The sequence below is a fragment of the Algoriphagus persicinus genome (assembly GCF_035156415.1).
GTDB classification, from domain to species: Bacteria; Bacteroidota; Bacteroidia; order Cytophagales; family Cyclobacteriaceae; genus Algoriphagus; species Algoriphagus persicinus.
The window spans coordinates 1-57,671 of record NZ_JAYEEY010000017.1 but is presented as its reverse complement, the minus strand read 5'-3'; the positions used below and the strand labels follow the sequence as shown (position 1 = coordinate 57,671).

The window sequence follows — 57,671 nt, the reverse complement described above, 5'->3', positions numbered from 1 at the left end:
AGAATAAACTATGAATCACCTCACGAGCTGTTGACTCATCCGGAGCTTCTGTATTTCTAAGCTGACGATAGATAACTTCTACTGCTTCTTTTTCAGAGTTAGAACTATCTTTTTGTAAAGTATTATAGATGATAGAGTAATCAGCCACGTTTACATCTTCTCTATGAAGAATGATGCTTTTCGAGCCTGAATCCAAGATCATTTCAATGTCTTCGTCTGAAAGAACGGTATCACGTTCTAGCAATACCTCATTTCGGTCGATGGAAACTACTTCACCTGTATCTTCATCTACGAAATCTTCTACCCAAGTTCTTAGAACCCTTGCAGCTAGCTTACGCCCAGCTACTTTCTTCATCGCTGACTTAGTGGCATTGACTTCCTCAGATAGACCGAACAAGTCGAGAATATCTTTATCAGAGCCATAGCCAATAGATCTTAGCAAGGTAGTAACAGGGAACTTCTTCTTACGATCGATATAAGCATACATGACATTATTAATATCAGTAGCAAATTCAATCCATGATCCTTTGAAAGGAATAATTCTGGCGGAGTAAAGTTTCGTACCATTGGTATGCTTGCTTTGGGCAAAGAACACACCTGGTGAACGGTGAAGTTGTGAAACAATAACTCGTTCTGCACCATTAATTACAAATGACCCTTTCTCGGTCATATACGGAAGATTACCTAAGAATACTTCTTGCTCAATCGTTTCGAAATCTTCATTATCCTCGTCATGGCAAAGTAATCTTAACTTTGCTTTCAACGGTACAGAGTAGGTCAAGCCACGATCAATGCATTCGCCCACAGAATATTTTGGGGGATCAACTGCATAATCAATAAACTCAAGAGTAAAATTCTCTCTAGAATCACTGATTGGGAAGTTTTCTGCGAATACTTTAAATAGACCGTCTGCCCGGCGCTTTTCTGCAGGAGTATCCAGTTGGAAAAAGTCTTTGAAAGACTGCAACTGAATATCGAGAAAATCCGGATAGCTTTTGACCACCTTAATGGAGGAGAAACTTTTCCTTTCGGTTTGATTCTTGATAGCCAAGGTAGTGTATGTTTATGGTGAACTATATGATAGCGATAAAATACAATTTTCGCTTAGAATAATACATTTTTAAACCTGTGCATAAACAGGAAAAGACCTGACTTAAATAGTCAGGTCTTAGGTGTGAACCCTAACCTAATAGTTACGGTTCAGCAAATTATTTGATCTCTACTTCAGCACCAGCTTCTTCCAAAGACTTCTTCAAGCCTTCAGCTTCGTCCTTAGCTACACCTTCTTTCAATGCTTTAGGAGCAGAGTCAACTAGTTCTTTAGCCTCTTTAAGACCAAGACCTGTCAATTCTTTTACAAGCTTAACAACTGCCAGTTTAGATCCACCAGCAGCTTTCAAGATCACGTCAAAAGTCGTTTTCTCTTCTTCAGCTGCAGCTTCACCAGCACCAGCACCACCTGCTACAACTACTGCGCCTGCAGCAGCTGGCTCGATGCCATACTGATCCTTAAGGATATCTGTCAATTCTTTAACCTCTTTTACAGTCAAGTTTACCAACTGATCTGCAAGTTGCGTAAGATCTGCCATTGTATTTGAAATTTAATATTTGTTTGAATTATTTTTTTTAACTTATTTTTCTTCTCTATCAGCAAGCGTCTTAAGCACACCAGTAATATTGTTCTGGCCACTTTGCAATGCTGAGATAAGATTCATCGCTGGAGACTGTAGTAGGCTGATTAGATCGCCCAATAATTCCTCTTTTGACTTCAACTTAGATAGCATCTCCAGGTTCTCTTCACCGATGAAAATATCTGCATCGATAGAAGCGCCTTTAAATGCTGGCTTAGTTGCTTTTTTACCTGATTTTTTTCTGAAATCCAGCAAAACATTTGCCGGAAGATTACTCGTCTCTTTTGAGAAAATAATTCCAGAGAATCCTTTCAATGCATTATCTGACAACTCCGTGAAGTCGGCATCTAAATTTTCCAGTGCTTTGCTGATCAAGGTGTTTTTGTACACTTTGTACTCCACTCCCTTATCATAACAAGCTCTTCTGAATGCATTCACTTGAGCGACAGAAAAACCTGAAGCGTCGGTGATGTAGAAGAAAGGGTTTTCTTTAAATTTCTCAGTAAGACCGTCGATTATTACTTTCTTTTCGTCTCTAGTCATGATTAAATTCCTTGAATGCTACCCTTGTCCACTGCAATCCCAGGAGACATTGTACTGGATAAATGAATACTCTTGAAATATGTTCCTTTAGATGAAGAAGGCTTCAGCTTAGAAATAGTAAGGATAAGTTCTTGTACATTCTCTTCAATCTGCGCTGCAGTGAAGGATGCCTTACCAATACCAGCGTGAATAATTCCAAACTTATCTACTTTGAAATCAATTTTTCCCGCTTTTACTTCTCTTACTGCCTTAGCTACATCCAGAGTAACAGTTCCTGATTTAGGATTTGGCATGAGACCTCTTGGCCCCAATACTCTACCCAATCTACCTACTTTCGCCATTACATTTGGCATAGTGATGATGACATCAATGTCAGTCCATCCGCCCTCGATCTTAGCTATGTATTCGTCCAAGCCTGCGTAATCTGCACCTGCTTCGGTTGCTTCTGCTACTTTGTCAGGAGTACAAAGCACCAATACTTTGATGTCTTTGCCTGTACCATGAGGAAGCGCAACAACGCCCCTTACCATTTGATCAGCTTTACGTGGATCTACACCCAAACGGATGTCAAGATCTACAGAAGCGTCAAACTTCGTCATAGTAATTTCCTTCACGATAGTAGAAGCTGCCTCCAGGGAGTACACTTGGCTTGGGTCGTACTTAGAAAGAGCTTCTTTTTGCTTTTTTGTTAACTTAGCCATTGTTTTTTATTTATACTTCCCAAGGGGCTTTACCAGATACTGTGATTCCCATGCTTCGTGCTGTACCAGCTACCATTTTCATAGCAGACTCAACTTTGAAAGCATTAAGGTCAGGCATTTTAACCTCCGCTATTTCCTTAACCTGATCCCAGGTTACTGATCCCACCTTTTTCCGGTTTGGTTCAGCAGATCCGCTTTTAATTTTCGCAGCCTCTAGCAACAAGTTTGCTGCAGGAGGAGTTTTTACTACGAAGTCAAAAGACTTGTCTGAGTAGATTGTAATCAATACAGGAAGCACTTGACCCATTTTTTCTTGGGTACGTGCATTGTACTGCTTACAAAACTCCATGATGTTCAGACCCTTGGAACCAAGAGCTGGACCTACTGGAGGCGACGGGTTTGCCTGGCCACCTTTCACTTGTAGTTTTAAATAACCAGTGATTTCCTTAGCCATTGCTTAGTCTTGTTTTTCTACTTGTATAAAGTTTAATTCAACAGGAGTATTCCGGCCGAAGATCTTAACCATAACATTAAGTTTTTTCTTCTCCTCAAATATCTCCTCTATAATTCCGGTGAATCCACTGAAAGGACCATCCATTACTTTGACCGTCTCTCCGACTATAAATGGTGTATCCAGCTTCTCTGCGAACTCGTCAATCTCTTCAACCTTACCTAAAATACGGTTGATTTCTGATTGACGAAGTGGCTCAGGGGTTTTGGAAGCCCCACCTGAGTTAGATCCTAAGAAACCGATTACTCCCGGAATACTTGTAATTACATGATTGGCCTCACCATTGGAAAGATCCGCATTGACTAAAACGTAGCCGGGAAAGAAGTTTCTTTCTCTTACACGCTTTTTACCGTTACGCATCTCATATACTTTCTCAGAGGGTATTAAGACCTCAGGAATAAAATCACCTATTTTCTGTCTGGTAATTTCATTATCCAGATAGGTTTTAGTTTTTTTCTCCTGTCCCGCTACTACTCTGAGTACGTACCATTTATGTTCAGCCATTCTGTAATGTCAATTCAATTAGAATAAATCATAAAACCATGTCATAATGTTCTCGAATCCCAGATCCACTACCCCTATGAATAGGGCAAAAATCAGAGAGGCGACTAACACCAATACTGCACTATTTTGAAGAAAAGAGAATTTTGGCCATGTGACCTTATTCTTCATTTCATCATATGACTCCAGGACAAAGTTTTTTAGATTCATAGTGTACTTAACTTACTGGCACGGGCAGAGAGATTCGAACTCCCATCAACGGTTTTGGAGACCGCTATTCTGCCGTTGAACTATGCCCGTGTAAATGAACGTCCCGCTAATGGGAACGCAAAATTAGGTATTGATTACTAAAGAAACAAATGCGATCCCAAAATAATTTGAGATCGCATTGTGTAAATAGTCAATCAGTGTTTGATAAATTAGTCTAGGATTTCAGTAACTTGACCAGCTCCTACTGTTCTACCACCTTCACGGATCGCAAAACGAAGACCTTTCTCAAGTGCAACTGCATTAAGCAAAGAAACTTCGATAGTCACGTTATCTCCTGGCATTACCATCTCTACGTTCTCTGGAAGTTTGATCTCTCCAGTTACATCTGTAGTTCTAAGGTAAAACTGAGGTCTGTATTTGTTGAAGAATGGCGTGTGACGTCCACCTTCTTCTTTTGAAAGAACATAAACTTCAGCATTGAAGTGAGAGTGAGGCTTCACAGAACCTGGCTTACAGATAATCATACCACGTTTGATCTGTGACTTTTCAATACCTCGTAGCAATAGGCCTACGTTATCCCCTGCTTCTCCTCTGTCAAGAATCTTACGGAACATCTCCACCCCAGTTACTGTAGACTTAAGTCCTTCAGCACCCATACCGATAATGTCAACTGCTTCTCCAGAGTTTACTATTCCTCTTTCGATTCTACCAGTAGCTACTGTACCACGGCCCGTGATCGAGAATACATCTTCTACAGGCATCAAGAAGTCTTTGTCAATAGCTCTTTCTGGAAGAGGGATGAAAGAATCTACCGCGTTCATCAATTCCATTACGGTATTAACCCACTTTTCTTCGCCGTTCAATGCACCTAGTGCCGAACCAGCGATAACTGGGATATTGTCACCGTCGAATTCATAGAATGAAAGTAGTTCTCTGATTTCCATTTCCACAAGCTCAAGAAGCTCGGGATCATCTACCATATCTACTTTGTTCATAAATACTACTAGCTGAGGTACACCTACCTGGCGAGCTAATAGGATATGCTCTCTAGTTTGAGGCATAGGTCCATCAGTAGCTGCTACTACTAGAATAGCGCCATCCATCTGGGCAGCACCCGTTACCATGTTCTTAACGTAATCAGCGTGACCTGGACAATCTACGTGAGCGTAGTGTCTGTTTTCAGTCTGATATTCTACGTGAGAGGTGTTAATGGTGATACCTCTTTCTTTTTCCTCCGGTGCGTTATCGATAGAAGAAAAGTCTCTTAATTCAGATAGACCCTTACTAGCCAGTACGGTAGTGATGGCAGCAGTCAAAGTGGTCTTTCCATGATCTACGTGACCAATCGTACCGATATTAACGTGCGGCTTGGAACGGTCGAATTGTGCTTTTGCCATGCGTGAAAATCCTCAGTTTAAGTTTAAAGATATATTTAATTTTTTTTTCTTATTAAGCCGAATTGAGCCAACGAGGGGATTTGAACCCCTGACCCCTTCCTTACCAAGGAAGTACTCTACCCCTGAGCTACGTCGGCTTAGACTCTTATGCTTTCTCTCGAAAACAAAGAGCGGGAGACGAGGCTCGAACCCGCGACCTGCAGCTTGGAAGGCTGCCGCTCTACCAACTGAGCTACTCCCGCTTGTAATCTTTCGAGATGAAATCATCTCTGCCGCTCTACCTCTAAGTACTTTACCTTTCGATTAATACCTTGGAGAGCTACTTCCATCGTAACCTGGTCTTATCCAGATTATTTTTCGCCCTGCAAAATTAGAAAAAAATTTCGCATTCTGGCAATGGTGTGGGGGAAACAGGATTCGAACCTGTGAAGACTTAAGTCAACGGATTTACAGTCCGTCCCAGTTGGCCGCTTTGGTATTCCCCCGATTTGCGCTACTTTTCTAGCCTTTTTCTCGGGCTTTTCTATCGTAACGGATGGCAAAATTATAGGCTTTTATTAAACATTCAAAACTTGCATTTCAAATTTGATGAGATTTTGACGTTTTTATTTCCAAACAATTATAAATCAAGGCATTAATTTTCATTTTTTAGTCCCTCCATAAAATATTGATAGTACATTATCAGTTCACTTTCCGTTTCTTGGGCTGCTACTTCATTTATTTTCTTCAAAATCTCTGGATCGTCAGAAAAACCCAGTAATCCCTGAAAAGATCCCAGCCGTATATAACTTCTCTTATCATTCTTCATTTTTTCCAATAAATAGTCAATGGCATCGGCTTCTCCTTCTTCCGGAAAACGGATGAAATATTCACTTAGATATCCCAAGTAATAATACAAGCCCTCCCCTGAAATAGTCTGTGCGTGATGAAGAAACCATTCTCCCTTTCCAGCTATACTATTCGTGATATAATAATCAGCCACCGGTATCACCATGCGGAAGTTCCTTTCCTGAGCATAGCCTTCTATCACTGCGGGGGTTATCTTTTGCGATTCTATACTGACTAAGCCCATCAATGCTGATCCGGCTACCAAATAGGATGAGTCTTTAGCTAAATTCAAAAAAGTAGAATAATAAGCATCAGGAGAAAATGAGGAAAGCACATCAATAGCTCCTGCCCTCACAGAGTTTCTTTCATCATTCTCTGCCAGATAAGCTATTTTTAGAGCTAATTCGGGAGTGTCTTCTAGCCATTCTGGATGCCCTTGGAGGATAGACAATGCTGATTCTCTTACAGCCCAGAACTCATCCTCCAATGCCTCAGGTAGAATGGATTCTAATTCTGTCAAAGCATCCCAAGCCGCCAGACTATCCAAAGCCTCATATCGAGCTATACCAAAATTAGACACCTGAAATTGTTGACGCATTTGATCAGCACTGATGTCCATATATGTTTTGGCCAGCAGATTCTTCTGCTCGTCAATGATTAGCAGATTAATTGGATTTATATTCTCCAAAGTAATTTGCTGAAAAACCTCCGTGATCATAAATCGTTTAGTTTTTCTTTCTTTTCCTTCATACCAACTCACCTCTAATGGAAGCATATAAAGCGGGGTTATACCCAAATCTTGCCTCTGAGATACGGCTATAAGGATTTTTTGTGGGTCGGAATAATCGACATCAAAATAGAGCTCTGGATGTCCTTTATCCAGAAACCATTGATTGAAAAACCAATTTAAATCCTCTCCGCTGATGCGTTCGAATGCCAACCGGAGATCATTTACTTCTACATTTTCAAAGGCATGCTCAGTTAGATAATAGTTTAATCCTGCATAAAATGCTTCCGTTCCCAAGTATTCTCGAAGCATGTGTACGATGGCTCCTCCTTTGGAATAACTATGTGAATCAAACATATCTTCAGCATCATCATAATCAAAACGAATTAGGTCTACTTGCTTTGCCGTCGCTTCCAGAAAATAATTTTCCGTCTCTGCTATTAGCTTCAGCTTTGCCTGATCTGCTCCATATTTGTACTCATTCCAAAGGAACTCGCTGTAATTTGCAAGCCCTTCATTCAACGTAAGGTTTGACCAGGATTCGGTGGTCACATAGTCTCCAAACCACTGATGAAAAAGCTCATGAGCTATGATGTAATCCCATTCGGAATCTATCGCTTCACGCTCAGTAAGTCGCAATTCCTCCATAAAAATGGAAGCTGTCGTATTTTCCATAGCTCCAGACACAAAGTCCCGCACTACGATCTGATCATATTTAGGCCAAGGATACCGTACCCCAAGTAAATCCGAAAAGAAACCAATCATCTCAGGCGTATTCTCAAACACTTTTTCTGCTCCCTTTTCGTAGCCTTTCTCCACATAGTACCCTAAGGGAACGTCCTCCCATTTAGCCTCTACTTTTCCAAAATCTCCAATGGCAAAAGCAGCCAAATAAGCAGAATGAGGCAGCTTCATTTCCCAAAAATCCTTCCTCATCCCATCACTTAAAGTCTCCTGCTTGACCAATTCACCGTTACCTACTGACACCAAAGTATCTGCTACAGTCAATTTAATAAGCTGGGTAAATTTATTGTTTGGAGTATCTATCGTTGGGAACCACTTAGAATTATGGGCAGTCTCACCCTGAGTCCAGATCATCCTCGGTTTGTCAGGCACCGTATCTAGCGGATCAATAAAATAAAGTCCTTTGGTGTCCGTAATAGCCTCGCTTCCACCGCCACCATTGCGCTCAGGAAAGGCCGTATAATCAAAATTTATCTGAAATGTGTCGGCTTTTGTTAATTCCCTCGGCAGATAAATGTGGATTTTCTTTTCATCATAGTCATATCTTAGGGACTCTCGCTCATTATCTTGAGTGAAAAATAGTTCGCCAAACTCAAAATTCTGAGCATCAAGAATAAGCTCATTAGTTGGGTAGAAAAATGGTTTAATAGTTAATTCGGCCTTTCCTATTACTGCTTGCCTCTGATAGTCAAAGGATAAGTCCAAGTCTGTGTGCAGGATATCGAAATCCTTTTTTGCTGAAGGCTGGTACGAAGAGATTTTCTGTTCTTCGACAGCAATAAGGGCTCTCACTGCCGTACTATCCATTTTTTCTATAGCATTAGCACTTGCTGGATTTTCAGACTGATCTTCCTCAAGCCCTTGAGTAGACTTACATGAGGACGCTAAAAAGAGGAAAAAAATAATGGGAATTGTAACTAAACTCCGTCTAATGCTGGGCTGTTTTACTGTCAATTGATTCATATTTAAAACGTATGAAAAAGAATCGGTTATTTGGGAAATTGTATATTCGGCATCAAATTAACAGGAATGTTTACAGTTACCATCCAAAATAAGAGCTATTCGGTAGAAAAATCCGATGATACTATTCAAGTAAATAGCAAAACGATCAACTGGGATCTTCAGTGGATTTCTGATCGAAAAATTCACCTGATTTATGAAAACAAGTCCATAGAAGCAGAATTGATTTCCCTAGATACAGAAACAAAAACTGTTCAACTCAAACTTGGAAACAAAATCTGCAGGCTTCAGCTCAAAGATAGATTTGATCTACTTTTGGAACAAATGGGGATGAACAAGATGGCTTCCCTGGCTTTGAAAGAAATAAAAGCTCCTATGCCAGGACTAATTTTAGAACTGAAAGTAAAGCCGGGTGATGAAGTCAAAAAAGGAGAAGTCGTACTGATCCTAGAAGCCATGAAAATGGAGAACATTCTTAAATCTCCAGGAGATGGTATCGTTAAGGCTGTAAAAGTAGCTCTCCATCAAAGTGTAGAAAAAAACCAAGTCTTGATTCAATTTTAGCCTTTAAACCTAGCATAATGAATTGAAGAAATTATATTTGTCGGATTATTTTGCGCAAATCGGACCTCGTTCGATCTTTTTTCAGTCAATTTGCTAAATTATTTTTAGCGTTACTCTGAGAATTACTCGCCTCAAATAATCGTGACAATAGCGTAAAACAACCTCTGAAAACAACACCAAACACATGAAATCGAGCAAGTTGCAGGCAACACATGGAGAGATAATTTTCCGTTTTGCGAGATTCCATGTGACCAATAGAAAACAATTATAAACACATGAAATCGAGCATGACTCAAACGTCACACAGAGGGATGATTATCTACCATGCGAGATTCCATGTGACCGTTAAAAGACAATTATAAACACATGAAATACAAGAGAATACTGCTCAAACTCAGTGGAGAATCGCTAATGGGTGAAAAGAGTTACGGCATAGATCCTGTTAGACTTCAGCAATACACACAGGAGATCAAAAAAGTACAGGACATGGGTGTAGAAGTTGCAATCGTAATCGGAGGAGGCAATATTTTCAGAGGAGTACAAGCCGAAAAGTCTGGGATCGACAGGGTTCAAGGTGACTACATGGGGATGCTCGCAACTTTGATCAATGCGATGGCGCTGCAAAGTGCACTTGAGCAAGGTGGCATGTACACTCGCTTAATGTCCGGTATCAAAATCGAAAGTGTATGTGAACCTTTTATCCGCAGAAGAGCCATAAGACACCTAGAAAAAGGGCGTATTGTAATCTTTGGGGCAGGGATTGGAAATCCATATTTTACTACTGACTCCACTGCAAGTTTGAGAGCGATTGAAGTAGAGGCTGATATCGTATTGAAAGGGACTAGAGTGGATGGTGTCTATACTGCCGATCCAGAAAAAGATTCTACAGCCACAAAATATAAAATTATTTCGTTTCAAGAAGTTTATGAAAAGAACCTTAACGTCATGGATATGACGGCCTTTACGCTTTGCCAAGAAAACAACCTGCCCATCATCGTATTTGATATGAACCTGGCAGGTAATCTCAGCAAATTGGTACAGGGTGAAGAAATTGGTACTTTGATCACTTCTCTTTAAGCTTATACACCATGGAAGAAATCGAATTATACATTGACGAAGCAAAAGAATTGATGCATAAAGCGGTAGCTCATACGGCTACTGAACTTCTGAAAATCCGTGCCGGTAAGGCAATGCCTAATCTTCTGGACGGTATTATGGTTCAGTATTACGGCGCTAACACCCCCTTGAACCAAGTGTCTTCTGTAAATACGCCTGATGCGCGGACGCTTTCCATCAAGCCTTTTGAGCGATCAATGATTTCTGAGATCGAAAAAGCCATCATCAATTCAGACCTTGGATTGGCCCCTCAAAACAATGGAGAAGTGATCGTTCTTACCATTCCCGCTCTTACAGAAGAGAGACGGATCAATTTGGTGAAGCAAGCTAAGCATGAATGTGAAGGGGGGAAAATATCCCTAAGAACCGTTCGCAAAGACATCAATGACGAGCTAAAAAAACTACAAAAAGATGGCGCTTCTGAAGATGAAATAAAAAGAGCAGAGGAAGTCGTACAAAAACTAACCGATCAATTCTCTACTAAAATAGATGAGCTTCTCGCAAAAAAAGAGGTGGATATCATGAAAGTTTGACAAAGAAAAACCCGGTCTCAAGCCTGGTTTTTCTATTGTTATCCTACTTCACCAGAAGCCGGATTTAATTTGCACTTTCATCTCCGTTTGTGCATCCTTTAGCGTTTTCTCTTATCTCTATTCTCTTCCTCTCTTGCTTTGATGCAAAAGTCAAGAGAAATTAATATGACCCTCCCTTCCTGCCTATTACTTACCACATCCAACTTCCTACCCGCCACCATTTTTTTGTCTAGTTATCAATATTCACATTGATAAAGGTGGCAACCCCAAATCTCACCCCTCCCCTAAGGAAATCGGTATTTTCGAACCCAACTCCCATTTCCACTCGGAAGATTCTAAACAAATTGTCTAATGAATACCCCACTTCCCAGTATTGCGGGGAATTGTCTGTCTTCAAATAATTGAAGAAAATATTCTCTCTTACTCCGGAGAATCTGAGCATTGGAAGTTGAGTGAAAAGGAATTTCCTAAACTGGTAATGCACTATCCCTGACAAGTACTTTGAATTTGTGCTGTATTTATAATAATCCATAAAGCGATAATTCGAAGCTGGCCCGAAATTGGAAAAGATGGTTCTATTCCCTCCGAAATGCTGAAAATCAGGAAAGTAAACTTGGTCATTGGACAGAAATGTTCCTGCAGATAGCTTAAAATCCAGCTTACCGCTGACCCCAAACGTGTAATTATGCTTAATACTCAGTTCTACATGATCGAAATCCGCAGCAGATCCATCTCTACTTATGCCGCCAAATGCTTTATTGTAAGCCAACTTGATCAAAGGAGATCGATCTGCAATCGGATACTTACGCCCATTTCTAATCCCATATTTTATCCCCGGCCGCCATTCCAGTTCAGCGTTCAATTTTAGAATATCATGATCGCTAAATGAACCTGGATCAGTTTCCACATTCTCAGGTAGGTTGGAAGAGTACTCCCGTCCAGACTTATTGTAGAAGCTATACTTGTTTGTATTGAATAACTCTGATCGACGGGCATAGGTCATATTTGCCCGATAAGTAATCCCGCCATTGACCCGATGTGCCCAATATGCTTGCGCAAAATCCTGCTCATAAAGCTTCATGTAATTTTGCCTGAAAAACAAGGAATATAGCGCATTTACCTGCTCATTGATAGGCTCTCCACCGTTGAATTGATAGATGTACCTTCCTGCTTTTAAACCAAAAGTAGTTCCTGAGATCGGCAAAGTACTGGACCATCGAAAATCCACTTTCCCGTAAAATCGATTACTCGAAAACCCATACCGCAGCTCAGGCTCTATATTGAAACTTTTACGGTGAAAGCTCACACTGTCAGCCAACTTGGTTGATGACTGTTTTCTATAGAAAAGCCCCATTCCTAGTTTGAAACCCTCCAAAGTATTAAATGAAATCTTGGTCCAGTTTTGCTTGAACCCCATAGAAACACCTTTCCCCATACTGTAAGACCCTCCATTCATAAAATCAAGCGGCTTCAATTTCCGCTTTGCCTTCTTAGCCACAGAATCTACCTCACTCATCTTAGCCGCCTCCACTGTAGCCAAACTATCATCCCGCTGGTATCCCTGTATCTCACTTTCAGTCAACGGAACTGGACGAACACTATCCCAATAAGTTTGACCATACTTTTTGGCCAAAGAATCTACCTCATAATAGCTTTCACGGATCACATCTGGTTCTTCTTGCTCTTTCAGAGATTCCTTCTCGTATTCGTTCAGCAGTTTACGATACTCTTTTCGTGTTTTTGGTTCTTCCTTGGCAAGCTGTTCCAAAGCAGATATGGACTTATCGAAAGCTACCGCATCCTCAGGTACCTCCTGTACTTTCTCATCAATGATCTCAGGTACGACTTCCAGATCTGGATTCAGCTCTATCTCATATTCACGCGTAGAGGCCAGGTATTTGAAATTCCCTTCGAATCCAAAAATCTTCCCTCCAAAATCGTAAGTATGCGTCAGCGGCATCCATACATTCTCAGCCACTGGGGCATACTGCTGCTTGGCTTTAATCTGAAATCCAAGCAAGGAAGTCTGCAGATTCAAACTATGAATCGCCCACAAATCTTCGATGATGTAAATGAATCCTTCAAAGACCTGCTCACCTCGGGATCTGGGAGTCACTTTGATCTTACTCACTAATACATTCTGATCAAAAAAACTTCCCTCATAGTTAAACTTATAGTACACAAATGCTGAGCGAGAAAGTGGTGAGATAATACCATTGATTTTCTCTTGATAAAAAGTGGTTTGAATATAGGGAGCCGGCGAAGTGGATTGATTATCTCCATTGGTACGGATAGAAATCACTTTTTCCTCCACTTTATTAGGCTGTGTAAACGTGATTCTCGATACCGATTCAGAGGTATAAGCCTCGTTAAGTTTGAGTCCTTCTTTTTCTATGGTTTTTCTCAAGAAAAAAGGTGCATCTGTCAATTTTCCTGTTCCTTTCAGATAGACTGTCATGCTGTATTTTTGGATCTGGAGTCTATGATATTTGGCTTTAGCGATTGCTTTGCGCATGATGGTCAGTGCAGGATCTTCTGCCCCAGCCCTTACCTCCACCTCTGCAAGTGTATATTCCTGCGGCTCCAATACAAAGTCTTTTGTCGTCCAGTCATCGGTCACAATGATAGTTTCGAGCTGGGATTTGTAACCAAGATATTGGACCAATACATCGTAAATCCCCTTCGGAAGCTTATACTCATAATTCCCTTCCTCATTGGTGGGCACTCCATCACCAAGATTACGGATATAGACCGAAGCAAATGCCAAAGGCTCACCATCAGATGACCTCACTTTTCCCCTGATACCTTGGGCTGTGGCGTCATAGCTAAAAAATACTGCTACTAGTGAAAGACATATAACCAAAATTAATTGTACTGGTTTTTTCATAAAAAGTAGGAATGTAGCTCAAGATAAACAGCTTTTCAAAAACGTCCTTTCCCATAAGGATGTTTTAAGATGATTTAGGAATGAGGCAAACTCCTTGACCATTCTCAAGTGCTAATCCCGCTGACTGCTTAGGATTTCTAGTCAAAAAATATGATTCCCCAAAAATCAAGATTGAATATATATATATTAGTGCTTGATCCGAAGGCTTAAATCCAAAAAAACTAGCTTGACGGTCACCTAACGTGACTTAAAGAATCCTACTCATCATACTCTATTTCCTGGTTATCTCCTGTCAGAAAAAAAAAGGAGGTTGAGCCCACTTTATTTGAATTTATCTCTCCAGAAGAATCTGGAGAGGCCTCCAGCAATGACCTCGCTTATGATGAGTCATTCAATATTTTCACCCACCGCAATTATTACAACGGAAGAGGAGTGGCGTTGGGCTACATCAATAATGATGGCTTATTGGATATTTAAGTATGCAATTCCGGTGATGGCAGCTTCGGTTTTTGGCCGAATTTTCAGCATGGATTTCAGCTGGCAGGTGATGTCAGAGTTTTTGCAAAGCTGGAAAACAGAAAGCTTTTGGTAGTTAAAAACAATGCATCTTCAGAAATATGGAAGCACTAGCCTATGAGTAACAGCTCTTTTTTCACAAAGCAACATACTTTAAAGCTTAACATCCAAAGCATTTCGAATGCTCTTCTCGGAGCACATTATTTGCGTCACCCTAATCCTAAACTTCCTAAAAATCATTGCAAAGTGTCCTAATTTCCAATAGCTTTGAGGCTCAAACTCAACAAATTGAAATCCGTTTCAATAAAGCTGAACCACGATTTCAGATATAAAAAATCCCAAAAACAAATCCCAAAATATGCGTACCGTTAAATTCATGCTCTTTTCAGGGATTCTCCTGATTGCTGTCTCTTGCGCAAAACAGACCGATTATTCCCAAACCATTACAGATGGTCACTATATAAATGAAGCTCAGGATAGAATCACAGAAGTGATCATTCACGATATTTTCTCTCCTCCCGTAGCGGCGAGAATCTACACGTATGCCTCACTTGCTGCTTATGAAGTGGCTGCCTCTGTCGATCCCAATTATATGTCTCTTTTGGGGCAACTAAATGGATCAGAGAAAGTATCCTTCTCCCCTTCGGAAAAAGTATATCCACCCTTAGCTTCACTTGTGGCTTATTATTATGTAGGTACTGGATTAATCTTTTCAGAAGAAATGATGAATAAGCATAGAGATGCTACCTACGCCGAATTGATGGATAAAGGCATTCCAGAGGATGTATTTGAAGCTTCTATTGCCTTTGGTAAAGAAGTGGGTGACGTGATCAAAGCATATTCCTCCAAAGACAATTATCACCAGAGTCGCTCTTTCCCAAAATTTACCGTCACTGGCGAAGAAGGAACCTGGCAGCCAACTCCGCCTGCATACATGGAAGCTATAGAACCACACTGGAATAAAATCAGACCGTTCGTGCTGGACTCAGCATCACAGTTCAGACCACTTCCTCCTCTTCCATTCTCTACTGAGCCTGAAAGTGAATTCTTCAAAGTGGCTAAAGAAGTCTATGACATGGACAAGCGAGCTTCTCAGGAACAAAAAGACATCGCACTATTCTGGGATTGCAATCCTTACAAGATGAATGTGAAAGGCCATGTGATGTTTGCAGAGAAGAAGATTACTCCTGGCGGACATTGGATGAGTATAGCAGCGATTGCATCCAAAGGAGCCGGAAGAGATTGGAAAGGTACCGCAGAGGCTTTTGCCATGACGGGAATTTCACTTAATGAAGCCTTCATTTCCTGCTGGGATGAAAAATACCGGAGTAACCTTGTCAGACCAGAAACCTACATCAATCAGCACATTGATGAGCAATGGGTACCCTTATTGCAAACACCTCCTTTTCCTGAGCATACCAGCGGACACAGCGTAGCCTCTGCTGCTTCTGCTTATACCTTAGCTCAACTTTTTGGAGATGAATTCCATATCGTTGACAGCTCGGAAGTTGCCTATGGGCTTCCTATACGGGAATATGACTCCTTCTCTCAAGCCGCAGAAGAAGCTGCGCTAAGCAGGTTTTATGGAGGAATCCACTACCGTCCTGCCATTGAGTACGGCATTACTGAAGGGCGAGACTTAGCCAAATTCATCTGGACAAGAGTAGAAACTAAGTCCAAAAGTATAGCAAGCAATTAACGCTAAAGCATCCACCACCCTGGATGCTTTTTTGTTTCCAAATTGTGAAACCTAGATCAAGATTGAACTCAAGTTGCCTTATTTTGTTTTTTTTCAAAGAGATATTCTGTACCTTCTCTGGTCACCTTTTTGAATTGGACTTTTCCTTTTCTTGTTTTTAAACCTACCCTTTATGTCAAAAACCATTATAGTTTCCAATCGCCTACCAATCAGTTTAAGACACCGGAATGGCCGATTTGAATTCAAACCAAGTGCTGGAGGATTAGCCACAGGGCTTGGATCTATTTATAAAGAAGGAGAAAATATTTGGATCGGATGGCCTGGAAACACGGTGGACGATCCCGAGCAGAGAGCAGAAATCATCCTCGAACTTCATGAGCTAAAAATGGCTCCTGTCTTCCTTTCCAAAGAAGATGTGGAAGAATTTTATGAAGGGTTTAGTAACGAAACGCTTTGGCCAGCATTCCACTACTTTACCCAATACATGGTCTATAATCCTGAGCATTGGGAAGCTTATGTTCGCGTGAATCAAAAGTTTTGTGATGCTATATTGAAAAAAGCAGGGCCCGATGATACGATATGGGTCCATGATTACCAGCTGCTTTTATTACCCCAAATGCTACGAGATGTATTGCCAAATGCTACCATCGCATTTTTCCAGCATATTCCATTCCCTTCCTATGAGATCATCCGCATGATTCCATGGCGGAAGGAATTACTTGAGGGAGTTTGTGGAGCAGATTTGATAGGTTTCCATACCTATGATGACATGCGCCATTTTCTAAGTGCAGTAGGTAGAATTACTGGCTTATCGAGCGAAAGCGGCTATATCCAAGCTGAGAATAGAATCATCAATGTGGATTCATTTCCTATGGGAATTGATTACGACAAATTTGCAAAGCAGGCAAAAAGCAAACGGACGCTACGCTTTGTGAAGGAATTTGGTAAGCAAGTGGAAGATCAAAAACTGCTTCTTACCATTGATCGCTTAGATTATTCCAAAGGAATTCCACAGCGTATCCAGGCTTTCAATCAATTGCTGGAGCAACATAAGGAGCTTCATGGAAAAGTGTCCATGATCATGATCGTGGTGCCAAGCCGAGACAAAGTCCAATCCTACAAAGAACTTAAAGAAGAGATTGACCTATTGGTAGGTCGTATAAATAGTGAGCACTCTACGCTGAATTGGGTACCGGTGCATTATTTCTACAGAAGTTTCCCATTCGAAGAACTCAGTGCATTTTATAACATGTCTGACATCGCACTAGTAACGCCGCTTCGCGACGGGATGAACTTGGTTTGTAAGGAATTTGTGGCAAGCCAAACTGATCAGACTGGTGTATTGATTCTCTCAGAAATGGCAGGAGCCTCCAAAGAGCTTCAAGATGCAATCCTAGTCAATCCAAATGACAGGCAAGGCGTGGTGGATGCGATTTACAATGCCTTATCTATGCCGCTGGCTGAGCAGATCGCCCGAATGAAAAGCATGCAGGCAAGCCTGAAAAAGTATGATGTTTTCCAATGGGTGAAAGTATTTATGGATCGTCTGGATCATGTGAAGAAAAAGCAAGAAGAATTGACTTCCAAGGACGTGGATGCTAAGGTGATGAATGAGATCCAGGCAAGTTTCAAAAAAGCTAAAAATGCTGTTTTGTTCCTTGACTATGATGGCACATTAACCGGTTTTCATTCAGACCCACAGAAAGCTTCGCCTGATGAAGAATTGAAAGGGATTGTAAAAGACTTAAGCGCACTTGCCCAAGTAGTGATTATCTCAGGAAGAGATAAGGACACACTGGGAAGATGGTTTGAAGGGCAAACTATAGACATGATTGCCGAGCATGGTGTGTGGGTAAAAAGAAAAGAGAATCAAGGTGATTGGGAGCTATATGCCGAAGTAGAAGACGGCTGGAAAGAGGATATTCATAAAATAATGGAGTATTATGTACTCAGAACCCCAGGTGCTTTCATAGAAGAGAAGCATCATTCTCTCGTATGGCATTATAGAAAAGTAGAAAGTGGATTAGGAGATCTAAGAATGCGCGAACTCTTCAGCCATTTGAAATATATGGCAAGTGGCCACAACTTGCAGGTGCTGGAAGGAAATATGGTCTTAGAAATCAAGCGACCTGACATCAATAAAGGGCGTGCTGCCACAGCGATGATGAAAGGGACAGAATATGACTTTGTTTTGGCCATAGGTGATGACTGGACGGATGAAGACACGTTCAAAGCGATGCCTAAAAACGCATATTCGATTCGTGTGGGCTATGCCTATACGCAAGCCAATTACAATATCAAATCATTCAGACAAGTACGCCAGTTGCTTCAGAAGTTAACTACTTGATTGATTTGATAATTGGATTAAGAATATAAAGCAAGGGCGAAAGATTTTTCGCCTTTGCTCATTTGCGCCCTCCGCGTCATTCTTGGTAAAGTCTGCTTCTAGAACACTACAGATATTTTTTATAGAGGTTATCGAGAATTCGCTTGTCTGTTTCTGTCAAATCAGATTCTATATCGCGCTGAATAAAATGAAGCTTGAATGAGCGCATCGCAGCTTTTGGATCGCTCACATCATACCCGATTATCCTAAGTGCAAGAACTGGATCTAGCCTATTTTCGGCAATAGAGTCAGTGTTTTCAATAGCTATTGATGAATTATCCTGAAAAGTAAGGATCGGAAAAACTACATCTTCATCATACCAAAGACCAAAGCCTTCATCCGCCAGTTTTTTCCATGGAAAATAAGTACTCGGATCAACTTTTCGTGATGGAGCTATATCAGAATGCCCGATAAAATTGCCGGTAGGAATTCCATATTTCCACTTCAACCGCTTCAGTAGTACCACCAGACTTTCTATTTGTGCTGTTGTAAATGGCTCACTCCCATTATTATCCAGTTCTATGCCGATAGATGCTGAATTTAGATCGGTATCATTTCCCCAACGTCCTCTTCCGGCATGCCAGGAACGCAGGTAATCATTCAGCATCTGCACGATTTCACCATCTCTGCCTACTACATAATGCGAGCTTACCTGAGTGCGACTGAGGGTAAAGGTGGTGATGGTCTGGGCCAGTGAGTCCTGAGCAGTGTGATGGATGATCACATAGTTAGGCTTTCGGATACTGAAATTCGTAGTCCCCACCCATTCATCAGTGATGCTCAGTGTATCATTCTTAAGTTCAGCCTTGGTTTTAGGGATTTCTCGGATAGAAGCAGTGGCTTCATTCACTGCCTTTCTATGTGCATTATTATTCTTTCGGTAGATGTCTCTTGAGCAGGAAGCAAAAGCTAACGAGGCTATAATCAATAAAACGGAAGAGGTGATTCTACGGGAACTCATTGGGAAATGGATAAGTAAAAAACAATTGAAGCAAGGATCATGCAGTTAAACACCAAGATGAGTATAGAACTATCAAATATCCAGCAAAATTAACCCAAACCTCAGACATGAAAACTAAATTCAATGACTCTGAAGGATTTAAGATGTAGTGATATTAAAATTACAGTAAATAGATAGTTGATTAAAACTATGTTTATATCTTTGTAAATAACATTTTAATTCATGAAAAGAATATTACTTTCCTTTGGCGTAGCTGCTTTACTATTTTCGGGCTGTGCAACTCATAGTGCTTATACTGGCACTGTAAACACGCATCAGACCAACGTTGTCCTTTCTGAAAACAATTACAAGGTAACAGACCAGGTAACAGGAAGTGCTAAAGCCACTTATGTGTTAGGTATTGGAGGCTTGAGTAAAAAGTCTCTTGTGGAAGCTGCAAGACAAGACATGTACTCCAAAGCCAACTTAGTAGGAGGCTCAAAAGCTTTAGTGAATGAGACCTTCGATACCAAGTCTTCCTTTTTCATTTTATTCTGGAAAAAACAGGTGACTACTTCTGCCAGTGTGATAGAGTTCACCAAGTAGGTATTCAAGTATCACTAAGTAGTTAATCAAATTTTGAAGCTACTAGTAACGCACTATTTGCTAAAATTAAATAGTGTGAAATTTCCCGCAGATCGGCGCAAATGCAGAATTCCGCAAATAAAATACTCACTAAACTTGTGAAGACCAGCGGAATTTATCAGTGTCAATCTGCGGAAAATACATTACAAGAAATTCGGTCTATCCAACTTCCTCCCGATACGGAAAGCTGCATTCATCAATCCGACATGGGAATATGCCTGCGGGAAATTTCCCCACTGGCTTCCTGTTTTATGATCCACATCTTCAGAGAATAACTTGAGGTGATTGCAATATTTCACCAGAGTCTCGAATCCTTCTACAGCCTCAGCCAATCTTCCCACACAAGCGAGCGCTTCAATATACCAGAATGCACAGATCAAGAAAGTGGTCTCAGGCACACCAAAATCATCCATATGCTTATACCGATAGAAGAGGAAATCCTTTGCCAATAGCTCTTCTTCCAAGGCTTTAAGGTGATCATTTGCACGCTCCAAATCCTCCCCAAAATACCCCATAGTAATTAATTGAAGTGTAGAGGCATCCATGTACGTGGAACCCAATGCCTGTGCATAAGCCTTTCGGTCAGGAAGATAGCAGGATTCAATTTTTTGAACTGCTACATCTCTCAGCTGAATTGCTTTTTGATACATGTTGTCATCTTTCAGACGAGTACCGATTTTGGCAGCAGCGCAGGCCCCAGCCCAGTGAAACAAGAAAGTATAGCAATGCTCCTGAGCTAGATTTCTAAATTCCCAGAGTCCTGCATCCTTTTCATTCATTGTTGCTTCGATCTTGTTCAGCAGATTCATGATCATCGGCTTGGAGCTACTTCTCTCCTCTTCGGTAAAACGCTGATCGGAATAAAGCGGTAATAAGGACACCAACACCTGGCCATAGAGATCATTCTGGATATGCGTATAAGCCTGATTACCAAATCGAACAGGCTTCTCCCCCATATAACCCGCCAAATCTGAAATCTCTTCCGTCAAAAGTGAATCGCCTGTGATGGAATAAAGTGGTTGATACCTCCCATCCGGCCCAGGCTTGAGGTTATGAATAAATTCGAAGTACTTTTCCAATTCCTCAAAGTGCCCCAAACTGTTAAAACAGGTCAGGGTATAATAGCTATCACGTATCCAGCAGTAGCGGTAATCCCAGTTACGGGTAGAACCAGGCGACTCTGGTAGGCTTGTAGTAGAAGCGGCGATGATTGCACCGGTATCCTCGTATTGGTGAATCTTCAGAATCAGAGCAGATCTCAAAACCAACTTCTGATGAAAGTTGGATATACTCGTGGACTTCACCCATTCTTGCCAATAAGCAGTGGTTGCATGCAGAAAACGCTCAGAAGTGGTCTCAATGGCTGCTTCCAACGGCCTCCCGTATGTAAGCACCAGGTATATAGGTTTATTCAGCGAAAAGGCTTTTCCATCCATAATGTAGCTCAATGGCGCATTAGTGGACAGTCTGAGCTCCTGATCAGTATTCATAAATCGGATATGATTACTCCCCATACTGGATTTTAGCAATCTAGCTCCATGCTCTGCTGATGGCTGGCACTTGATGAGTATTGATGGCGAACCAGAAACCACTTCGATCTTTCTGATCAGCATCAGGGGTTTATAGTAGCGATCAAAATTCTTAAACCTGGGAGCAAAATCAGTTACCGAATAGCTATCCTCGCCAGAGGTCATGGTAGTCTTTAAGATATTTGTGTTTTCGAGGTAAACTTGAGACGACTTAAATTCTCCAGATTCAGGGTGTATGGTGAATTCCCCGCCTTTCTCCCGATCCAGCATTCCCCCAAAAATAAAATCAGAATCAAATCTTGGCAGACACATCCAGCTGATATTGGTGTCCAGTTCTACATGGGCGATATAGGCACAGTTGCCGATCACCCCACTTCCATAGGTATGTTTTTTCATTAAGGTCAGGTTTGAAATGGGAAAAGTACGGGCTTTTGGGTCTGAAGCAAGAAAGTAAAAAAGGGGACAGAATGCAAAAATCCTGTCCACTAAAGAAATTTTGAAAGAATGTTAATAATCAAACCGCACCAGATTGGGATCAATACTCACCGTCATTGAAAAGACTTCCCTGTTCCAGTGCTTTTTTCAGAGCTGTTTAGTTTAGATAGCCACTTCTAGTATTTCAATAAATCATTAAAAAATTATCCTCATCCTGAAAGAACAAACTCATTTGTTGGAGTGATACTCAATACTCCTTCGAACCCGACTTGCCTCACTTGCTTTTCAATAAGTTCTTGCGTTGAATAGATATTTCCATTATTTATATAACAAATTCTTCCATGAAATACCGTAAAATACATGGTGAAAAAAGAAACAAAAGATTTAGAAAAAATCCATCACTCCTACATACATAGCATTATCCATAAAATATTAAATGGGGTCAGATAGAGTATTCAAATCTTCAAAAGGCAACTCTTTCCCAAACCCTAGAATGTACTTGAGTTCAATAAGATACTCATCTACATTAACCGCATATAGGGTATCCCTCAATCCCAACGCTAGTAAATAATTGTGTTCATCAATCTTTGATAAGATGTTTCTTTTATCCAAAGGGCTGTCATATAACACCGGATCAAAGGGAAATCCTGACAGTTTAACCTCACCATCCTGATAGATAGCTACATTGGATTCTCCATTGATTTAGCTGTAAATAACTATCAATTTCCCATTTTCTAAATAGACCAAATCAGAATACATAAATTGCAATTGACAGTTTCAGTATATCCAATCAGTTTGCACAGAAATAAAAAAACATTATTAGGCAATTAAAGGAGAGGCAATACTTTTATACTGATATTTTGAAAATTAATCAGGGAAATGAATTGCATTTCAAATATTAATTCTTGAGATTCGTAAACGAAGGACTTGAATCTCAATTTAGAATACCGCTTCTGAATATCTTGTGAGATCCGTGACATTTCAATGAGTTCAATTATTAATCTAACCCATTAACCAAATTACTATGAAAAAGCAGAGGAAGTTATCTTTCCTGTTGGTTTTCCTGCTATGCCTGAGCCTGACTAGCCTGTCATTTGCCCAACAGGAGGAAATAACTGGCACAGTTACGGACATTGAATCCGGCGAGGGTATTCCTGGAGTGACTATCCTTGTAAAGGGGACCACCAAAGGGGCAATTACCGATTTAGATGGGAGCTTTTCGATTACAGCAGGACCGGAAGAAGTCCTCGTATTTTCATTTTTAGGCTATGATCCCGTAGAGCAACCAGTAGCCAACCGTTCAGTCATCAATATTAGTTTATCGCCAAATATTCAGGCCCTTAACGAGGTAGTGGTCGTAGGCTATGGTACCCAGGAAAGGAAGGAAATCACAAGTGCTGTGACCAGTGTCAAGGCAGAGGATTTCAACCAAGGTACTGTAAATGACCCGCGTCAATTGCTTCAAGGTAAAGTGGCGGGTTTGAATATTGCCAGACCTGGAGGTAACCCCAACGGCGGCTTTAATATGCGTCTACGAGGAATTTCTTCAATTGGAGAAAATGCTGAACCTCTTGTAGTAATAGATGGTGTGATCGGAGGTTCTTTAAGTACAGTCGATCCTAATGACATCGAGTCTATGGACGTACTTAAAGATGGATCAGCTGCCGCAATATATGGAACTAGGGGTTCTGCAGGGGTAATCTTGGTAACCACTAAATCTGGAAAAGTAGGGAGAACTGTAGTCGAATTCAACACCACCATGGCAGTTGAAAATGTGGCGAGAACCATCAGTGTAATGGATGCTGATGAATATAGACAGGTTCCGAATTCTATTGATCTTGGTGGCAACACCAACTGGTTAGATGAGGTTACTAACACAGGCTTAAGTTTTGTAAACAACCTATCGTTGGGAGGAGGCACTGCCTCAACAAGCTATAGGGTTTCTATCAACTCACGAAATGTGGATGGTGTAGGTATCAATTCCGGTTTTGACCAATTGAACGCAAGGTTAAACCTAACCCAAAAGGCACTAAAAGATAAAGCCATCTTCACAGTAAACCTTTCAACTACCTCGATTGACAGAGAATTTGGAAATGACAACTCTTTCAGATATGCGATTGTAAGTAATCCTACTATCCCTGTAAGAAGTTCATTACCACAGGATGTCCAATTCGGAGGATACACCGAGCGAGATATTTTCGACTGGTTCAATCCCGTTTCCATTGCTGAGCAAAATATTTCTAATGGTCGTGACAGCAAGTTGTTAGCTAGTATTCGAGGCGAATACAATTTCACAAATAAATTCAGAGGTGCTGTATTCTATGCAAGCCAAAGAGAAACAGATTGGAGAGGAGCATACTCACCAAAAACAGCAAAATTTGGAGGAGGGTTTGGTAGAAATGGCCTTGCTACTGTTTCAAATAATGAGCGACTAAATGAGCTGTTTGAGACCACTTTAAATTATGATGAAAATGTGGGCAAAGTCGGCATGGCTTTCTTGGCAGGTTATTCCTATCAGGAGTTTTTCAATCAAGGTGATTTCACTCAGGCAGGTAATTTCCTAACTGATGCTTTCACATATAATAATATAGGGGCAGCACTTGATTTGGCCAATGGTTTAGCAAATGTTTCAAGTTATGCTAACTCAAACAAGTTGGTAGCATTCTTTGGACGTGCAAACTTCAATTTAGATGATACTTACCTTTTATCTCTTAGTGCTAGATATGAAGGATCAAGTAGATTTGGAGCCAATAACAAATGGGGTTTGTTTCCTGCAGTTAGTGCAGGTGTCAATATTGCCAATTTGGTCGATATGCCAGGTGTGAGTGCTATGAAATTCAGAGCAAGTTATGGTAGAACAGGTACTCAGCCAGGACAATCTTATTTGTCACTGCTAAGGTTTGGACGTCAGGGTAACTTCTTTTACAATGGACAGTTCGTGCCTTCCTACGGCCCAGTATCCAATGCTAACCCAGACTTGGCTTGGGAAACAAAGGACGAATATAATGTTGGTTTGGATTTTGTCATCCTCAACAACAGACTGGATGGTGCGATCGATTACTACACCAGGGTCACGACAGGTATGATCTTACCGATTAATGTCCCTGTTCCACCAAACCTTTTCCCTACTACCCAATTGAACATAGGTGAAATGGCCAACTCGGGTCTGGAGGTCATGTTGAATTTTAAAGCCATTCAAAATTCTGATTTCACATGGAATACCGGTGTCAATTTCTCTACTTTGAAGACCAACTTGAGAAGTCTTTCTTCAGGAGACCTGAGTTTTGGAGAGGTTAATTACCGTTCCAACTTTGGTTCACCTGGTCAAAACCTAACTCAATTGATCCGAATCCAAGAAAATGGTCCTTTGGGACAAATCTGGGGGCCGGTATTTGATGGAATCAATGATGACGGAAGCCCAAGGATGAAAGTCATCAATGGAACAGCATTAGATGAAAACGACAATCCTATTTATTGTAACTGTAATGATGACCGTACCCAATTGGGCACCGCCTACCCTACTTTAAATTTCGGATTCAATAATAACTTCAATTACAAAAATTGGGACTTGAATTTCTTTTTCAGAGGAGCAATTGGTCACTATCTGATCAACAGTTATAGAGGTTTCTATGAAAACACAGAAGGTACCACTGTGCAGAACTATAACATAGTAAATACAAAGTACTATGACCCAAGTATCACCAAGGCTGAATATAATAGTAGCCACGTTGAAAAAGCTGATTTCGTAGTTCTTGACAATGCCACCTTAGGATACAACTTTAACGTGAGTCCTGGAAAGGCAATTGGAAGAATTAGGACTTTCATCTCTGTCCAAAATCCGTTCATGATAACTGGTTATACAGGAGTTGATCCTGAAGTAAGGTATGGAGATTCTGAGGCGGGAAATGATCCGCTTGCTCCAGGCATAGAGCGTAGAGCAACGTATTTCACTACTATGATCACTACATTCGGTCTAAATTTAACTTTCTAAGCTAAAAATAAGATATCATGAAAAAATTAATATATATAAAATCCTTCTTGATTGGCTTGGGAATGTGTTTCGTCATTTCTTCCTGCGTTGATTTGGAAGAAGAAGTGTACAGTGCGGTGACTGCAGATAACTTTTTCAAAACCGACGAAGAATTTATCTCAGCATTAGGACAAGCATACAGTTCTCTCGGAGGCTTAGGTAATCACTCAGGCCTCTGGTCAATCAACGAATTGGCTTCAGACGAAATAGTAATTTCCACCAAAGGGGGTGACTGGTTTGACGGAGGAGTATTATTGCAACTACATCAGCATGAATTTCTTCCTGACAATCCCTTTTTTCAGAACTCATGGAACTTCCTTTATGGGGGTATAAATACCTGTAACCGGTTGATATTTTCCTTTGAAAATCTGGATAATCCAAATTCGGAAGCCTTTATCGCTGAATTACGGGCGCTAAGAGCTTTGTATTATTACTGGGCTATGGATGCTTTCGGGAATATCCCAATTGTAACCGATTTCACAATCACTGAGGCTCCAGAAACCAAAACACGGAAGGAGGCTTACGATTTTATCCTTAGCGAGCTCAATGAAATCATTCCTTTGCTTCCTGAAGCCAAAGACGGCACAACCTATGGCAGAATGACGAAATGGAGTGCTCTGATGATTAGAATGAAGTTATATCTAAATGCTGAAGTCTACTCAGGAACACCCCAATGGAGTCTTGCGGCCAAGGATGCAGAAGAAATCATCAACACTGGTCCTTATAGTTTAATGCCTACTTACAGTGACAATTTTGCTATTAACAATAGTGGGTCAAGCGAAAATATTTTCGTCTATCCTTATGACAAAGTGTTTGCAGGGGGATTTAACTGGGTGATGATGACTCTTCACATTGCCAGCCAGTCCACCTTCAATCTTACCCAGCAGCCTTGGAACGGATACCAAACCGTAGAAGAATTTTATAATTCTTATGTAGATCCTACAAAGAACCCTGGTGTTCAGGGTCCTGTATGGAAAGGTCTAGCTTTACAGCCTTCCACAGGAACCATTGACGGCAGGTTAGGTAATTTCTTGGTGGGTCCTCAGCAAAGATCAAATGGGGCTCCTCTGGAAGACCCGGGAGTAGAACCTACGGATCCAACCGGCCAAAATGGAGACCCTAACGGAGAGCCAATCACTTTCATGCCATTTTTGAATGAAATATGGCCACAGGGATTGCGTCAGGCAGGTGCAAGGATTGGTAAGTATGAATTTGAAGTTGGCGGAACCAATAACATGAGCAATGACTTTGTAGTATTCCGTCTTTCTGATGCCATTCTAAGTTTGGCAGAAGCTAAATTCAGATTAGGAGAAACTGGCCCGGCATTGGCTTTGGTGAACCAGATCAGGAGTAGAGCCGGAAACCTCGATCCATTCACTACTCTCACTAATGAAAATCTACTTGCAGAGCGAGGTAGAGAGATGTTTGTAGAAATGACGAGAAGACAAGATTTGATCCGATTTAAGAAATACGGAGATGCCTGGTGGCCATATGAGGGAATGAATCGCCCTAAGAAGGTTCACAGCGCAGGAAGTACTCTGGAGCTGTTCCCAATCCCACAGCCTCAGCTTTTGGCAAACCCTAAGCTGCAACAAAATCCAGGTTATAATTAACAGAGGATAGATTTAAAGAAAAAAGCAGGCTGAGAGTTTACTCAGCTTGCTTTTTTTTGTCTTCTTGCTTTTTATTAGCTTCAACCTTAGCAATCAGCTATGGAGTTGTACTCCTACTCCCTCGGGATTGTCATTGAACTTTCCCTTTATTTCTATTCCTATATCGACAACCGTATGTATTTTAAAAATCTGATTTTACCTTTCTTTATTGTTTTAGTCATAGGACAAGGCTGTAGTTCTCCAGGTTTTGGGGTAGATGAAGAATATAATCAATCTGATAGCCTGTTTCTAGGGATGTATCTAGGAATGGGGCAGCAGGATTTTTTTAACCTCTGTACAGAGTTGAATCAGAAGGAGCTTATTACTCAGGGACCTGGGGGAAATACCAACGTGGAACATAGAATGACTGATGAATTTGACAGTGAAGTGAGCATGCGTTTTTTTCCCACATTTATTGAAAACAAAGTGTTTGAAATGCCTGTGACCTATTCCTACATCGCATGGGCACCCTGGAATAAGCAATACTGGGCAGACAGCCTGCTGGAAAAAGTTCTGGACAAATATAAAATTTGGTACGGGGATGATTTCAAATTAATCAACCATCCTGACCAAGGCAAAGTCTACTACAAAATTGATGGGAAAAGAAGAATCAATTTATTTATTCGGGATGAACAGTTTGTACAGGCTGTGTTTACAGATCTGAAGGTAGAAAAAAGGCTGAGAGAGGAATTCGAGAAAACCAAACCATCCAACTATGAACCTTCGAATTGACTGGTTAAATTCTAAACATTAACTGTCTGATGAAGAATCCTTGTCTGTTGGCTCCTATCCTTTCCCTTTTGATTTTTTCCTCTTGTAATAAGGAGGTTAAGTCAGGGTCAGAAAGTTTATTTGTGGAGTTGAATTCCAATATAACAGGCATTAATTTCATCAACCAACTGACAGAGACAGAGGAATTCAATATCATTGAATACTTATATTTCTACAATGGCGGAGGAGTAGCCGTGGGTGATATTAATAATGACGGGCTTCTGGATTTATACTTTTCTGCCAACCAGCTGCCCAATAAGCTTTTTTTGAATAAAGGAAATCTGGTTTTTGAAGATATCACTGCTCAAAGCGGGCTGGCTTCTCCTGGAGCCTGGAAAACTGGAGTAAGTATGGTAGATATCAATGGAGACGGACTGCTGGATATCTATGTTTGCAGACTAGGAGACTGGAAGGGAATAAAAGGCAAAAATGAACTTTATCTCAATCAGGGAGATCTGACCTTTACCGAAAACGCTGCGGAGTTTGGTCTTGACTTTCAGGGATTTAGTACACAGGCTGCATTCTTTGACTACGATCGGGACGGAGATCTGGACATGTATCTCCTTAATCATGCAGTGCATACTGCCAACAGTTATGGACGTGCCTCTTTAAGATATAGAGACAGTGGTCCCTCGGGAGACCGGTTGTACCGCAACAATGCAAACAAGAATGAGGAAAAATTTACGCCCGTCACCAATGAAGCCGGAATTTTTTCCTCCCAAATCGGCTATGGCTTGGGCGTGGGAATTTCAGATGTCAACAATGATGGATGGCCGGACATCTATGTTTCCAACGATTTTAATGAAAATGATTACCTCTACCTGAACCTTACAAATGGGACTTTTAAGGAAGCCGTATCAGAGACTGTCACACAGAGTAGCCGGTTTTCCATGGGCAATGATCTGGCGGACATCAACAACGACGGTTTGATAGATATCTTAAGTCTAGATATGCTTCCGGAGGATGAGATCACACAAAAACGCTCTGCAGGAGAGGATAGCTATGAAATCTACCGGTTGAAACTGAATTTTGGATATGGGCGACAAGTGAGCAGAAATACATTGCAACTGAATAACGGAAATGGGACTTTCTCAGAAATCGCACAATTGGCTGGAATTTCTGCTACTGATTGGAGTTGGACGCCCTTATTTGCCGATTTTGACAACGACGGATGGAAGGACCTCTTTGTCTCCAACGGTATTATGCGGCGCCCCAATGATATGGATTACATCAACTTCATAACCAACCCGGAACTGGAGGATGGAATGGTGAAAAAGCCGGAAATCAGTAATTTGGATTTAGCCAAAAAAATGCCGTCAGGAAAAGTCTCAAATTACATTTACAAAAACTCTGGGGATCTTTCTTTTCAAGACAAAAGTGCAGCATGGGGTTTTTCAAAGGCTACTGTTTCCAATGGAGCGGTGTATGCCGATCTGGATAATGACGGAGACCTCGATCTGGTGGTCAATAACCTGAATGAACAAGCTGGAATATTTGAAAATCAACTCATTCAAAAGTTATACTCAGATAAAAGCTCATTTTTAAAAATTCGGTTTGAAGGTAATGGAAATAATAAATTTGGTATTGGTGCCCGAGTGGAAGCTTTTAGTATGGACCAAACTCTCGTCCAGGAAAATTTTACAAGCCGGGGATTTCAGTCATCGGTAGCTCCCGAGATCCATTTGGGACTGGGTGATACCCAATTTCTGGATTCTCTGAAAGTTATCTGGCCCGGCGGTGGAAGCCAGACCTTGAAGAAGGTGGAGGTGAACAAAAGTTTGGTTTTCAAGGAAATCGACGCACAAACCCCAACCCTCCCAATCGAGAGTAAGAGAGACCCACTTTTGCAGAAACTTTCTTCCGAAATCATAGGGCTGGAATTTTTCCATTTGGAAGATGAGTACAATGATTTTAACCATCAACCCCTAATTCCTTTCAAGCTTTCCCATAACGGACCTGCCATTGCTGTAGGCGATGCGAATGCAGATGGGTACATGGATATTTATCTTGGGGGAGCAAAGGGTCAAAAGGGAGCTCTTTTTATCCAAACCAAAGAAGGAAAGTTCAAGAACTCTTCCCAATTGATAAAAGAAGAAGAGTTAGATCAGGATGAGGTTTTTTCCCTTTTTTTGGACAATGAACAAAATGGAAAATCAGACCTTTTGGTGTTCAAAGATGGAGTAGTGTCAGACGCCTCAACAGAAGGAAACAATACACTTTTCACAAATGAAGGGAGTGCTGGTTTTTCAAAAAACCGACAGCTATCCATTGACGCAGGCATCCAGGTCTCTGTGGTACTGCCCGCCGATATTGACGAAGACGGCATGGACGATTTAATCATCCTAGGTAGGAACGTCGCAGGAAAATACGGGCAGGTCCCGCGGAGTTATATTCTAAGAAATAACGGGGGAAATGAGTTTGAAGATATAACAGCTCTGATTGCTCCGGAGCTGGAATACATCGGTATGGCCACTGATGCCGCCTGGGTGGATTTGGATCAAAACGGTAAACTGGACCTGGTCATCGTAGGGGATTGGATGCCTATCACGGTTTTTATGAATAGAGAAGGGCGTCTGGTCAACGAAACAGAAAAAATGGGTCTTGCAAAAACATCTGGTTGGTGGAATTCCCTAGCCGTGGAGGATCTAAATGGAGATGGCTTCCCGGATCTGGTGGCGGGAAATCTGGGATTGAACAGCAGGTTAAAAGCCTCAGAAGAATTTCCGCTAAAAATGTATGTTAAGGATTTTGATGGAAATGGAAGCCTGGAGCAGATTTTAGCCTATTCCCGACAGGGCTACTATTACCCGGTGGCTACTCGAGATGAACTGGTCAAGCAGATTCCAATGATGAAAAAGAACCTACTAACCCACAGAGATTTTGCAGGGAAAACTATTGATGAGTTATTTCAGAATTTAAAGCAGGAAGAGGCTGTACTTTATGAAGTACATCGATTACAGTCCCTAGTCTTGATCAATCAAAAGGGGAATGGTTTTTTGAAGAAACCTCTTCCTATACAGGCTGATTTTTCCTCAGTGGAAGCCATTGCCATAGATGACTTGGATGGGGATGGAAATTTCGATCTCATCCTCGGGGGAAATAAAACAGAGGTTTCTCCCTATTTAGGTGCTTTTCTGGGAAGTCAGGGATTGGTTTTAAAGGGAGATGGATCCGGAAATTTCCTTCCCATGGCCGACTCTGGACTAGCTATCAAGGGAAATATTCGCCACATCCAAATAATGGAAGTTGACAATCAAAAATGGGTTCTGTTTCTAAAAAATGATGGTGAACTGGAAGTTTATCAAGTGAGATGATGATACATATCTAAAGAATCTGATAGAAATTTAAGTCAATCGATTTTAGAAGAAAACATTTCGTAAAATGGATGCTGAAGTTTCAAGAAGAACTGGCTAGATCTGTATTAGAAAATGGATCAGCATGGTGGAGAAAAAGTAGGTTTGTGACCTTTCAGAGTTTTATTCCCATTCCATTGCAACAAATCAATGCTAACCCTAACTTGAGGCAAAACCCATGATAATACTAGTGCTCACAATAAAATTCTTGATGTATTGATGATAATCAGGAATTACATCCTACCGATAGTGCTTTTATTCTCTTCCTGCCAGAAGGAAGAGAATACTCCTAATTCGCTTTTCGAACTTCTCTCAGAAGATCTGACAGGAGTAAGCTTCAGGAATGACCTCGCTTACTCCGAGAAAATCAACCCTTACACCTTTAGAAACTTTTACAATGGTGCCGGAGTGGCTCTCGGGGATATCAACAACGATGGGCTATTAGACATTCTTTTTGCAGGAAACCAAACTTCCAACCGATTATATCTCAATCAGGGAAACCTGAAATTCAAAGATATTACTCAATCAGCCGGTTTAGAATCTACTGGCTATTGGTCTACAGGAGTGAGTATGGCAGACGTCAATGGAGATGGTTTACTCGATATTTATGTAAGTAAATCAGGTCCCAAAGGTGGAGAAAAGCGCCACAATGAGCTCTTTATCAATCAAGGAGATCTTACTTTTTCTGAAAATTCCAAAGAATACGGGCTGGCTGAGGAAAAGCTGTCGCAGCATGCAGTGTTTTTTGATTTTGACAAAGACGGAGATCTGGATCTCTATCTCCTTGCTAATTCCGGACGCTCAGTCGGAATATTTGACCTTCGCATCGGCCAACGTGAAACCCGTGATCCAGATGGTGGAAATAAACTATTTCGAAATGACGGCACAGTTTTCACCGACGTAAGTGAATCAGCCGGGATCTATGGAAGTGCTATAGGCTATGGCTTGGGCGTGACTGTCGCAGATCTCAATCAGGACACCTGGCCGGATCTTTACGTTTCGAATGATTTTTTTGAGCGCGACTATCTCTACCTCAACAATCAGGATGGCACTTTCTCTGAAGTTTTGCCAGAAACACTGAACGAAATAAGCATGGGCTCCATGGGTGCTGATATAGCCGATCTGGACAATGACACACGGCCAGATATTTTTGTAACGGAAATGCTCCCAGCAGACATGACCAGGGTAAAAACCAAAACTCCTTTCGAAGAATGGGACAAGTATCAGGCAAATGTTAAAGCCGGATATCATCATCAATTCACACGAAATACACTTCAAAGAAACCTGGGATTCAAGCCTGGAACCAAGGAGCCGATTTTCACTGAAATGTCCCGCCAAACAGGCATGGATGCAACTGACTGGAGCTGGGGCGCTTTGATTTTTGATGCAGACAATGACGGATGGAAAGATATTTTTGTCGCAAATGGAATAGTTAAGGATTTGACAGATTTTGACTTCGTAGACTTTTATGTGAATAATCAGGAGAAAGTGAAAGGCTTCAGAGAGGATTCTGTTCTGCTCACCAAAATGATCGACGCATTCCCTTCGATTCCTCAGCAGAACTACTGGTTCAAGAATTTAGGAAATTGGCAGTTTGAAAATCAGGCAGCGACACAAGGCTTGGATCAGCTCACCTTCAGCACAGGCGCTGCCTATGGTGACCTTGACAATGACGGCGACTTGGATTTGGTAGTCAATAACCTCAATGAGCGTGCATTTATCTATAAAAACACAACCCGTGAAAATGGATCAGGCAATTATCTACAATTTGATTTAGGAGACGCATTTGGAGCACAGGTTACTTGCTTTGCAGGCACAAAAACCTTTTATCAAGAGTTTCAGCCAGTAAAAGGTTACATGTCTTCAGTAGATCCGAGATTACATTTTGGTCTAGGAAAAATCACAAAACTGGACTCAGTCAAAATCCTGTGGCCAAATGGAAAAACTAGCTTACTCAAAAATATAGCTGTCAATCAAATCCTGATTCCGGATCAAAAAGATGTAATTCTTTTTGAGGAAAATCCTACAACAACTAACACAATTTTCTCTCTTTCTGACAAGGAAATCCCCTTTAGCCATCACGAAAGTGATTTCGTTGATTTTGACAGAGACCGACTTCGGTTCTGGATGATCACCAATGAAGGCCCTAAACCTGCAAAAGCAGATGTCAACCAGGATGGTTTGGAAGACTTGTTTATCCCTGGAGCTAAAGGCCAATCATCAAGTCTCCTGATTCAGGATAACGGAGGGAAATTCAGAAATTCTCAAGCAGGACTATTCCAAAAAGATAGTCTTCCAGAAGACGTGATTGCATACTTTTTTGATGCCAATGGAGACAATGCACCGGATCTACTGGTAGGAAGCGGGAGTATTGAGTTCGGTGGTAATTCACCACTTTATCAGGACAGACTTTACCTGAATGACGGCAAAGGTGTTTTCATAAAAAGTGATCAGATTTTCTCGGCTATACCAACGTCCTTTATTCTCAGCAATGACCTCGATCAGGATGGTGATGAAGATTTGATTATCGGATCCAGAAGTATTCCGTTTGCCTATGGTATCCCTACTGGTATTCAAGTTTGGGAAAATGATGGTAAGGGGAACTTTCTGAATATTTCTTCAAAATTCGGGGAAGCAATTCAGTCACTGGGTATGCTCACATCAGGAGCGATTGCTGATTTGGACGAGGATGGGCAACAAGAACTTATCGTAGCAGGTGAATGGATGGGTATTCGGATTTTCACCCTTACTAAGGATGAAATTATTGAAAAAACATCCGAATTCGGATTCACGGAGACTAGCGGACTTTGGAATTGTCTTTTGGTTGAAGATATTAATGGCGATGGAAAACCAGATATTCTAGCTGGAAATTGGGGATCGAATTCAAGATTAAAATCATCTGAAAAATCCAAACTCCGAATGGTCATCAATGACTTTGATCAAAATGGCTCTTTGGGCCACATCCTGGTATCATATGACGGAACGAGCTCGATACCATGGGTACTAAAAAGCAGTTTGGTTAAGCAAATTCCCTCTTTAAGAAAGCAATTACTGACTTATTCTTCCTATCAAAACAAGTCCTTAGAGGAGCTATTTCCAGAGCCAGTAATGTCAAAATCATTAATTCTGCAGGCTGATTTATTGGAAACTACACTTTGGATAAATGAAGGAAACGGGAAGCTGTCTAAAAATTCGTTACCACAGGAAATTCAAGCCTCACCTATCTTTGCTATTTATGCGCTCCCTTCTGATTCAAGTGCAGCTACGCTCGTCTTCGGTGGAAATCAAAGTCGAATCAAACCCGAACTCGGGGGACAAATGGGAAGCTATGGATGGGTTCTGGAACCAACTGGTGAAAACCAATGGAAATCACTTCTTCCAGAACAAAGCGGACTGTTTGTCCCCGGTGAAATCAGAGGGATCCTGCCAATAAAAATCGAAAACGAACCTCATATTATTACATTGAGAAACAATGAAAAGCCTCTTGTATTTAAGATTCAATAACTTTCTGCTTATTTTGATTCTTTCATGAAACATAAATTCCTAATCCTTTTTCTTTTACTAGTTTCCCTCTCTTGTCAGAAGAAGGAAAAAACACCAACTTTATTTGAGCAAATCGCTCCAAATGATTCGGGTGTCAACTTTGTGAATGAACTTTCATTTGATGAGCAGTTCAATATTTTCACTTACCGAAATTATTACAACGGTGGTGGCGTGGCATTGGGAGATGTAAACAATGATGGTCTTTTGGACATTTTTTTCACAGCCAATCTTGGCCCAAACCAACTCTATCTAAACAAAGGCGATTTCAAGTTCGAAAATGTAACAGATAAAGCCGGTGTAGCAGGAACAAGGGCCTGGAGCACAGGAGCATCGATGGCGGATATCAACGGCGACGGGTTTTTGGATATTTATGTTTGCAACTCGGGGAGTATTGAAGGAGACAACAAGCAAAATGAGCTTTTTATCAACCAGGGTGATGGTACTTTTAAGGAGCGGGCAGAAGAATACGGATTAGCTGATCAGGGATTTTCCACCCATGCTGTTTTTTTTGATTATGATAAGGACGGAGATCTGGATGTTTATCTTCTGAACAATAGCTACCAAGCAATCGGAAGCTTCAATAAAATGCAAAATGAGCGTCCAAAACGAGATCCGGTTGGAGGCGATAAACTCTTCCGAAATGATGGTGAGAAGTTCACTGACATAAGTGAAGAAGCTGGGATTTATGGCTCACTGATAGGTTTTGGATTAGGTATCACGATTGGAGATGTGAACCAGGATACCTGGCCCGACATTTTTATTTCCAATGACTTTTTTGAGCGCGACTATCTTTACATCAACAATCAGGACGGAACTTTCACTGAAACTCTGGAGACTTCCATGCGATCTATTTCAGCGGCATCAATGGGAGCCGATATCGCTGACATCAATGGAGACGGATTGCTGGATATTTTCGTGACGGATATGATTCCTGAATCTCAAACTCGATTGAAACAAGTCACAACGTTCGAAAGCTGGGACAAATACCAGTTCAATAAAACTCACGGCTATCACTACCAATTATCTCGAAATATGCTCCATATCAATAATGGAGATGGGACATTCAGTGAAATGGGACGCCTGGCGAATGTAGAAGCCACGGATTGGAGCTGGGGGGCCTTGATTTTCGACATGGATAATGATGGCAAGCGCGACCTATTCGTCGCCAATGGAATTTATCAGGATATTACGGATCTTGATTACCTCAATTTCATCTACGATGAGGAAACTAAGATCAAAATCATCTCTCAGGAAGGCGTAGACTACAAAGCACTTACTGACCCTATACCTATCAATCCTATTTCAAACTTTGCCTTCCGAAATCTCGGAAACATGAAATTTGAAAATGCTACTGCAGAATGGGGATTGAGTGAGCCCATCCATTCCAACGGTTCTGCTTACGGTGACTTAGATAATGACGGCACACTGGATCTGGTGGTGAATAACGTGAACAAGCCGGCCCAGATTTTCAAAAATGCAGGAAAAACATTTTATCCTGACAGACATTTCCTCCAATTTAATTTAATCGGAAAAGGAAAAAATACAGCCGCAATCGGAACCCAGATTCAGGTGAAAGCAGGTGAAGAAATCTACTACCTGGAGCAAATGCCAAACCGGGGTTTTCAATCCTCCGTCGATCCTAAACTTACGCTTGGATTAGGAGAAAAAACGACTGTAGATCTCATTCGGGTTCTCTGGCCCGATGGAAGTTTTACAGAACTAAAAGACCAAGCAACTGATCAATTATTGACTTTGAAATGGGAAGCGGCTGGCTCCTTGCCCGAAGGTGAGAGTTTCTTTCTGAAACCTGAACCATCCTTCTTTCAGAAAGACAACTCCGTCTCATTGGATTTCACCCATATGGAAAATCATGCTGTGGATTTTGACCGGGATCGATTGACTTATCACATGTTTTCAACAGAAGGACCTGCTTTCGCAAAAGCAGATTTGAATGGAGATGGGCTAGAAGATTTGTTTTTTGGCGGAGCCAAAGGATATGCAGGGAAAATCTATTTCCAACGTCCAAATGGCAATTTCCAAGTTTCAAATCAAGAAGTATTGAACAAGGATGCGCTTTCCGAAGATACAGATGCTACTTTCTTCGATGCTAACGGTGACGGATTTCAGGATTTATTAGTTTGCTCTGGAGGCAATGAGTCTGGTCTGGGATCTCCTGATCTCATCAATCGCCTCTACCTCAATGATGGCAAAGGAAATTTTACGACCACCCAGCAAATGGCTTTCGCAGCTACTGTCGGTAGTAGCTCAGTGGTGCAGATCATTGATTTGAATGAAGATGGTGCCCCGGATTTATTTATCGGTGGCAGGTTGGTTCCTTTCATTTATGGAGCAGCAGCGAACAGTAACATTTTCATCAATGACGGAAAAGGGAATTTCACTGACCAAACTGCGGAACTGGCGCCAAGTCTTAAAGAAATCGGGATGATCACTGATGCAAAAGTGGTTGACTATGATGGGGACGGAAAGCAGGATTTGGTCCTTGTAGGCGAGTGGACAGCACCGATTTTCTTAAAAAATACAGGCGGTAAACTTGAGAAAATTGAAATGCCTGAATTGGAAAATCTTAAGGGATGGTACCGAACTGTTGAAATTGGAGATTTTGATGGAAACGGCTTACCTGACTTGGTCCTGGGAAATCATGGCTTGAATACTAGATTCAAAGCTTCCCAAGCGAATCCTGTCAAAATGTACTTGAATGATTTTGATCAAAACGGTGCTATTGAGCATGTATTTACGAGGCAGGAAGGAACAGTTCATATTCCTTACACACTGAAGCACGAACTTGAAAGACAGATCCCGGGTATCAAAAAAAAGTACATGAGGTACAGCAATTACAATAATCAGACTCTTGAGGATATTTTTCCTGCTGATATTATAGCCAAATCCATCATACAAGAGGTCAATCAGTTCCAGTCCGGAGTCCTTTTGAATAAAGGAAATGGAAAATTCGAATGGAAGCCACTTCCAATAATGGCTCAGAAATCCTGGATTTTTGCGATTCAGGTTTTGGATTTAAACGGTGATGGAATTCAGGATCTTATCCTTGGAGGAAACCTAGCTCAATCCAAACCGGAAACTGGAAAATATGACGCAAGCTTTGGAGAAATCATGCTTGGAAAAGGCGATGGGACATTCACTTTTTGGCCGAATGCTCAGCATGGACTGAGGCTGGAGGGAGATATTCGCGCATTGAGCAAGTTAGGTGATGATAAAATTTTAGTCGTAAAAAACAGCGCATCAGCTGAGATATGGAAGTATTCAGTCAAAAAATGAGATTGCTTGATCTGTAAAACCATTAGTTACAGCATAGAAAATTACCTGACTGACAACAACGGCGATAGATTACCTGATAATTACACTATGACATGCTTCACCACAAATACAGCTTCTTATCCCGGATATAATCCGCCACTCCTTCGGGAAGTAGGCATTTGTCGGAGTTAAAAAAACGAAAAAGGTTAATAATCAAACCTCACCATATTCGGCTCACGGTCCACCGTCACCGCATAGATGGCTCTATTTTCCTCATCTACAGAAATCCCGTAGACAGGGAAATCCAATTGATATTGATTGAGAATGTTTCCATCATAATCAAATTCAAAGATCCGATTGAGATTATCAGGATCGCTGAGTTCTTGGTAGGTCTTTCCATTAAACAGAGCAAAAAAACTACTGCTTCCCGGATAAACATCCATATACCTTGAAGTAGAATTTCTCCCAAAATCAGCCATCTGATACTCCATGCTATAGCTAATCTTGAACTCAGGAAACTCATGGCTTGGCCCATAGATTAACTTACTAGACCTATTCTCCAAATCAATAATTTCAATAAAATCTGCAACTTTGCCTGCATGTACAAAATATTTTTTGGTTGGATCACCTTTGAGAGTTCCCTGAAAAATTGTACTCACCAGATTCGCATCCAAGTCTTCTTCATTATATCCATTGGGCAATTCCTTTCCTTTGATCATATCCTTCCAATTACCAAAAGTGGCCAAAGTATCGCCTGAAGTAGTCAAATGAAGGTATTTTGTCCAACCATCCACTAAGTTCGCTAGCAGCGTTTGATCTTTTGCCCAAGTCGCATAAGTTATAAAAAATTCCGTTTGAGGAGACCTAAACTCCTCTTCAGCCAGCTTGTTGGTCTCCAACAAATCATACTTTGAAAATTTACGGACTTCGGGGTCATAAGCCCAGACTTTATTCTTTTCGCCAGCATCCTCTATCTGAGAAATCACAGTAATTTCTCCAGGACCTAAGCCATGGATCCCTTTGGATACGAGGTAACTACCTGATTTAAGATCAATAACATGAAACTTATCGTCATATTCATTCTTGCGCTCAAAGACGATTGCCAGCCCATCTTTAATCATAATTCCTCGCGGGTTAATTATTTCAGGAATGTTGTATTGCTCTCCTACTAGCTGTATAGGTTCGGGTAAATCCTCTTCGGTGAAATAGACAGCATCATCACTATCAGAAACTTTTTGCTCGCAAGCGCCAGAAAAAAGCAAGATCAGACTGAAAGTATAAAGGGCTTTAATCGGGATGGCTGATCGCATAAATATTCAGAAGAGATTTAGAGACAAAATAGCTCTTCAATAATAGTCTCCTTACTTTATAATCGCAAATTTTAGTTTGAAAATTAACTAAAATTTATAACCAGATTTAAACCTAGAGTTTAAATACAGCTTGCTTTAAATCAAAGCGTTGCAACCCTACAAATACAACTTCTTATCCCGGATATAATCCGCCACTCCTTCGGGAAGAAGGTATTTGACAGACTTGCCGGCAAGAATGGATTTGCGGATAAAGGTCGCTGAAATGTCTAAAAGTGGTGCATCGATCAGCTTGATATTCAGATGCTCAAAAGAATTAGAATCGCCAGGCCGGGGATAGACGAAAATCTCATAGTTGTCCAAGATCGTCTGGTAATTCTTCCAACGCTTCAGCTGGGCAAGATTATCCGAACCTAAAAATAAACAAAACTGATGCTGTGGATATTGATCAGTTAGGTACGCCAGTGTATCTATGGTGTAGCTTGGCTTGGGCATGGAAAACTCCACATCCGAAGCCCGAAAATGGTAATTGTCTTCAATAGCAAGCTCCACCATTCGCAGTCTATCAAATTCATGAATGAGTGACTGGCGTTTTTTCAATGGATTCTGCGGACTCACCACAAACCAAACCTGATCTAAATCTGTACGATCGTGAAGTGTGTCTGCTATAATCAGATGACCGATATGGATGGGATTAAAGGAACCGAAGTAAAGACCGATTTTCACTAGGCTATCTGGCTAAAAATTCGCTGACCAAATACTCAGCTTCAGCACTGGACTTCACAAAGTTGTCATTGACTACCGTGACGTCAAACTGCGGTTCAAACTTAGATTCAAATTCTGCTTTGAACAAACGACGGGAAAGGGACTCTTCGGATTCTGTACCTCGATCATTTAGGCGTGCAGCAAGCACTTCCAGACTGGGTACTTTCACATAAATGGCCAAGGCCTGCTCTCCAAAGTATTTCTTCAGGGCAAGTCCACCTTTTACATCCACATCGAAAATAACAGCTTTTCCAGAATCCCAGATTCGCTGGATTTCCTCTTTCAGTGTACCGTAGAAATTGCCGGCATAGACTTCCTCCCACTCGATAAATGCGTCCTCGTCTATTTTTTTGATGAATTCCTCCTGAGAAAGGAAGTAGTAATCCTGGCCATCAACCTCATGTCTCCCCCGCTTGTCTCGTGTACAGGCAGAAATAGAAAATCCCAAATTTGGGATAGTTTTGATCAAATGCTTCACGAGGGAAGTCTTTCCTGATCCGGAAGGAGCGGAAAAAATAATGGCCTTACCTTGTGTCATGACTATTTAATATCCTGAATCTTCTCGCGAATACGATCAGCCAATTCAGTAGGTACAGAATGTTTGGTGCATTTCGTTTTCAATACTTCACGGATTGCCTGCTCCAAGTGGTAATGTTCAAAACACGGTTGGCACTTGGCTAGCTTTTCCTTCAAGACTTCCTTGCCGGAATCTTGTAGTTCTCCGTCCAAAATACTTTCTAACAGCTCAAAGCATTTGCTCTCGTCGCTGCACTGCATCTTTCGCTCTCCAGATGGGTTGTCATTCATTTCCATGGGTAAATTTTTTATTATTCCTCCTCTTGGTCCGTGTTATATCCCATATTATGGGCATATCCTTGAAGTTTCTCTTTCAGAAGATTCCTGGCGCGGTGCAATCTGGATCTTACTGTCCCGATAGGGATATCCAGAATCTTGGCCATTTCCTCGTAGGTAAACCCTTCCAAGTCGCACAGAATGATCACTGTACGAAAATCCACTGCCAAGCTATTAAGCGCATTTGATATCTCGTCTCCAAGCATATCCTTGACGAATTCAGCTCTGAGGTCACTAGTGCTTTGGTAGTGAACGTCATCTGAGTTGTAATAAGTTTCAACTTCCTGATAATCTACCTTCGTAGGTTGTTTGGATTTCTTCCGGTACTCATTAATAAAGCTGTTTTTCAGAATTCTGAAAAGCCAAGCCTTAGCATTGGTGCCCTGCTCAAATGAGTTGATAAACCGATAGGCCTTCAGGTAAGTATCTTGCACAAGATCTTTGGCGTCATCTTCATCGAAGGTGAGCCTGTAGCCAAAATTGTACATTGAGTCTATGTGTGGCATAAACTCCCCATCGAAGATGGCATTTTTCTCTTCCTGAGAATATTTTCTGCGCTGAACTTCCGACATATATTCCAAAAGTAATGATTGGGTCAATTTATAACTAGAAAATGAGAATAATTCGAACGCATCCGATTTGAAATGCATTCTGAAATCCCTCTATTAAAAACAAACTAATACTAGCTTTCTCACGAGATGCTTGCACTTAAAATCTTCTCCAGGCTTCCTCTGTCAGTACTTTACCTTTTTTCGGACATCCTTTACCTAGAAGCCCGCTATGTGATTAGGTATCTAAAAAAAGTAATTGACAAGAACTTGAAATTTGCTTTCCGAAAAAAACACCTGCTGAAAGAAAAACGAATTCGAGTGATTTCCTTTTCTTTGTGGGTAATTGATGTGATCTACGCGATATACCCAAAATGGCATGACCTTAATTATAAGGCTAATCTCCTATCTTCCACTTCCTGTCCTTTATTTGATTTCTGATTTACTTTATTTGGTAGCAAGATTTATTGTACGCTACAGAAAAGTGGTGATTGATAATAATCTGAGATACGCCTTTCCTGATAAATCAGAAAAGGAACGAATAAAAATCAGAAATCAATTTTATAGAAATTTCACTGACTCATTTGCCGAAACAGTCAAAATGCTAACTATCTCAAAGAAAGAATTTGAAAGAAGATTTGAGGTGATCAATACACAGCTGTTAGATAAAGCTCTTTCTTCAGGGACGTCCGCATTGCTGGTATCAGGTCATTTATTCAATTGGGAAATGGGGGTAATAGGCATCAACCATGCGATTCAGGCTCCCGTAGAAACAGTTTATTTAAAGGTGAATAATCCTTTCTTTGACAACTTGATCACTCGTATCCGGACACACTTTGGGGGAATAGTTACAGAAAAAAAGGCTTTTCGGAGGACCATGCTTACCTTAGCGAAATCACCAAGAGTGGTATTGCTTGGTTCGGATCAACGCCCTCCGCGTTCGGAAAAGAGGTATAAAAGGGACTTCTTAAATAGACCTGCTGTATTCTTTGAGGGAGCAGAATTTCTTTCTAAAAAAATGAACCTCCATGTCATCTATGGCAAAATGACTAAGATCAAAAGAGGTCATTACCGCTATGAGATGATCAAATTGGCAGAGCCACCATTCACTGAACACCAAGAGCATAGCATTACGGACAAGTTCTGTGAAATGCTCGAAGACAATATCAAACTTCAGCCGGACCTTTACCTCTGGAGTCACAAGCGATGGAAAATCGCTTAAGTAAAAAATAAAAAATGGATTACCTCGATAGTTTAAACCCAGAACAGCGACTGGCTGTAGAACATACGGATGGACCAGTGATGATTATCGCTGGAGCTGGATCTGGCAAAACCCGTGTACTTACCTACCGAATCGCTCATCTAATTTATGGCAAAGGCGTAGATGCCTTTAATATTTTATCGCTGACTTTTACCAATAAAGCGGCCGCTGAAATGCGTCATAGAATAGAAACTTTGGCAGGTTTGGAAGCCAGAAATACTTGGATGGGAACGTTTCACTCCGTGTTTGCAAAAATCCTACGTGTCGAAGCTCCAAAAATTGGCTACCCTTCAAATTTCACCATTTATGATTCGGATGATTCCAAATCGCTTATTCGCACGATTGTCAAAGAAATGCGTCTGGATGATAAAGTTTATAAAGCCAACGCCGTTCTTTCTAGAATTTCTGGAGCTAAAAACCGTCTGATATCCTGGAAAGTTTACCAGGATGATCCTTTCGTGAAAGCTGATGATGAAGCTGCTATGAAGCCCAAAATGGGCGAAATCTATCAGCGCTATCAGGATAGGCTTTTCAAAGCTGGGGCGATGGATTTTGATGACTTGCTTTTCAATACCAATATTCTTTTCCGTGATCACCTCGATGTGCTAAATAAATACCAACAGCGCTTCCGGTATGTAATGGTGGATGAGTTTCAGGATACCAACCTATCCCAATATCTAATTACCAAGAAGTTGGCAGCTGTTCACCAAAATATATGCGTGGTAGGTGACGATGCGCAAAGCATTTATGCTTTCCGCGGAGCAGATATCCAAAATATCCTGAATTTCGAGAAGGATTACCCGGATCTCTTTTTAGTCAAACTCGAGCAAAACTACCGCTCCACCAAGACTATCGTAGATGCAGCCAATTCCATCATTGATAAAAATAAAGCGCAACTCAAGAAAAACGTCTGGACTGATAATGGAGACGGAGACCTGATCGAACTGGTCAAAGCCAGTACCGATAGCGAGGAAGGAAGAATCGTCGCCTCCACTATTTTCGAAGAGAGAAACACCAAAAAACTTAATAACAGCGATTTCGCTATCCTCTATAGAACCAACTCTCAATCCAGAGCGATGGAAGAAGCGCTACGCAAATTGAATTTGACATATAAGATCGTAGGTGGGCTTTCTTTCTACCAAAGAAAAGAAATCAAGGATCTGATGGCCTACATGCGCTTCACGGTGAATCCTGTGGATGAAGAGGCTTTCAAACGAATCGTCAACTATCCGAAACGTGGGATTGGTGATACATCGGTAGATAAGATTCTTGTCGCGGCATTTGATCATGACATGCAGCTCTGGGAGGTGGTACAAAATGCACACAGCTTCATCGGAGGGAGAGCCGCAAGTCAATTGGATGATTTTGCCACGATGATCAAAGCCTTTAAGATCGAGGTAGAGCGCAAGGATGCATTCGAAGCAGCCAGTAGCATTGCGAAGCAAAGTGGTCTTTTGCGTGAACTCTATGAAGACAAAACCATAGAAGGGCTGAATCGCTATGAAAACGTGCAGGAATTGCTCAACGCGATCAAAGAATATGTGGATAACGAGGAGAACGAAGACAAAAGCTTAGGTTCTTTTCTGCAAGAAATAGCCTTGCTCACCGACAATGACCGGGACAAAGACATGACCGATGCCATCACGCTGATGACCATTCACTCATCAAAAGGCCTGGAGTTTAAGCAGGTCTTTGTGGTGGGCATGGAAGAGGATCTATTCCCCTCCCAGATGATGATGCAGAGCCGGGAAGATCTGGAAGAGGAAAGGCGGTTATTCTATGTCGCCACCACACGGGCGATGCAAAAGCTCTATTTCACCTATGCGCTTACTAGATATCGCTATGGAAGACTGCTGAATTGTGAGCCGAGCAGATTCTTGGAAGAAGTATCTCCCGACTGTATCAAAGTGAATAAAAGAGTATCTTCGAAGGAAATGTCGGGTGCTTTTCGTAAGGAAGGATTACCGGGAACTTCCGAATCTTCTGGATATATTGGCATCAAGAAGAAACCGGAAAATCGTATGCCAACTGCAATGAAGCTGCACACGCCAAGTCCCGATTTCAAACCTTCGAATACGAATAAGCTACAAGCCGAGCAACTGGTAGAGCACCCCAAGTTCGGCTTTGGGAAAGTTCAAAAGATTGAAACAGAAGGAATTAACCGAAAAGCAACGATTCAATTCGAGCATTTTGGTGAGAAAACATTATTACTTAGCTTTGCGAAGCTCAGAATTATAGACTAATCACCTGCTCCCCTGCCTTTTGGTAATTTTTTCATTACCTTAATTAGCGCAAACGGGGGATGCATTATGGAGCACTTTGAACTAGACAAACAAAAACTCATTTTGAAAGAATACGGCAAAAACATTCAACGTCTCGTTGATCATATCACGGCGATGGAAGATCGAGATAAGCGTACCCAAAGCGCGTACACAGTAATTGAAATTATCAAGCAACTGAATCCCACCATGAAGCAAGAGAACGACCAAAAGCTTTGGGACGACTTGTATATCATGTCAGATTTCAAACTAGATGTGGATGCGCCTTTTCCTATGCCCGAAAAGGAATTATTGGGCAAGAAACCACTTCCTATTGGCTATCCAAAAGGCGAAGTAAGATTCAAACACTATGGTAGAAACATAGAGAAACTGATCGAAGGTGCCATCCTCCTTGAGGACGATGAAGAGCAGGAAGCGGCTATTATTTTCATCGGTCAGCTTATGAGAAGTTTTCATTCTACCTGGAACAGAGAAAATTTTGATGATGCCATAATTTTGGACGACATCAAGACCTTATCCAAAGGCAAACTTCATATCGACCTAGAGAAGGTCAAAGAAAATGGGCTGTTTGAATCCAACACCCACCGTGATTTCAAACCGCCGCGCCAAGAAGAGCACACGAGCACCAAAACCAAGCGAGCAACTCACAGCAATAAGCGTCGCCCAAATACTGGTCATAACAAAAAACGTAGAAATTAATGGGGTCATTTCGGGTCAATGGTGGAATTAAACTCAAAGGAGAGATTATTCCTCAGGGAGCAAAAAATGAATCACTTCAAATCCTTTGCGCTGTTCTTCTTACGTCGGAGAAGGTTACCATTGCCAAAATCCCAAACATCGTAGATGTCAATAAGCTTATCGAGCTGTTGAGCGATATGGGTGTGAAAGTAACCAAAGAAGGCCCTGAGACTTATACTTTCCAAGCAGATGAAGTCAATCTTGACTTTATGGAAACGGGAGAATATTTGAAGAAAGCATCCGCACTGAGAGGTTCAGTCATGCTGTTAGGTCCATTGTTGGCTAGATTCGGTACTGGTAAACTTTCCAAGCCTGGAGGAGATAAAATAGGCCGTAGGAGAATGGACACTCACTTTACCGGTTTCCAGAAACTCGGAGCGAAATTTCATTACGACGCAAAAAATGAGATTTTCCATATCGATGGAAAAAATCTAAAAGGATGCTACATGCTATTGGATGAAGCATCAGTCACGGGCACAGCAAATATTGTAATGGCGGCGGTGATGGCAGAAGGCACTACTACTATTTACAACGCTGCATGTGAGCCATACCTTCAGCAGCTTTGTGACATGCTTAATCGCATGGGAGCGAAAATCTCTGGTGTAGGATCGAATCTTCTTACGATAGAAGGAGTAAAGAAATTGGGGGGAACTGCCCACAAAATGCTTCCGGATATGATTGAAATAGGTTCTTTCATAGGTCTAGCTGCCATGACTCAATCCGAGATTACGATCAAAGACTGCCAAATCCCTCGACTAGGGATCATTCCGGAGACTTTCCGAAGAATGGGGATCAACTTGGAATTCAGAGGAGACGACATCTTTGTTCCAGCTCAGAAGCACTATGAGATCGAAACCTTTATCGATGGCTCTATCTTGACTGTAGCTGATGCTATTTGGCCAGGATTCACACCGGATTTGCTTAGCATCGTACTGGTCACGGCTACTCAGGCAAAAGGAACGGTGCTCGTTCATCAAAAAATGTTCGAATCACGCTTATTCTTTGTGGATAAACTGATAGACATGGGCGCTCAGATCATCCTTTGTGATCCACATAGAGCTACAGTAATCGGTTTGGATAGAAAAACCGAACTACGGGGAATCAGAATGACTTCCCCAGATATCCGTGCCGGCGTGGCGCTGCTTATCGCAGCACTTTCAGCCAATGGCACATCTATCATCGATAATATCGAGCAGATAGATCGTGGCTATCAAAATATTGACGGTCGACTCAGAGCATTAGGTGCGGACATTGAGCGCGTCTCATAAAAACATAAGAAAACTAGTGAAAGAGCGCTCTGGATACAGATCCCTCTTTTCTTTTGAAAGTCCCCATCTATTCACAAAGATTGCAATTATTAAGCTGAGGTTCTTAAATTATTAAGCTGAGGTTCTTAACTAGAACCATTCCTGAGACACGAACGGTGCCGTTAGCAATCGTTTGACAGAGGGTTTTGGAAACAAAGCCCTCTTTTTTTGCAGCATGATATAGAAAGGCGTCACTTTCCGCTGATCAAAAACCCATCCTAATAGACATCCTCATCTAATTCGGACTATCTTATAGGCTAAGCCCTCACGCAATCAAGCAGATAGCAATCCCCTCCAAATAAAAGGTTTGCTATGGAACAAAAATATTTACTTCATCAATATTCTTTCATTTCTTTCCTTTTCAAAATTTTTGGTAAATTCTGGCTCGATAAGCCAAAACAACCAATATGTCAAAGAAAAAACTCCGAAGCCAAGACTGGTACGGACGCACTGGAAAAGACGGATTTATATATCGCTCCTGGATGAAAAACCAGGGATTTCCCCATCACCTATTTGAAGGCGACAAACCTGTAATTGGAATCTGCAACACCTGGTCAGAGCTCACCCCTTGCAACGCACATTTCAGAGATCTCGCAGAAGCACTGAAGCGTGGAATTTGGGAGGCCGGCGGCTTTCCATTGGAATTTCCCGTGATGTCTTTGGGAGAATGTTCTATCAAGCCCACTGCCATGCTTTTCCGCAACCTTGCCAGCATGGATGTGGAAGAAAGTATCCGTGCCAATCCGATGGACGGCGTGGTGCTGATGTGCGGATGTGACAAAACCACCCCTTCCCTTGTAATGGGAGCTGCCTCCGTAGATCTCCCTTCGTTAGTTCTCTCGGGCGGACCAATGTTAGTTGGTCGATTCAAAGGAAAAAAAATCGGCACCTCAGACGTGTGGAGGTTTGCAGAAGATTTCAAACTTGGCAAAATATCCCAAGAGGAATTTATAGAGGCAGAAGCTGCGATGTCCCGCTCGGTAGGCTCTTGTGCCCCAATGGGCACTGCATCTACCATGGCAGGAATGGTCGAGTCCCTCGGCCTTTCCCTTCCAGACAATGCTACTATCCCCGCTGCCGATTCCAGAAGGAAAGTACTGGCTCACATGACAGGAATGCGCATCGTAGAAATGGTAAACGAAGACCTGAAAATGAGCAAAATCCTGACCCGCAAGGCCTTTGAAAACTCTATCATGGTCAATGCAGCCTTAGGCGGATCTACCAATTTCATCCTTCACCTAACTGCTATTGCCAAAAGAATTGGAGTTGATATTGATTTGACTGATTTCGACAAATTCTCTTCTATGATTCCACTTATCGCCAACGTGCAACCTTCTGGAGAGCACTGGGTGGAAGACTTATTTTATGCAGGCGGACTTCCGGCGGTAATGAAAGAAATAGAACAACATCTGCATCGGGATTCGATCACAGCCAATGGTAAAACCATTGGCGAAAACATAGAAAAAGCTGAATGCTACGACAGAAACCTTATTGGCACTTTCGAAAAGCCCATCAAGCCCGATTCTGGAATCGCTGTTCTGAAAGGCAATCTGTGTCCAAATGGTGCTGTCATCAAGCCATCAGCAGCTACTCCAAGCTTGTTGACTCATACAGGAAGAGCAGTAGTATTTGAAAATATTGACGATTACAAAGCCAGAATTGATTCCCCGGACCTGGATATCGATGAAACCTGCGTGATGGTAATGAAGAATGTGGGCCCAAAAGGCTATCCAGGAATGCCAGAAGTGGGTAACATGGGTTTACCGGAAAAGCTTCTCAAGAAAGGCATCAAAGACATGGTGCGGATTTCTGACGGCAGAATGAGCGGAACGGGATACGGTACGGTAATTTTGCACGTTTCGCCTGAATCAGCAATTGGTGGGCCTTTGGCATTTGTACAAAGTGGAGATATGATCGAGCTCAATGTATCGGCAAGGACACTGAATCTGATGATTTCTGAGGAAGAATTCGAAAAACGAAGAGCGCTATTTAAACCACTAAACCTGCCCTATGAGCGTGGATATGTCAATCTTTTCTTGGACAAAGTAAACCAAGCTCATGAAGGAGTAGATTTTGATTTTCTACAGGGCAGTTCAGGATCGGAAGTAAAACGAGATTCACATTAACCAAATGAAATCGAGCATGTCGTAGGCGAGAAAGCTAGGGATATTTATCCGTAATGCGAACTTCCATGTGACCTATAAAAAAAAATTAACACATGAAATCCCAAAAGACCGCTATTATCACAGGAGCTGGGCAGGGAATTGGCTTGGCAATCGCCGAGAAATTCGCTGCACAAAGCATAAACCTAATTCTAAATGACCTGGAAGAAGGTTTGATCACGGAAGCATGCAGGCGGATCAGTCATATTCATGGCGTATCTGCACATGCCATGCCGGGAGATGCCAGTTCTGATAAGGTGATTGATGCCATGATTCAAGCCGCTATTACCCATTTCGGCTCTGTTGATATAGTGGTAGCCAACTCAGGTATTACACTTTTCGGAGCTTTTTTGGAGTATTCCAGAGAAGACTTCATGGAAGTGACTCGAGTCAACCAGGCTGGCACTTTTTTTCTTGCCCAGGCTGCCGCCAAAGTGATGAAAAATCAGCCCAATGGAGGAGCTTTGCTTTTCACCTCATCGGTCACAGCGCACCAGAGTCATGAAAATCTCGCTGCCTACGCCATGAGCAAAGCTGCATTAGAAATGCTCGCAAAGAATTTGGTACTAGAACTCGCTCCTTTCAAAATCAGAGTCAACACCATAGCTCCTGGAGCGACAGTCACTAGCAGAACAATACTTGACCCAACTTATGAAAATACCTGGTCGAAAATCACTCCTCTGGGCCGACCTGCTGCTGTACATGACATCGCCAATGCTGCTGCATTTTTGGTCTCCGATGAAGCAAGACACATTACCGGACAAACGCTAATAATTGACGGAGGCTGGACAAGTGTAAGCCCTTCACCCTATGCCTGAAAATCATCGAATCATTCTAAAAAGCCTTAAACTATACAAACAGGCACCTGCGCCCTGGAAACTGGAAGGGGAAGGGATTATTTTGATTTACAAATTCTCAAAAAACTGGGTGGAAACCCAAGGGGATTTACCGGATCACTTAAAGGGAAAATTCAAGGGAGGTCTGGGCTACCTCATGCTTCTAAACTATCATACATCACCTGTCGGACCATACAGAGAATTACTTTTTATCCCTGGAAAATTTGCCCCTACTCACAAGCAGACGATCACCAAAATCTATGTGAGTTCTGAAGTAAGCACACAAAACGGCCACAGTAACTGGGGTATTCCCAAAGAGACCTTGCCGATTTCTTGGGAGAAAAGTGTTGGGAAAGAATTCATTCAAGTAATAGATAAAGACCAAATAGCTTTCTCGTGTGAGATAAAATCCGGGGGTATTCCTTTTCCAATTTCCACCAGCTTGTTGCCTATCCATCTGCACCAGTTGTGGGACGGAGTGGATTTTTTCACCAAACCTTCAGGCTCTGGCTGGGGAAAAATAGCCACCATTAAAAACTTACACTTAGCTCCTGCTTATTTCCCTGACATCAGTTCTCAAAAGCCCCTTTTTGCAATCAAAATAAATCCCATTCATATCAATTTCCCAGAAGCCAACTATGCTTTACAAGGCCTAAACTAAGATCAATATCATCACGTTAGCCTCTACTGCAACACAGCTACCCCACACATTTCGAGGGTTTGATGGTAGAAATTACCCTGACAGCTATGTGGAGATTAAAAATGAAATTTCCCACGCGTTCTATTCTCCATGCTGACCTTGGGCTTTCCTATAGCATCAAATGGGAAGTTTTTTGAAATCTCAAGCTAAGATATACCAAAGGCTTTGCTATACCCATCTCCTAGCAAAGTCACAGCAGCCAATCTCAGCGGGACACCCCCAAGGAAAAAGAAAATCTTTCCGGGCCACCCATTTTTTAGTAAGTTAGTAGTGAAGCATCTTTTCGAATTAAGGACAAGCCCTTATCAACTATTTGATTATCAGAGGTATAAAAAGTGATTGAAAAAACAATCTGAATCCTAAGTCTGTTAACTTTATAAAAAAACCAAAGCCATGAAAAATTTTGCATTCCTCCTGCTAGTTGCCTGTGCATTACAGGCATGCCAACCCAAAGAAACGATCCCAGACACCTTGCCTATGAAAGTGGCAATGGCCTATGGTTTCGATAAAATGGACAAGGTCAATTCTATCGCATACACCTGGAATGTGCAGCGTGACTCAGTGAATGTAATGACCAGAGACTGGAAGTGGAACATCAATGACCGCACCGTCTATTATGCCACACCAGACACCAGCTACTCCTACAGCTTGGACATGCCGGCAGATTCTCTGCCAGATGCCGACAAGGGATTTATCAACGATAAATATTGGATGATGTTCCCCTTCCAGCTGGCATGGGACAGTGGCTACGAGTACGAGACAGAAGAAAATGTACCTACTCCAATAGCCGGAACCAACTCGACTAAACTCACGATCGTTTATAACGGGGCGGATGGTTACACGCCTGGTGATGCGTATGATCTATATTTGGACGAAAACAACATGATTTTGGAGTGGGTTTTCCGTAGAGGAAATGGCTCAGAAGGCAGGCCTACTACTTGGGAAAATGTAGAACAATTTGGGCCTATCAAGCTCGCCACAACCCACGCTAATCAAGCCGGCCAAAAGGTTATCTGGTTCTCAAATATTTCTGTGAATTAATTGATTTGAAAGTCTAGCACCTAGCCGTTTGTATTTTACAAACGGCTTTTTTTATTGCTTTTCCCTATCTTGAAAAAAATCAATCTGCGCATTCAAACCTAAAACAAAAATGAAATCAGACAGAAGAAATTTCATTAAAAACTCAAGCCTGCTACTAGGTGCAGGACTGATACCCAATCCATTTGCTGCTTTTTCTGCTACTGTGAAAAATTATACCGTCGGAGAAGTAATGGATATATTTATCGCTCAGGTTCCTAATGCTCCTTTCCCTGGTACGGTAGATACGCTGAAGACAGGCTCTAAAGATCAACAGGTGAGCGGTATTGTTACCACTATGTTTGCCACCATCACAGTAATCCGAAAAGCCATAGCGCTGAAGGCTAATTTCATCATAGCCCATGAACCTACTTTTTACAATCATTTGGATGAAACCAACTGGCTTGACCATGACCCGGTTTATCAATTCAAACGAAAACTTCTCGATGAGCATGGCATTGCCGTTTGGAGAAATCACGATTATGTGCACAGTCTCAAAATCGACGGAGTGCAAGCTGGCGTGGTAAAGGAATTGGGTTGGCAAGAATACTACAAGCAAAACGCAGTTCTAAATCTTCCTCAAACTACACTCTCTGATTTGATCACCCACATCAAAGCTAAAATGAATGTACCGGCGCTTCGCTACGTAGGTCATCTTTCTCAAAAAGTAAGCAAAATTCTTCTTTTACCTGGTGCAATAGGCGGGAAAAGACAAATCGAAGCACTCATAAAGGAAAAACCAGATGTGTTGATCTGTGGTGAAAGCCCGGAATGGGAAACGCCAGAATACGTTAGAAATGCAAATGAAATGGGTGAGAAGCTTGGCTTGATTGTGATTGGTCACTCAGCAAGTGAAGAAGGTGGTTCTGAATTTATGGCAGAGTGGCTCAAAGAGAATATCCCAGATATACCAGTGACTCATTTTGCTTCGCACAACTCTCTTTTGATGGGATAATAGAATTAAAAATAAACAGCAGAGAGCATTAAGAAAAGGTATATGATGTCTATTTCCTAGTCTCGTGCCTCCTACATCCGATTAGAAATACAGTAATGTACCAGGTTATTCAATGGAACTAGGGAGCTTCTTTGAGAATTAGAATCCGGAAGAGACAGCATAGGGGTAACAAACCATGAGCTAAAAGGAGGATAATATCCACCGCTAAAAAGTATAGGGATTTCTTAATTCAGAATAGTTTTGCACTACCATACGTGCATTTGGCTAGTTTCCCTCTTGAGGAAGTACCTCAACTTATTTAGGCAATTCTTACTGTTTTTTAGTAATTTATCCAATAGCAATATGATGAAATCGTGCATGACGATGAACGTCAAACAGCCGGATGATTATAATCCATGCGAGATTCCATATGACCTTTGAAAAACAACTATCAACAGATGAAATCGAGCATGACTCAAGCGTCACACAGAGGGATGATTATCCGTAATGCGAGATTCCATGTGACCTTTAAAAAACAATTATAATCACATGAAACTCTATATTAAATACATGGTGAGTTTGCGATGCAAAATCCTAGTAATGGATGAGTTGAAAAAACTCGGCATTCATTACATGATAGTGGAGTTAGGCATGGTAGAAATCCTAGAGGAAATTACCCAAGAACAAAGAGCACAGCTTAAAAGAAACCTGGTGAAGTCGGGGTTACAACTTCTTGATGATAAAAGAAGCATCATTATTGAGAAGATCAAAAATCTTATCATTGAAATGATTCACTATTCCGATGAGTTGCCAAAAGTGAATTATTCAGATTATATCAGCGAAAACTTGGGATATGACTATACCTATTTGTCAAATATTTTTTCAGAAGTAAAAGGAATTACGATTCAGCAATTTATCATCACCCACAAAATCGAACGGGTAAAAGAACTGCTCATTTATGATGAATTAAACCTGACTGAAATTTCCTATAAGTTACATTACAGTAGTGTCGCCCATTTATCAAATCAGTTTAAAAAGATCACCGGCCTGACCCCAACTTTTTACAAGCAATTGAAGGATAAGCGCAAGCAAAATCTAGAAGACGTTTAAGCTGCTTCTATGGGGAATACCAAGACGCTGTGGATTTGGAACAGATTATATAAAACATGTGAAATATGCAATATACACGTAAATGCATGTAACTGATTCCCTTAAATCCTTTTGAACTTTATCCAGCTAAAATCATCTGTATAAACCATGTTAAAACAAAAGGGAGGAACAGCTTAATTAGGTAAAACATCGCCAATTAACTCATTGAAAGCAGGCGGCTAGAGCAGCAAAGCGCTTTGAAAAACGAAATGAAGATTAGGATCCGAGCCTAAACGAAGTGGAAAATAAAGAACAAGAAAAAGGAATAGCATTCACAGTCAAGGAGATTATAGAATATGTCCCAAATTCTGTGGTGATAAAAACAATACTCAAAAAAATCACAGGAAATGTGACGGTTTCCTCATTTGATACAGGTGAAGCTTCGATCGAAAAGACATCTCCTTTCGACATACTTATTCAGGTCATTGACGGGAAAGCCGAAGTCTTAATTGATGACGAATCAAAAAGTTTGGACACGGGCCAATCGATAATAATCCCAGCACATTGCAGAAATATCATTCAAGCCAATGTCAGGTTTAAAATCATCTCAACTGTTATTAAAAGTGGGTATGAGAGATTTTGATTTTACTCTGTCATAAAACTTTTGTTCAAAGCTAATCCAGATCAGATGGAAAATGCAACATTTAAAAGCTGTAATGCCTAATAGTGTCAAGTGAAGTTTCAAGCATAGATATGTTTTTAATTACTGTCCATTTTTGCTGCGTTTGCCTAGTCAAAAAACATGAGAAATGCTTCATCCCAGGTTCATAACATGTGATAAATGTAACATATAGACTGAGATGTGTAAGAGGTATTAACTCAAAAAATTCAATCTTCGTAAATACAAATCACTTACTGCACCCCAACTTGAGTAAAGAATTTGTCCAGTACAAATACAACTCGGGAGATGTGGTTTATGCTAAAATCAACCCTGAATTAGCGTGGCTCATAAAGCGATAGTATGATGGAATCTATTATTGCAAAATCCTTAGACATCCAGTAAAGAGAGTTGGTCAGCTTAGAATGAGAATTCGTAATAAGCCTCCTCTTCATGGAATAAAAATCAAAACCCACAAAAATAAAACCTGTCTGTAAAAAGATCTGGGATCTACAATATGGAAATAACAAGAAGCTGGAGAGAACAAAAGGTGATGCTGAAACAACGATTTCCAAATCTAAACGATGCAGATTTCCAATTTAATCAAGGGCAAAGGGAAAGTATGCTCGAAAGGCTCTCTAAAAAGCTTAAGAAAACCAAGGAAGAGCTTCAGACGCTCTTTGCCGAGCTGCAGACCTATTGAGTAAACAGAAGCCAACACAGATAAGTACTAAACATTAGTAAGAAAAGAGAAATTATAGCAGATGAACCCATGAAAAACTTAAAATTTGACAAAACAGGAAATGCTGAATTCTCAAAAATCTTGCGCATGAGAGTAAATGACTATTTCAAAGAGAACAATACAACTATTTATGGGAATAGCAGCATGGTTTTCAAGAGCATTTTTATGCTTTCTGTTTTTTTTGTACCACTTATTATACTGAGTACAGGGCAAGTTGCCAGTCCATTCTTACTTTTTGCACTCTATATTACTAGCGGCCTAGGCATGGCCGGAGTTGGTATGGGGGTCATGCATGATGCCATCCATGGATCTTATTCGAAAAACAAGTCTGTAAATAAGTATGTGGGTTATACCTTGAATCTAATTGGTGCCAATGCCAACGTTTGGAGGGTTCAGCACAACGTACTCCACCATACTTACACTAATATTGATCACGCTGATGATGACATAAATGCTCCCTTTTTCTTACGATTTTCCCCTCACGCCAAGAGATATTGGATCCATCGTTTTCAATACCTATACATCTGGTTTTTTTACGGACTTTCTACGATTTCATGGATTACCATGAAGGATTTTGTGAGAATCAACCGATATAAGGAAATGGGTTTCTTCAAGAAAGGGATAGAATTCAAGAAAGAGATTTTAAAAATCATAGGCTGGAAAATGCTCTATTACTCCTACGCGCTTGTATTACCGTTGATTATGGTTCCACTACCTGCTTGGATAATTATTTTAGCCTTTTTGAGTATGCATTTTGTTACTGGAGTTTGCATTAGTGCTGTATTTCAGACCGCTCATATAGTTTCAGATGCCTCATTCCCTCAGCCCGATCATACCGGTCAAATCACTGGAAATTGGACAGTACATCAATTGGCCACTACCAGTAATTATGCCCCTAAAAGCAGACTCTTTTCCTGGTTGATCGGCGGTCTGAATTTTCAGATCGAGCACCATTTATTCCCCAACATTTCACACATCCATTACAGAAAACTTTCTAGGATAGTCTCTGATACAGCTGAAGAGTTTAATGTTCCTTACCTGGTAAAGGACACCTTCTTTGGTGCGCTCAGCGATCATATAAAGATGCTCCGGCAGCTAGGGAGAGCGTAGTGAAAATAAAGTAGCACGCACACGCAGCTTTGCTTTCATTCTATGCGTATCGAAAATTGTCGCAGAATTGGCCATCAGCAATATGCGTTGGCAAAAGTAAATTCCCAACAGAGAAATGTCATATCAGTACCAACATGCCAGAGATTTTAGAACACTGGACACTAAAACAGGTTGGATATACGATTATAAAGGGAGGAAATGGACAAAAAATGAACTTGGAAAGGGAGGAAATCGCACCCTGATTCACACCCTTATCACAAACAAAAGCCCTAACTATCATTATTTCAAATAGTTAGGGCTTTATCTTGCAGAGGAAGAGGGATTCGAACCCCCGGTACCTCTCGGTACAACGGTTTTCAAGACCGCCGCATTCGACCGCTCTGCCATTCCTCTAGGTCGTTTTCAGGTTTGCGCCTGATTAGGTCTGCAAAAGTAGGATAAATGCGAACTTTTGCAAAATAGAATTCGCCTTTTTACCCTAACCTTCTGATTGTTTAGGGATTAATTTTTAAAATAATAGCAATTTGGCCTTTTGTATCCCTGTGATTCAGGGTCGAAGAGTTTAACCGTGATTATGCATTAGGAATAGAAAAACATTGATAATTGTTTGAATGGAGGATAAAAAAGGGGATTTTTAACAGGATCAACATTCACCAAAATGGTTAATCTTCCTATCGAATA

General features: G+C 41.3%; 44 protein-coding genes and 5 tRNA genes (1 of these 49 running past the window's edge). 27 read left to right on the top strand and 22 right to left on the bottom strand.

Annotated features, from left to right (window positions below; all coding sequences use genetic code 11):
• The 13 genes from rpoB to U3A58_RS14065 form a co-directional block, all read right to left on the bottom strand.
• A protein-coding gene (gene rpoB, locus U3A58_RS14125) for a DNA-directed RNA polymerase subunit beta (protein ID WP_323824347.1) crosses the window boundary here: on the bottom strand, positions 1-1,051 show its start. Its footprint begins 2,825 nt before the window's first position; only the first 1,051 of its 3,876 coding nucleotides appear in the window; it begins with the start codon at positions 1,049-1,051; its stop codon lies off the left edge, out of view.
• Between the two features lie 157 nt (positions 1,052-1,208).
• Positions 1,209-1,589: a 50S ribosomal protein L7/L12 gene (rplL, locus tag U3A58_RS14120; protein WP_092894643.1), complete on the bottom strand. Its 381-nt coding sequence runs from the start codon at positions 1,587-1,589 to the stop codon at positions 1,209-1,211.
• 42 nt (positions 1,590-1,631) lie between these two features.
• Positions 1,632-2,174, bottom strand: coding sequence for a 50S ribosomal protein L10 (gene rplJ, locus U3A58_RS14115; protein WP_323824345.1), 543 nt, complete (start codon positions 2,172-2,174; stop codon positions 1,632-1,634).
• A gap of 2 nt (positions 2,175-2,176) precedes the next feature.
• Positions 2,177-2,875 (bottom strand): 50S ribosomal protein L1, encoded by a 699-nt coding sequence (gene rplA / locus U3A58_RS14110; protein WP_323824343.1) that lies wholly within the window; start codon positions 2,873-2,875, stop codon positions 2,177-2,179.
• Positions 2,876-2,885: 10 nt separating this feature from the next.
• Positions 2,886-3,329, bottom strand: coding sequence for a 50S ribosomal protein L11 (rplK, locus tag U3A58_RS14105; RefSeq protein ID WP_310108536.1), 444 nt, complete (start codon positions 3,327-3,329; stop codon positions 2,886-2,888).
• A gap of 3 nt (positions 3,330-3,332) precedes the next feature.
• Positions 3,333-3,890, bottom strand: coding sequence for a transcription termination/antitermination protein NusG (gene nusG / locus U3A58_RS14100; protein ID WP_323824341.1), 558 nt, complete (start codon positions 3,888-3,890; stop codon positions 3,333-3,335).
• A gap of 18 nt (positions 3,891-3,908) precedes the next feature.
• Positions 3,909-4,097 carry a preprotein translocase subunit SecE gene (gene secE, locus U3A58_RS14095; RefSeq protein ID WP_026966270.1) on the bottom strand — a complete coding sequence of 63 codons (189 nt, stop codon included), beginning with the start codon at positions 4,095-4,097 and terminating at the stop codon, positions 3,909-3,911.
• A gap of 16 nt (positions 4,098-4,113) precedes the next feature.
• A tRNA-Trp gene (locus U3A58_RS14090) sits at positions 4,114-4,187 on the bottom strand.
• Positions 4,188-4,306: 119 nt separating this feature from the next.
• Positions 4,307-5,494, bottom strand: a complete 1,188-nt coding sequence (tuf, locus tag U3A58_RS14085; RefSeq protein WP_323824339.1) for an elongation factor Tu — start codon at positions 5,492-5,494, stop codon at positions 4,307-4,309.
• A 65-nt stretch (positions 5,495-5,559) separates the two neighbouring features.
• Positions 5,560-5,631, bottom strand: a tRNA-Thr gene (locus U3A58_RS14080).
• 32 nt (positions 5,632-5,663) lie between these two features.
• Positions 5,664-5,736 (bottom strand) — tRNA-Gly (locus U3A58_RS14075).
• A 160-nt stretch (positions 5,737-5,896) separates the two neighbouring features.
• Positions 5,897-5,979, bottom strand: a tRNA-Tyr gene (locus U3A58_RS14070).
• A gap of 149 nt (positions 5,980-6,128) precedes the next feature.
• A complete protein-coding gene (locus tag U3A58_RS14065) occupies positions 6,129-8,756 on the bottom strand; it encodes a M1 family metallopeptidase (RefSeq protein ID WP_323824337.1) in 2,628 nt (875 codons plus the stop codon).
• 66 nt (positions 8,757-8,822) lie between these two features.
• On the opposite strand from U3A58_RS14065, the gene U3A58_RS14060 reads away from it, so the two are divergent.
• The 3 genes from U3A58_RS14060 (at position 8,823) to frr (ending at position 10,966) form a co-directional block, all read left to right on the top strand.
• Positions 8,823-9,317: an acyl-CoA carboxylase biotin carboxyl carrier protein subunit gene (locus U3A58_RS14060; protein WP_323824335.1), complete on the top strand. Its 495-nt coding sequence runs from the start codon at positions 8,823-8,825 to the stop codon at positions 9,315-9,317.
• 366 nt (positions 9,318-9,683) lie between these two features.
• On the top strand, positions 9,684-10,394 hold the full coding sequence (gene pyrH, locus U3A58_RS14055; protein WP_323824333.1) for a UMP kinase: 711 nt from the start codon (positions 9,684-9,686) through the stop codon (positions 10,392-10,394).
• A gap of 11 nt (positions 10,395-10,405) precedes the next feature.
• Positions 10,406-10,966 carry a ribosome recycling factor gene (frr, locus tag U3A58_RS14050; protein WP_323824331.1) on the top strand — a complete coding sequence of 187 codons (561 nt, stop codon included), beginning with the start codon at positions 10,406-10,408 and terminating at the stop codon, positions 10,964-10,966.
• A gap of 229 nt (positions 10,967-11,195) precedes the next feature.
• Here the strand turns inward: frr and U3A58_RS14045 are convergent, their stop codons facing one another.
• A complete protein-coding gene (locus tag U3A58_RS14045; protein ID WP_323824329.1) occupies positions 11,196-13,853 on the bottom strand; it encodes a DUF5686 and carboxypeptidase regulatory-like domain-containing protein in 2,658 nt (885 codons plus the stop codon).
• A 367-nt stretch (positions 13,854-14,220) separates the two neighbouring features.
• Between U3A58_RS14045 and U3A58_RS14040 the strand changes: the two genes are divergently transcribed.
• From U3A58_RS14040 to U3A58_RS14030, 3 genes are all read left to right on the top strand, one after another.
• Positions 14,221-14,445 carry a hypothetical protein gene (locus U3A58_RS14040; RefSeq protein ID WP_323824327.1) on the top strand — a complete coding sequence of 75 codons (225 nt, stop codon included), beginning with the start codon at positions 14,221-14,223 and terminating at the stop codon, positions 14,443-14,445.
• 282 nt (positions 14,446-14,727) lie between these two features.
• On the top strand, positions 14,728-16,068 hold the full coding sequence (locus U3A58_RS14035; protein ID WP_323824325.1) for a vanadium-dependent haloperoxidase: 1,341 nt from the start codon (positions 14,728-14,730) through the stop codon (positions 16,066-16,068).
• Positions 16,069-16,240: 172 nt separating this feature from the next.
• Entirely contained in the window at positions 16,241-18,415 is a 2,175-nt protein-coding gene (locus tag U3A58_RS14030) for a bifunctional alpha,alpha-trehalose-phosphate synthase (UDP-forming)/trehalose-phosphatase (protein WP_323824323.1), read from the top strand.
• Positions 18,416-18,521: 106 nt separating this feature from the next.
• Here the strand turns inward: U3A58_RS14030 and U3A58_RS14025 are convergent, their stop codons facing one another.
• Positions 18,522-19,415, bottom strand: coding sequence for an N-acetylmuramoyl-L-alanine amidase (locus U3A58_RS14025; RefSeq protein WP_323824321.1), 894 nt, complete (start codon positions 19,413-19,415; stop codon positions 18,522-18,524).
• A gap of 222 nt (positions 19,416-19,637) precedes the next feature.
• On the opposite strand from U3A58_RS14025, the gene U3A58_RS14020 reads away from it, so the two are divergent.
• Entirely contained in the window at positions 19,638-20,000 is a 363-nt protein-coding gene (locus U3A58_RS14020; RefSeq protein ID WP_323824319.1) for a DUF6567 family protein, read from the top strand.
• Positions 20,001-20,182: 182 nt separating this feature from the next.
• Here the strand turns inward: U3A58_RS14020 and U3A58_RS14015 are convergent, their stop codons facing one another.
• The gene (locus U3A58_RS14015; RefSeq protein ID WP_323824317.1) at positions 20,183-21,964 is read right to left on the bottom strand and encodes a glycoside hydrolase family 15 protein; all 1,782 of its coding nucleotides are present in this window, start codon (positions 21,962-21,964) and stop codon (positions 20,183-20,185) included.
• A gap of 1,063 nt (positions 21,965-23,027) precedes the next feature.
• Here U3A58_RS14015 and U3A58_RS14010 point away from each other — a divergent pair.
• The 7 genes from U3A58_RS14010 to U3A58_RS13980 all read left to right on the top strand — a co-directional run bounded on the left by U3A58_RS14010 (position 23,028) and on the right by U3A58_RS13980 (position 38,646).
• Positions 23,028-25,994: a SusC/RagA family TonB-linked outer membrane protein gene (locus U3A58_RS14010; protein ID WP_323824315.1), complete on the top strand. Its 2,967-nt coding sequence runs from the start codon at positions 23,028-23,030 to the stop codon at positions 25,992-25,994.
• A 17-nt stretch (positions 25,995-26,011) separates the two neighbouring features.
• Positions 26,012-27,646, top strand: a complete 1,635-nt coding sequence (locus tag U3A58_RS14005) for a RagB/SusD family nutrient uptake outer membrane protein (protein ID WP_323824312.1) — start codon at positions 26,012-26,014, stop codon at positions 27,644-27,646.
• Between the two features lie 99 nt (positions 27,647-27,745).
• Complete coding sequence (locus U3A58_RS14000) at positions 27,746-28,417, top strand: hypothetical protein (RefSeq protein ID WP_323824310.1); 672 nt, start codon at positions 27,746-27,748, stop codon at positions 28,415-28,417.
• Positions 28,418-28,446: 29 nt separating this feature from the next.
• Entirely contained in the window at positions 28,447-31,770 is a 3,324-nt protein-coding gene (locus U3A58_RS13995; protein WP_323824308.1) for a VCBS repeat-containing protein, read from the top strand.
• 71 nt (positions 31,771-31,841) lie between these two features.
• Positions 31,842-31,991 carry a hypothetical protein gene (locus tag U3A58_RS13990; RefSeq protein ID WP_323824306.1) on the top strand — a complete coding sequence of 50 codons (150 nt, stop codon included), beginning with the start codon at positions 31,842-31,844 and terminating at the stop codon, positions 31,989-31,991.
• 37 nt (positions 31,992-32,028) lie between these two features.
• On the top strand, positions 32,029-35,313 hold the full coding sequence (locus U3A58_RS13985) for a VCBS repeat-containing protein (protein ID WP_323824304.1): 3,285 nt from the start codon (positions 32,029-32,031) through the stop codon (positions 35,311-35,313).
• A gap of 24 nt (positions 35,314-35,337) precedes the next feature.
• Entirely contained in the window at positions 35,338-38,646 is a 3,309-nt protein-coding gene (locus U3A58_RS13980) for a VCBS repeat-containing protein (RefSeq protein WP_323824301.1), read from the top strand.
• A gap of 185 nt (positions 38,647-38,831) precedes the next feature.
• Here the strand turns inward: U3A58_RS13980 and U3A58_RS13975 are convergent, their stop codons facing one another.
• The 5 genes from U3A58_RS13975 to U3A58_RS13955 all read right to left on the bottom strand — a co-directional run bounded on the left by U3A58_RS13975 (position 38,832) and on the right by U3A58_RS13955 (position 42,121).
• Positions 38,832-39,935 carry a BF3164 family lipoprotein gene (locus tag U3A58_RS13975; protein WP_323824299.1) on the bottom strand — a complete coding sequence of 368 codons (1,104 nt, stop codon included), beginning with the start codon at positions 39,933-39,935 and terminating at the stop codon, positions 38,832-38,834.
• Positions 39,936-40,091: 156 nt separating this feature from the next.
• The gene (gene nadD / locus U3A58_RS13970) at positions 40,092-40,658 is read right to left on the bottom strand and encodes a nicotinate (nicotinamide) nucleotide adenylyltransferase (RefSeq protein ID WP_323824297.1); all 567 of its coding nucleotides are present in this window, start codon (positions 40,656-40,658) and stop codon (positions 40,092-40,094) included.
• A 4-nt stretch (positions 40,659-40,662) separates the two neighbouring features.
• Positions 40,663-41,235, bottom strand: coding sequence for a guanylate kinase (gene gmk, locus U3A58_RS13965; RefSeq protein ID WP_323824295.1), 573 nt, complete (start codon positions 41,233-41,235; stop codon positions 40,663-40,665).
• A gap of 2 nt (positions 41,236-41,237) precedes the next feature.
• Entirely contained in the window at positions 41,238-41,510 is a 273-nt protein-coding gene (locus U3A58_RS13960; RefSeq protein WP_323824293.1) for an anti-sigma factor, read from the bottom strand.
• 14 nt (positions 41,511-41,524) lie between these two features.
• Complete coding sequence (locus tag U3A58_RS13955) at positions 41,525-42,121, bottom strand: sigma-70 family RNA polymerase sigma factor (RefSeq protein ID WP_323824291.1); 597 nt, start codon at positions 42,119-42,121, stop codon at positions 41,525-41,527.
• Positions 42,122-42,476: 355 nt separating this feature from the next.
• On the opposite strand from U3A58_RS13955, the gene U3A58_RS13950 reads away from it, so the two are divergent.
• The 13 genes from U3A58_RS13950 to U3A58_RS13890 all read left to right on the top strand — a co-directional run bounded on the left by U3A58_RS13950 (position 42,477) and on the right by U3A58_RS13890 (position 56,990).
• Entirely contained in the window at positions 42,477-43,319 is an 843-nt protein-coding gene (locus U3A58_RS13950) for a lysophospholipid acyltransferase family protein (RefSeq protein ID WP_323824289.1), read from the top strand.
• Positions 43,320-43,333: 14 nt separating this feature from the next.
• Positions 43,334-45,601: an ATP-dependent helicase gene (locus tag U3A58_RS13945; RefSeq protein WP_323824287.1), complete on the top strand. Its 2,268-nt coding sequence runs from the start codon at positions 43,334-43,336 to the stop codon at positions 45,599-45,601.
• A 66-nt stretch (positions 45,602-45,667) separates the two neighbouring features.
• Positions 45,668-46,336: a DUF4290 domain-containing protein gene (locus U3A58_RS13940; RefSeq protein WP_323824285.1), complete on the top strand. Its 669-nt coding sequence runs from the start codon at positions 45,668-45,670 to the stop codon at positions 46,334-46,336.
• Complete coding sequence (gene murA, locus U3A58_RS13935) at positions 46,336-47,643, top strand: UDP-N-acetylglucosamine 1-carboxyvinyltransferase (protein WP_323824283.1); 1,308 nt, start codon at positions 46,336-46,338, stop codon at positions 47,641-47,643. The genes U3A58_RS13940 and murA overlap by 1 nt, the downstream gene beginning before the upstream one ends.
• A gap of 446 nt (positions 47,644-48,089) precedes the next feature.
• Complete coding sequence (locus U3A58_RS13930; protein WP_323824281.1) at positions 48,090-49,808, top strand: IlvD/Edd family dehydratase; 1,719 nt, start codon at positions 48,090-48,092, stop codon at positions 49,806-49,808.
• Between the two features lie 92 nt (positions 49,809-49,900).
• Positions 49,901-50,662, top strand: coding sequence for an SDR family NAD(P)-dependent oxidoreductase (locus tag U3A58_RS13925; RefSeq protein ID WP_323824279.1), 762 nt, complete (start codon positions 49,901-49,903; stop codon positions 50,660-50,662).
• Entirely contained in the window at positions 50,655-51,341 is a 687-nt protein-coding gene (locus U3A58_RS13920) for a hypothetical protein (RefSeq protein WP_323824277.1), read from the top strand. The genes U3A58_RS13925 and U3A58_RS13920 overlap by 8 nt, the downstream gene beginning before the upstream one ends.
• Positions 51,342-51,773: 432 nt before the next feature.
• The gene (locus U3A58_RS13915; protein ID WP_323824275.1) at positions 51,774-52,421 is read left to right on the top strand and encodes a hypothetical protein; all 648 of its coding nucleotides are present in this window, start codon (positions 51,774-51,776) and stop codon (positions 52,419-52,421) included.
• A 109-nt stretch (positions 52,422-52,530) separates the two neighbouring features.
• Positions 52,531-53,412 (top strand): Nif3-like dinuclear metal center hexameric protein, encoded by an 882-nt coding sequence (locus U3A58_RS13910; RefSeq protein ID WP_323824273.1) that lies wholly within the window; start codon positions 52,531-52,533, stop codon positions 53,410-53,412.
• Between the two features lie 528 nt (positions 53,413-53,940).
• Positions 53,941-54,501, top strand: a complete 561-nt coding sequence (locus tag U3A58_RS13905) for a helix-turn-helix domain-containing protein (RefSeq protein WP_323824271.1) — start codon at positions 53,941-53,943, stop codon at positions 54,499-54,501.
• Between the two features lie 277 nt (positions 54,502-54,778).
• Positions 54,779-55,123, top strand: coding sequence for a cupin domain-containing protein (locus tag U3A58_RS13900; RefSeq protein WP_323824269.1), 345 nt, complete (start codon positions 54,779-54,781; stop codon positions 55,121-55,123).
• A gap of 532 nt (positions 55,124-55,655) precedes the next feature.
• Positions 55,656-55,841, top strand: coding sequence for a hypothetical protein (locus tag U3A58_RS13895; protein WP_323824267.1), 186 nt, complete (start codon positions 55,656-55,658; stop codon positions 55,839-55,841).
• A 69-nt stretch (positions 55,842-55,910) separates the two neighbouring features.
• Positions 55,911-56,990: a fatty acid desaturase family protein gene (locus tag U3A58_RS13890; RefSeq protein ID WP_323824265.1), complete on the top strand. Its 1,080-nt coding sequence runs from the start codon at positions 55,911-55,913 to the stop codon at positions 56,988-56,990.
• 308 nt (positions 56,991-57,298) lie between these two features.
• Here U3A58_RS13890 and U3A58_RS13885 read toward each other — a convergent pair.
• Positions 57,299-57,383, bottom strand: a tRNA-Ser gene (locus tag U3A58_RS13885).
• Between the last annotated feature and the right edge of the window lie 288 nt (positions 57,384-57,671).

What these genes read in the sequence shown, in the direction of transcription:
- secE (WP_026966270.1), bottom strand. Translation starts at nt 4,097, where the DNA reads ATGAATCTAAAAAACTTTGTCCTGGAGTCATATGATGAAATGAAGAAT.
- U3A58_RS13975 (WP_323824299.1), bottom strand. Translation starts at nt 39,935, where the DNA reads ATGCGATCAGCCATCCCGATTAAAGCCCTTTATACTTTCAGTCTGATC.
- U3A58_RS14005 (WP_323824312.1), top strand. Translation starts at nt 26,012, where the DNA reads ATGAAAAAATTAATATATATAAAATCCTTCTTGATTGGCTTGGGAATG.
- U3A58_RS13955 (WP_323824291.1), bottom strand. Translation starts at nt 42,121, where the DNA reads ATGTCGGAAGTTCAGCGCAGAAAATATTCTCAGGAAGAGAAAAATGCC.
- U3A58_RS13915 (WP_323824275.1), top strand. Translation starts at nt 51,774, where the DNA reads ATGAAAAATTTTGCATTCCTCCTGCTAGTTGCCTGTGCATTACAGGCA.
- U3A58_RS14065 (WP_323824337.1), bottom strand. Translation starts at nt 8,756, where the DNA reads ATGAATCAATTGACAGTAAAACAGCCCAGCATTAGACGGAGTTTAGTT.
- U3A58_RS14000 (WP_323824310.1), top strand. Translation starts at nt 27,746, where the DNA reads ATGGAGTTGTACTCCTACTCCCTCGGGATTGTCATTGAACTTTCCCTT.
- U3A58_RS13930 (WP_323824281.1), top strand. Translation starts at nt 48,090, where the DNA reads ATGTCAAAGAAAAAACTCCGAAGCCAAGACTGGTACGGACGCACTGGA.
- U3A58_RS13895 (WP_323824267.1), top strand. Translation starts at nt 55,656, where the DNA reads ATGGAAATAACAAGAAGCTGGAGAGAACAAAAGGTGATGCTGAAACAA.
- nusG (WP_323824341.1), bottom strand. Translation starts at nt 3,890, where the DNA reads ATGGCTGAACATAAATGGTACGTACTCAGAGTAGTAGCGGGACAGGAG.
- U3A58_RS13945 (WP_323824287.1), top strand. Translation starts at nt 43,334, where the DNA reads ATGGATTACCTCGATAGTTTAAACCCAGAACAGCGACTGGCTGTAGAA.
- U3A58_RS13890 (WP_323824265.1), top strand. Translation starts at nt 55,911, where the DNA reads ATGAAAAACTTAAAATTTGACAAAACAGGAAATGCTGAATTCTCAAAA.
- U3A58_RS13920 (WP_323824277.1), top strand. Translation starts at nt 50,655, where the DNA reads ATGCCTGAAAATCATCGAATCATTCTAAAAAGCCTTAAACTATACAAA.
- rplA (WP_323824343.1), bottom strand. Translation starts at nt 2,875, where the DNA reads ATGGCTAAGTTAACAAAAAAGCAAAAAGAAGCTCTTTCTAAGTACGAC.
- rplL (WP_092894643.1), bottom strand. Translation starts at nt 1,589, where the DNA reads ATGGCAGATCTTACGCAACTTGCAGATCAGTTGGTAAACTTGACTGTA.
- U3A58_RS13950 (WP_323824289.1), top strand. Translation starts at nt 42,477, where the DNA reads ATGACCTTAATTATAAGGCTAATCTCCTATCTTCCACTTCCTGTCCTT.
- U3A58_RS14015 (WP_323824317.1), bottom strand. Translation starts at nt 21,964, where the DNA reads ATGAAAAAACATACCTATGGAAGTGGGGTGATCGGCAACTGTGCCTAT.
- pyrH (WP_323824333.1), top strand. Translation starts at nt 9,684, where the DNA reads ATGAAATACAAGAGAATACTGCTCAAACTCAGTGGAGAATCGCTAATG.
- U3A58_RS13960 (WP_323824293.1), bottom strand. Translation starts at nt 41,510, where the DNA reads ATGGAAATGAATGACAACCCATCTGGAGAGCGAAAGATGCAGTGCAGC.
- U3A58_RS13980 (WP_323824301.1), top strand. Translation starts at nt 35,338, where the DNA reads ATGAAACATAAATTCCTAATCCTTTTTCTTTTACTAGTTTCCCTCTCT.
- U3A58_RS13905 (WP_323824271.1), top strand. Translation starts at nt 53,941, where the DNA reads ATGAAACTCTATATTAAATACATGGTGAGTTTGCGATGCAAAATCCTA.
- U3A58_RS14010 (WP_323824315.1), top strand. Translation starts at nt 23,028, where the DNA reads ATGAAAAAGCAGAGGAAGTTATCTTTCCTGTTGGTTTTCCTGCTATGC.
- U3A58_RS14060 (WP_323824335.1), top strand. Translation starts at nt 8,823, where the DNA reads ATGTTTACAGTTACCATCCAAAATAAGAGCTATTCGGTAGAAAAATCC.
- U3A58_RS14040 (WP_323824327.1), top strand. Translation starts at nt 14,221, where the DNA reads ATGACCTCGCTTATGATGAGTCATTCAATATTTTCACCCACCGCAATT.
- U3A58_RS13925 (WP_323824279.1), top strand. Translation starts at nt 49,901, where the DNA reads ATGAAATCCCAAAAGACCGCTATTATCACAGGAGCTGGGCAGGGAATT.
- U3A58_RS14035 (WP_323824325.1), top strand. Translation starts at nt 14,728, where the DNA reads ATGCGTACCGTTAAATTCATGCTCTTTTCAGGGATTCTCCTGATTGCT.
- U3A58_RS13995 (WP_323824308.1), top strand. Translation starts at nt 28,447, where the DNA reads ATGAAGAATCCTTGTCTGTTGGCTCCTATCCTTTCCCTTTTGATTTTT.
- murA (WP_323824283.1), top strand. Translation starts at nt 46,336, where the DNA reads ATGGGGTCATTTCGGGTCAATGGTGGAATTAAACTCAAAGGAGAGATT.
- U3A58_RS13985 (WP_323824304.1), top strand. Translation starts at nt 32,029, where the DNA reads ATGATAATCAGGAATTACATCCTACCGATAGTGCTTTTATTCTCTTCC.
- gmk (WP_323824295.1), bottom strand. Translation starts at nt 41,235, where the DNA reads ATGACACAAGGTAAGGCCATTATTTTTTCCGCTCCTTCCGGATCAGGA.
- frr (WP_323824331.1), top strand. Translation starts at nt 10,406, where the DNA reads ATGGAAGAAATCGAATTATACATTGACGAAGCAAAAGAATTGATGCAT.
- U3A58_RS13940 (WP_323824285.1), top strand. Translation starts at nt 45,668, where the DNA reads ATGGAGCACTTTGAACTAGACAAACAAAAACTCATTTTGAAAGAATAC.
- tuf (WP_323824339.1), bottom strand. Translation starts at nt 5,494, where the DNA reads ATGGCAAAAGCACAATTCGACCGTTCCAAGCCGCACGTTAATATCGGT.
- U3A58_RS13910 (WP_323824273.1), top strand. Translation starts at nt 52,531, where the DNA reads ATGAAATCAGACAGAAGAAATTTCATTAAAAACTCAAGCCTGCTACTA.
- U3A58_RS14030 (WP_323824323.1), top strand. Translation starts at nt 16,241, where the DNA reads ATGTCAAAAACCATTATAGTTTCCAATCGCCTACCAATCAGTTTAAGA.
- U3A58_RS14025 (WP_323824321.1), bottom strand. Translation starts at nt 19,415, where the DNA reads ATGAGTTCCCGTAGAATCACCTCTTCCGTTTTATTGATTATAGCCTCG.
- rplJ (WP_323824345.1), bottom strand. Translation starts at nt 2,174, where the DNA reads ATGACTAGAGACGAAAAGAAAGTAATAATCGACGGTCTTACTGAGAAA.
- rplK (WP_310108536.1), bottom strand. Translation starts at nt 3,329, where the DNA reads ATGGCTAAGGAAATCACTGGTTATTTAAAACTACAAGTGAAAGGTGGC.
- U3A58_RS14045 (WP_323824329.1), bottom strand. Translation starts at nt 13,853, where the DNA reads ATGAAAAAACCAGTACAATTAATTTTGGTTATATGTCTTTCACTAGTA.
- U3A58_RS14020 (WP_323824319.1), top strand. Translation starts at nt 19,638, where the DNA reads ATGAAAAGAATATTACTTTCCTTTGGCGTAGCTGCTTTACTATTTTCG.
- U3A58_RS13990 (WP_323824306.1), top strand. Translation starts at nt 31,842, where the DNA reads ATGCTGAAGTTTCAAGAAGAACTGGCTAGATCTGTATTAGAAAATGGA.